Genomic DNA, 57,173 nt, shown 5'->3' on the forward strand with positions numbered 1-57,173 from the left:
GCCTTGGTATTGGCTGGCATCGGCGCGGGTGGCTAAGCGGCCTTCGATGGCCGCTTTTTCCAGCGCAGCGGCTTCCGCCACCATGCTGCTGATCGCGTCGATACAGTTATTCAGGTTGTTTTTGATGGTGTTGAAATCGCCGTTGTAGTGGTCGGTGATTTTTGCCGGAATCGCCCCGCGAGAGATGTTGTCCACGTACTCGGCGGCGACGTTCAAGGGCCCGATCACCGCGTCCAGGGTGCTGTTGACGCCTTCGACGATTTTACGGAAATCACCTTGGTGCTGGGTCGCATCGGCACGGGTGGCCAGACGGCCTTCGACCGCAGCGGTCGCCAGCATGTTGGCGTCAGCGACGAGGGCATTAACGGCATCGATACAGGTATTCAGATTGTTTTTGATGACGTTGAAATCGCCGTTGTAGGTGTCGGTGATTTTCGCGGGGATCGCACCTTTAGAAATGTTATTCACATACTCGGCGGCAACGTTGAGCGGGCCAATCACCGCGTCCAGGGTGTTGTTGACGCCTTCGACAATCTTGCGGTAATCGCCTTGGTATTGGCTGGCGTCGGCGCGGGTGGCTAAGCGGCCTTCGATGGCCGCTTTTTCCAACGCAGCGGCTTCGGCCACCATGCTGCTAATGGCGTCGATGCAATTGTTCAGGTTGTTTTTGATGGTGTTGAAATCGCCGTTGTAGTTATCGGTGATTTTCGCGGGGATGGCACCTTTAGCGATGTTGTCCACGTAAGCGGCCGCCACATTAAGCGGCCCGATCACGGCATCCAGCGTGTTGTTGACGCCTTGGACGATTTTCCGGTAATCGCCTTGGTATTGGCTGGCGTCGGCGCGGGTGGCTAAACGACCTTCAATCGCGGCTTTTTCCAGATTCATGGCTTCGGCGACCATGTTGGAAATCGCGTCGATGCAGTTGTTCAGGTTGTTTTTGATAGTGTTGAAATCGCCGTTGTAGTGGTCGGTGATTTTCGCCGGGATCGCACCTTTGGAGATGTTATCCACGTACTCGGCCGCGACATTCAAAGGTCCGATGACCGCATCCAGGGTGCTGTTGACGCCTTCGACAATTTTACGGAAGTCGCCTTGGTGTTTGCTGGCGTCGGCACGGGTGGCAAGGCGCCCTTCAACGGCCGCGGTTGATAAGCTGTTGGCGTCGGCCGCCAGGGCGTTAACCGCATCAATACAGGTGTTTAGGTTGTTTTTTATGACATTGAAATCGCCGTTGTAGTGGTCGGTGATTTTCGCGGGAATGGCACCTTTAGCGATGTTGTCCACATACTCGGCGGCCACGTTCAAAGGACCGATGACGGCCTCCAGCGTATCGTTGACACCTACGACGATTTTCCGATAATCACCTTGGTGTTTAGTAGCATCCGCACGGGTAGACAGCTGGCCTTCTACAGCAGCGTGCGACAGCATAACGGCATCGGCAATCAAAGATTGCACGGAGAACACGGCCGCCTTGACACCTTCATTCAGTTGATTGAATTCCAAGCCATAGTTATGACTATCGTTTTGCGGCATTTGGCCCCGGCCGAACAGGGTCATGGCATGAGTCATCGCATTCACGGGACGGAGTACGCCCATGACGATGTACCAACTCATTGCCAGGAAACCGAATAGCAGCATCGACAACACCATCAATGTGGTGTTTAGAATCTCATCTAATCGCGTCACACGTGCATCCAAACCTGTGTACAACAGCTTGCTGAATCCGGATGACAGCGCGAAGTTTTGTTGGATGGCTCGAGTAAAGGTACTGAAATATTCATTTACCGAAAACTCGAGCTTCGCGGCTTGCAAAATTTCGGTTTCGACCAATGTCAGAGCTTGTTTGGCATCGGCGCTAGCTTTGAGTAATGCCGAGCGGAATCCGGCATCCATATTGCTGATTTTGGCAGCACTCTCGTCGATAATAGTCAGGGTTTCTTCGGTATTTGCAATAACCTCCCGCAGATAAGCTGCTTCAGCCGGCGTAACCGTTTTTCTGAGCAAAATCGGCGAGCCTACCCCTCTTAGCATACCCAATTGTTCCGATAGGTCGGGAAATAAGCTAATCGCCAACACTTGTGCATAATACGTATCGATTTCAGGGTCCAACGCTAATCCTGAAGCGTCTGTCACCTTGCGGTTGAATGCATGCAATTGCTTGATAAATTCGCCATGCTTGGCAAGGTTAGTCTGAGCATCGAATGTGTTAGCCGAAGCCGCCAACTCCTGCCACTTTTCCCGTAAGGTTTGCCAGGGCAAAGTCAACTTTAATGCCGACAAACGGCCGTCCAATGCGGAGATATTGACAATCTGCTGATTGACTTCGTTGCGTTTAGCCTCCCGGCGACTAGCTTCCTGTGAGTTGCCGGCGATAACCATCGCATTCAAGCCACGGTGCTCCACCACCAGCTGCATTAATTTAATAGTCTCGGCGGTGTAATCGACGCCCTGTTTTTCCTTTAATGCAAAGTCTTTATCTACAATTCTGTCTACTACCAAAAAGTAGGTTGGCACCGCGAACATAGCGATAGCCAGAACGACCAGGGCAACAAATTTTTGCCAAAGTTTTATCTTGTTTAGTAGGCTAGAAAATTTTCCTTCTTTGAAAGGCGCTTTAATACGACCTGCTTTGATATCGGCGTATAAAGCGGCTGCCTTTTTAACCTCGTTCCCGTTGGGTTTGAATCGGATAGAACGATAGCCGATAGCTTGTCCTTCGCTATAAATTGGCGAGACGTTGGCTTCCACCCAATAAAAATCGCCATTTTTGGAGCGGTTTTTTACCAAACCGCGCCAGGTACAACCGGACTCGATGGTCCTCCACATCCATTCATAAGCTTCTTCGGGCATATCCGGGTGGCGAACCAGATTATGTGGTTGGCCAATTAACTCCTGTTCGCTAAAACCGCTTAGCTTTACGAAGGCCGGGCTAACACTGGTGATATATCCACGCAAATCTGTGGTGGAAGTAAGAATGTCTTCTTCGGAAAAAGTCAGTTCGACGTCGGTAACAGGTTGATTATTTCTCATGGCTATTGTCCTTAGTTTGCAATTGGCGTTTTACCAATTTGGCTCAAGCCTGAGCCAAGTGCATATTGCCCTGAAGCTTATGTTCAAAGGCACTCACCAGTACTGGTACATCCAAAATTAAAGCGACTTCGCCACTGCCTAAAATAGTGGATCCACCCAGCCCCTCCACATGGCCGAATAACTTGCCAAGGGGCTTGATAACAGTCTGAAACTCGCCGATTAAGCGATCAACGACCAGTCCCGTCTTGACACCCGCTGCATGCACCACGACGACATTCGGTCTACGCGGTTGATCTCCTCTAATGTTGAACAGATCGCGCAAGCGGATAAAAGGCAACACTTCGCCGCGCAAATCCATGTAATCCCTATTATTCAAATCGCCGGACAACTCCAGACACTCGACAACCCGGTCAAGGGGAATCACGTATGACGATTTACCTACACCAACCAAAAAGCCATCAATGATGGCCAATGTCAGTGGCAAACGAATTCGGATGGTGGAACCTTGACCAGGCCGGCTTTCGACTTCGATATCGCCGCGTAAATCGGTAACGTTCCGCTTGACCACATCCATGCCCACGCCGCGCCCGGACAGATTGGAAATTTGGCTGGCGGTGGAAAAACCGGGTTCAAAAATCAAGCTATAAATGTCTTGATCGCTTAGCTTCGCATCGGGTTGAACCAAACCTTTTTCGATGGCTTTTGCCAAAATACGATCACGATCAAGGCCGCCACCGTCATCGCTGACTTCTATGGCGATACTGCCCGACTCGTGGTACGCGTTTAATCTGAGTTCGCCGCGACTGGATTTGCCACGCGCGGCGCGGACTTCGGCAGACTCGATACCATGGTCCATGGCGTTGCGGACCAAGTGCATCAGCGGATCGCCGATTTTTTCGACAACTGATTTGTCAACTTCGGTATCGCCGCCGGTAATGACCAAGCTAATATCTTTTCCCAGCTCTTTGCCGACATCGCGCACCACTCTCTGGAAGCGGCTGAATGTGGCGCCTATCGCCACCATGCGTAGTTGCAATGCACCGTCGCGTACTTCTTCGACCAAGCGCATCATTTCGCTGGTGGCTTCCAATAGTCCGGAATCGCTGGTCTGTAACGCACGCAGATTAACGCCCGCACCCGAAATAACCAGTTCGCCTATCACATCGATTAGTTTGTCCAAGCGCTCGGCGTCGACGCGTATGGTTTGGTTTTCTCGGGCTTTGTTGTCTTTAATCTGCTGTTGCTTTTCCAGCGCCGCATTAACCAGCGGCTGTTGCACCACTTGTTGATCGACCAAGATTTCGCCTAGGCGTGTGTTCGGTTGCGGTACCTGCGCCTGTTGCGCATTGAGCCCTTCTTGTAGTTCGCGTTGGGTAATTACCCCGCTTTTCAGCAATAGCTCGCCGAGTTGGGCATTGTCTTCGCCCAACGAATTGATCAGTTCGACGTAGTAGGGGATTTTGTCTTCCAGCGGCAAAATGTGGATGTAACTGCCTTCGCGCACAAAATCGAACACGCTTTCGATAGCGGCTTTGTCTGCGTCGCTTTTTAGGACAATTTCAAACCCCAGGTAGCTGCTTTCGGGATCCATGCTTTCGGCATCCGGCATCGCGTGGCTGAAAGTAGTCAGCGACATAATTTCACCCAGCGTTGCCAGATAACGGATGAAAGACAACGGATCCATACCGTCGCGTAGACAGTTTTCGCCGAATTGAATAAACAAATGCCAATTGCCGCTGTCGATTACACCGCCACCGCTGACTTCGAACTGCTCGCCAGCAGTCTGCGCGGTAGTCATAGCCTGCTTCGGCTCCGGCTTCAAAAAAGACTCTAATCCATCGAGCAACTGTCGTTCAGCATTCGTCATTGATGGGTTGGCGCTGACATTACCGTCGGCCACAGCTTGAATCAGCTCAATCATATGGTCGCAGCAAGGTAGTAGGATGGCGACCAGTTCCGGTGAAACGCTCAACTTTCCGTCGCGCAAGGTATCGAGTACGCTTTCCACCACATGGGTGAAGGCAACGATGTGATCCAGCCCGAACAATCCCGCCGAACCCTTGATGGTATGTGCGGCTCGGAAGATGGCGTTAATTCGTTCGGATGGCTCCTGATCGTCTTCCAGACCGAGTAAGCCGTCTTCCATGTCTTGCAACAACTCCAGACTTTCAATCACAAAAGTCTTCAGAGCATCCCGCATTTGGTCATCAAAACTCATTTCGCATACTCCTTAATTTTGGGTCAGTACAACCTGATCGCCAAAAGCACCCGTCAGATTCGCTAGTTCCAATACATCCAACACGGCTTTGCTGTGCATCACGAAGCGCAGGCTTTTGCCTAAATGCGCGGCTTCCCGTTTGATTAGAATCAACAACTGTAGGCCGGCAGTATCGATTTCGGTGACGTTGGCAAGATTGATTTCCAAATCGTCACCCGCCGTTAGAAACATCAGCAGGTTGGATTTCTGATCCGCCGCGGTATAGATGGTTAACTCGTCTTTAATAGTTAGGCTTGGCATGGGCGATCTCGATGGAAATGGCTGAAGTAACAGCATGAAACAGCGGAAAACTCCGCCCTTCATACGCCTATCAAGGCAAAATTAACTTGGAAACCGCCGCTAACATTTGCGCGGGCTGAAACGGTTTGACGACCCAGGCTTTGGCGCCCGCAGCTTGGCCTTCCTGTTTTTTGCCTTCCTGGGATTCGGTGGTCAGCATAATTACCGGGGTAAATTTATAGGCCGGCAGCTGCTTAAGTTCCTTCACGAAGGTAATGCCATCCATGTTCGGCATATTGACGTCGGATATGATTAGATGAATCTTCTGGCCGTTGAGCTTACTTAGCCCATCCTTGCCGTCACACGCTTCTATCACCTCATAACCGGCGCCCTTCAGCGCAATACCTACTACCTGACGGACTGAAGCCGCATCGTCTACTACCAATATCGTTTTTGCCATATGCTTAAATCCTAGAAAAAAGTAATTTCTTGCGTTTGAGGTTCAACTGCTCGACCGCCATGACCATGGGCTTGGTGTTCGGATTCCATGGTGTAGGTACTGGTCAAGCCGCTTAAAATGTGATCCGCATCTATCGGCTGCAATGCAAATACGCCACCGGCATGGCTGCGGTTGAGTTGCTTGGGGAAATCGGCAATGCTGTCTTTGACGTGTTGCAGAATTTGGCCGATCCGATCTTGGAATTGAAAATGCACCAAGGATTCGTCTATCTCACCTTTTATGGCAAGCGCCGAATGGCTTAGGTTGCTGGAATAGCTCTGCAATTTGGCAAACACATCATGCAGGTTATCCATTACTGTTTGAATATTGCCGTTACAGGTCGATACGGCTTCGGCCTCGTTTTGCGCACTTTTTTCCACCGCTACCAACGCGGTTTGAATGGCGGAGCTAACTTGCTCTACTTTGGAGCCGATCTGCTTACCGGTTTCGCCGGACAAGTTGGATAGCTTTCTAACTTCATCCGCTACCACGGCAAAACCGCGGCCGGCTTCGCCCGCTCGAGCCGCTTCGATAGCGGCATTCAAGGCAATCAGATTGGTTTGTTCGGCAATCCGCGCCACCTCCTTGGCCATCTGTTTTAATTCATCTATAAATCCAGCCAAGGAGCGGATTTTTTGCAAGACCGCCAAATTCTCTTGCAAGGCCGCATCCATGGAGCTAACTACTTTTTGCAAATGGGCGTTGCTGTTTACGAATACTTCTTCGCCATTGCCACCGAGAGTGGAATGAGAAGATCTCAAAGCCGTATCCAGATTACTGGTGATCCCGGCAAAGCGTTGGGTCAACAAAGTAATCGCCTGCTCGATTTGTTGCCGGGTCGAATCGATTTGCGCTGCCCATACCGGCGTGACTTGCTCGGCAAACCGATCCAGACCGGAAATATATTTTTCTACTTCGGCTATCGATAAGGCGGGCGCTTTGTCGGCCAAGGTGTTTTGGGCGGCGGTAATACAGCGTCCTTTGGTAATCCAAGCGGCGATTCCTGCCGAAATCAATGCAACGCAAATCATTATTGCGAATTGAAATATAGACATGTTGGCTTAATCTCCCTGGTTTTTTCTTGATTTCGCAGCACACTTATCGCCGATCATTTCGGTTCAGTGGCCTTGAATTCAACTTGGAAAAAAAGTATAGGCAGGAAAAGTAGGTTTATCTACAAAGCCTCCGTTAAACTGTAGTTCTAATCCCACAACTTATATTTAATTTGCGAACTTGCTAACGGATGTCGCTTGCAATGCGTGTTCAAGGCTTTTAAAGTGCCGAGCTGTTTTATCCAGTATTACAAGGACATTCGCTTTCATGACTCAATACCCCGAAAAATCTTGCAGCATCGATCGATTGGTTCGTCACCCGAAATTGGTGGCGGCAACGTTGGCCGGCGAAAAAACCCAGCAACGCCGCGACGGTTTATATGCTTACCCCGGCGAAACCTTTGTATTGGAAGACGTAGTATTTGAAATAACTAGCGTGGAGCGGCAGAGAATAGGGGATATGAGCGATGCGGATGCCAGGGCGGAAGGTTATCCGAATTTGGCAATGTATAAGGACTTAATACTGAAAATGCACAGCGGCATGGAGTGGAACGAGGACGGACTGGTCTGGGTACACAGCTTTAGGCGTCAACTGCTGGAATAAGAATACCTTTCTCGGCTAACTCCCGCAGCATTGGCGGGCCGTTGGCCATTAAGGCTTGGCTATCGAGGTGCGGGAATTCCGTGGCGACCGTTTGTAAACAGCTCTCGCCTGTCATCGGTCCTCTATCCTGCAAAATTTGCAGCAGGCGTATCGTCAAACCGGTGGTTTTCAGGAAATGCACATGATCGAGATTGTCGCGGTAGACGATCAAACAAGTGGCTTGCTCCGGCGGCTCTAACGGTAAAAAGCCTGGGCCTATTGCCTGCACCGGATAGCGGTAGAGCAGGGGCCAGGCCAAGGGCGATAACGCCATGCAGCGCGGCAATAAGTTCTCCAGAAAATCGCCATCACCCAGCTCCGGCGTGTCCTTGGCAATCGACAAGGCCATTTCCACCCATTCGTAATGCGCCAATTCCAGCAGAAACGGATAATCGTCCGGATTGTTCCGTTCGTTTTGCAGATAGGCCAAAAACTCTTCGGCAATTTCCGAGAAATAGGGCGTTTCGCAGCGATGCCGGGTAAAAAAATCCTGGGTGATTTCCAGCCATTGCGTGTCATCGAGGATAGCTCGTAATACTGGAAAATTACTGGCAATAAAACTGTCGATATTATTGAAAAACAACTCCCGATACATCGCCATGCGCCGTGGCTCGACATCTGCCGGCGGTGGATTGTTTTCCGGATCGCGAATATAAGCGGCAAATTGGCCTTGGGTAGCCTGAAAATCGGCAGCCATCAGGCCACCTGTTTTTGCCGGTCAGCCGCATAATGCTGCTGAATGGTTTGGATAGTATCGACTTCTTTGCTTAATTCAAGTAAGGAAGGAATATTGAAATCCCGCTCCAGCAGGGTAGGAAACACGCCGAAAAGCTCGTAAGCCTTGCCCAACAAAGTCCAGACCGGATCGATCACCGGTGCGCCGTGGGTATCGACCAGAAAATCCTCTGCTTCGACATAATGACCGGCAATGTGTGCGTAAGCGATGCGCTCGGCAGGCATGGCCCGCAGAAAGGTCTCGGCATCGTAGCCGTGATTGACGCTGTTAACGTAGATATTGTTGATGTCGATCAGCACATCGCAGTCGGCTTCAGTGACTACCGCGTTGAAAAAATCGATCTCGGCCATTTCCTGTCCCGGCGCGGCGTAATAGGAAATATTTTCGATAGCCATGCGCTGTTCCAGAATATCCTGCACCCTGCGGATACGCGCGGCGACATGCTTAACCGCGTCTTCGGTAAACGGCATCGGCATCAAGTCATACAAGTGCCCGCCGTGACTGCAATAGCTGAGGTGCTCGCTGTAGAACTTGATACCGTGTTCGCGCATGAACAGTTTAAGGTCGCGCACGAACTGTTCGTCGAGCGGATCGCTGCTGCCTATCGACAGAGACAAGCCATGACAGACAAAATTAAAACGTTCGGTCATGGCCCGAAACTGCTTGCCGAACTTGCCGCCTATGGTCATCCAGTTTTCCGGCGCCACTTCGTAAAAATCGACGTTACCGGGCGGTTGCTCGACAATCTCACCCAAAAATGACCGCCTTAAACCCAAGCCGGCACCGTGAACGAGATTGCGAACGCTATCCATGGCTTACTCTTCCGGCGCTTCTGGAGTTTCCGGTTTGTGCGTAGACCGCCAAAACAAGGCAACGCCAATGGCCACCAGTGCGCCCAGGATATACATTTCGTATTTTTTGACCTGGCCCATGATGGACTCGGCAAATTCGCCGAAGGTGTAACCCAGATAACCGACTGCTATCGCCCAAATGCCGGCGCCGAGGAAGTTAAGCAAGAAAAACTTCAAGGGATGAATCTTGCTGGCACCGATCACAAACGGCGTGACGTTACGCACGCCGTAGAGAAACCGAAACCCCAATATCACCGGTATCTGATGCTTGTGCAGCAAATCGAAAACCTTGTCGGTTTTGCTGTGCCAAAGCGGACGTTTCTCCAGAAAAGCGATACCCTTCCAACGGCCCAGATAGAAAAAAGTCTGGTCGCCGGCAAAGGTACCCAAAAACGCCGTTAGCATCACCCATTCCAACTGCAAATAGCCGCCATGCGCCAAAAAGCCGGCGATGACCAGAATGGTTTCGCCTTCCAGATACGTACCGATAAACAAGGCTAGATAGCCGTAATCGATAACCAGCTGCTGTAAATCATTAAAATCCATAGTGTCGGTCTATTGGCGATAAGTCGAAATTAATGGCCGGCGGTTTTGTCTGCGTCCATTTTACTTCCGCAACTGCCTTCCTCGCCTTTCATCATGGCGCCACAGCTATGTTCGCCGGCTTTTTTGTCGCCACCCATCATGGCACCGCAGTTGCCTTCTTCGGCTTTTTTAGACTTATCGGCACCGTGATCCATACCGCCCATGCTGCCCATACTCATCATGCCGCCGCCAGTCATCATGCCCATGCCACAAGCACCTTCTTTACCCTTCATCATCGCGCCGCAAGCGCTCTCCATGCCTTTCTTCATTTTGCCGCCGCTCATCATGCCGCCGCACATGCCTTCACCGCATGAGCCTTCGGTTTTCTTGACTTCGGCTTTTTTAGCGTCGCCTTTTTTAACGCCGTTGCCGTCAATCGCGTTGGAACCGCAGGCGCCTTGGCTAATTTTGCCGTTGGAATGATTGTCGGCAACTTGCATATAGCCGCTGGACAGCTCGGAAACAGCGAATGGGTTGGCATCGGCTTGCACGTTGACAGCCATACCGGACAAAAGCGCACCGCCCATCGCGGCGGCCAGCGGAGATTTATTAAATTTTTTCATGCGTTTATCCTCTCGTGTGATTTTTTAATTATATTGCTCCAGCATATAACTGCCGGGGCTTACGACTGACGCGTAATCTTTATGGCTCTACTCTGATTATTGCATATTCAGTCTAAATTCTTTGCCTTAAATTCGCAGACATCGGCGATGCAGCAAGCACCGCAACGCGGCTTCCTGGCCACGCAAATATAGCGACCGTGCAAAATCAATAAATGATGTGCGTCTTTCTTATATTGCTTGGGCACGGTTTTATCCAGCTTCCGCTCGACTTCCAGTACATTTTTGCCCGGCGCCAGACCGATTCGGTTGGCAACCCGAAAAATATGCGTGTCCACGGCAATGGTCGGTTCGCCAAATGCGGTGTTTAAAATTACATTCGCCGTTTTGCGGCCTACCCCGGCCAGCGCCTCCAGCGCTTCCCGCTCGCGCGGCACTTCTCCGCCATGCTGTTCCAGTAGAGTCTGACAAAGTTTTATGACATTTGCCGCCTTGCTGTTGAATAAGCCGATAGTTTTGATGTGCTCCTTTAAACCGTCTTCACCCAAGGCCAGGATCGCCTGCGGGGTATTCGCAACCGGAAACAGCTTGGCAGTCGCCTTGTTGACGCCCTTATCGGTCGCTTGCGCCGACAACACCACCGCCACCAATAATTCGAACGGGGTAGTGAAATTTAGTTCGGTGGTCGGATTGGGCGTGGCTTCTGCCAAGCGCTGGAATATCAACAGGCGTTTTTCGTTATTCATGCTCAAAAATGGATTCAAAGCCAAGCTTTCCAGGATTATCCCGGCTTGCAAGGTAAACATTGGTAGCGTCCTTATTCGCCCGCTAAAGCGATAAGAAAACGAGTAATTTAAATTGCCACATTTATTTTGGAACCAAACTCCCGCGCATCAAGTCACTAGCTAGCACTCAGAACGGGTGCGAAAAATCACAACAATTCAATTCGGGGGAATTATGAAAATATTTACAGCTATTTCTATTAGTGCATTACTGTTCGCTAGCACCGGCGTATTCGCCGAAGAACACGCTGCCGCGGCACTGGAGCACGCAAATCAGGCGGTCACTCACGGTAAAGCCGGCCATAGCCCGATTTTGGTGGAACATGCCGAAGCCGCCTTAACCCATGCCAAAAAAGGCGCCGAAGTCGCCAAGGGCGAATCTAAAACGCATCTCGATGCCGGGGTAAAATCGTTGGAAAGCGCGATCGAGCACGGCAAAATGGGCCATGCCGACGTAGCTACTAAAGCGGCGGAAGAAGCCGTCGGCCATATCAAGGCCGGCAACAAATAGATCCATTCGCGATCAAATAGGTAGAGACGCAAAATTCAGCGTCTCTACCTACTTCCCTAAACTGAAACAGCACCGGCGATATGCCGATGCGCTTGATAATCCAGCAACTCGAAGTCGGCAAATTCATAGGAAAATAGCGATTCCGGGCGACGCTTGAATTGTAGTTGCGGTGGCGCTAAGGGTTGCCGGCTGAGTTGTAATTCAACTTGTTCAAAATGGTTGCGATAGATATGCACGTCGCCGAACGACATGATCAACTCACCCACGTCCAAGCTGCATTGTTGCGCCAGCATATGGGTCAACAAGGCCACACTCGCTTGATTGTAGGGCACACCCAAAAAGCAATCGGCACTGCGCTGGGTCATCATGCAGGACAACTTGCCGTTCGCCACATAAAATTGATACAACACATGGCAGGGCGGCAGGGCCATGCGCCCGGCAGCAGCATTCTCGCGCGGGCCTACGGTTTCATCCGGCAAAAATGCCACATTCCAGCCGCTGACGATGTGCCGACGCGAATCCGGTTTGTTTTTTAAACCGTCCAGCAAAATCTGCATCTGATCGTAACGCTCGCCATGCGGCCCCAACCAGTTACGCCACTGTGCACCGTATACCGGCCCCAGCTCGCCGTCCGGCGTGGCCCACTCATCCCAAATCGTTACACCGTGATCATTCAAATATTGGATATTGGTATCGCCGCGCAAAAACCACAACAGTTCGTAAGCAATGGATTTGAAATGCAACTTCTTGGTGGTCAGTAACGGAAAGCCGTTCGCCAAGTTGTAGCGTATCTGCCGACCGAACAAGGAGCGAGTACCGGTACCGGTGCGATCGCTTTTGTCGATGCCGTTAGCCATGATGTCGGCGAGAAGATCTAGGTAGGGTTGCATAGTGCTCTTAGGTCGAAAATTGGCGGGCAGTATAACTTGCCGGCTTGATGAATACGACTGTCACATGGTGGTGTTTAAGCAGCATTGATGGCTGCCACCGAGAAGCTTAGCGGCACGGCAAAACCGCTTGTCGGTAGCCATAAACGTTTCGTGGGCACCGCCAACGGATAAAATGGCGCCGCTGAAAAGCTCGGAGGCAACAACCGAGCGTTGGCGGTTGTTGCCGGGATGTTCATCGACACCATTGAACGAAGTGGCGGTACCATCAATCAATTCGCTGTAGCATCCAAGCGAAAGTGTTGGTTTTTTTTACACTGGCGACCAAAATCAACGCGGCTTCCGCTGCCGCTCTTCAATAACCCGATTAGTTTTAAACACTTAACCATAGTGGCGCCAATTTTGCTGGTGGTTTTACGAATAGTCGAAAACCTTTAGGCACTGACTACGCAAACCCTTGAAACCAAACGATAGACCAACAGCGCAGCAACTTCGGAGAACGCCATGCAATTTAAAATTTTATTACCTTCAGCTTTATTGGCACTTTCCGCCATACCGACCGCAAGTTCCGCGCAAGGTGTGAGTTTGGCAGCGGGCTTTACAGACTTCAGCACATGGAGCCTTTATGGCTCGGCAACTGCAATTAACGCAACTCCCGGCAATGGCTTTACCTACAGCAACTTGGAATTGACCTCACCGGGAACTGGCGGTAGCGCTGGCGCCGGATTTGCTCCGGCCGCTATTACGCTAGACTTCAACCAAGCCTTCAGCTTTGACTTTCATTTCTTTATTCCGGCCAACACCGGTATTCGCGGAGACGGTTTAACTTTCACGTTATCGGATACACCCGGTATTGGCGGCGGCGGTTCGGATTTGGGCTACGCCGGACTATCAAACAGCCTGGCATTCGCTGTCGATACATTTAATTTCGGCGGCGAACCGGAATCTCCCAGTATTCAGATTCTACAAAATGGCGATGTCAATCCGCTGGCCTACACCGAAACAGGCTTGGGGGATTCAATCAGAGACCCAAACTGGCAATGGCGCGCTACTTTTACCTACACGCCATCGGGTTTGCAGGATGAAACTGGCGATCTGACCGGCACTATTTACCATGCAGATTTGGGCACGTTTTCTGTCACCGCTACGTCAGTGGATTTAAGCAACCTGGGTACGGCAGTGGCAGCTGGGCATCAGTTGTATTATGGTTTTACTGCCGGGAACGGTTTAGCCGACGACGGCCATTTTGTCACTTCGGCGACCCCCGTGCCTGTTCCGGCTGCGATATGGTTGTTCGGCACTTCTATCGCCGGGTTGTTTGGGTTCAACCGTCGCCGTTCGGCATAACAGCTTTCGAACTCTTTCCCATTAGCCAAATTGGCGTGATTTTCACGCCAATTTGTTTGGTTGGACTAAATCAATAGGCTAGCAAAAACAAATAGCCGCCATTACGGAAACTCTGAAGAAGTTGATTCCAAAGATACCCTAAAGGGCACAAGTGACTTCACAAGCTCTCGGCAACTGCTCCTGCGAACTCCCGCATTCTTGCAGTGGATCACGAACGGAATCAATAACATACCTGGTCTCCATGCCCTGCGGGTACTGAGCCTGTCGCAGGACTAAGCACGTTGGACTCAACAATTCCGCTAAAAGCTCAACCGTTGGCAGATAGAAATATGCCTCAAAGTGTCTCAGCCAAAGCCCTGGAACTCCTAAATTCCAGCAATTTGCCATAGGCCATCGGCTTGGCATGCGGATAACCCTGCCCAAATTCGCAAGCCATTTCCCGCAAAATCAATTCTTGCGCGGGCCGTTCGACGCCTCCGGCTATGGTTTTTAGTCCCAGGCTTTTGACCATGGCCGAAATCGCCCGAATAATGGCTTTACTTTCCGCGGCCATATCGGCGTCCGAAACAAGGGATTTGTCGATTTTCAGAAACTCCAATGGCAGACGGCGAAGATTATTCAAAGAAGAATAGCCGTTGCCAAAATCGTTGATCGCGGTCTCGACCCCGTGCGACTTTAATTCCCGCAAACGATCAGAGTTTGAAGCGGCTGGATATTGCCGAAAAGACTGATACACTTCGCCGTCAAGCTCATGCCCGGAAATTAGTAGCCGGCAAAACCACCGTTTTTTTGCGTGATGCAAGACTGGCACTGAGCAATAGAAAAAATTTATTTACACTGATCGCGAGCTGAGTAATAGTTTTGCCGTAGCGTTTAATCAACAGGAATCCAATGAAAAATATGTTCTTCGTTTTTGCCCTGTGCCTGTCCGCCGACAGTTGGGCCGGGGTTTTTAAATGCACTGACGCAAGCGGTCACACTAATTATCAATCGTCGCCCTGCACGGTGGAACACAAAGCGGTGCAGATGAATACTAAAACCGGCAGCAGCGTCGATTTAAATGCGCTGGAAAGGCAGCAAGCCGCGGAAGCCGAATTGAAAAAGCAGCAGTCTGCGCAGGAACAAGCCGAGCACCAGACCAAACTCGACGCTATCGCCAAAAATAAACAAGACGCCAGAGTTCAGAGTGAAATGACGCAGACGCTAATTAAGCAAAACCCCATGCAATTTTCCGCATTCGCCATCCCACCCTACGACCCGGAAAAACTACCCGCGCAAGTCAAACCCTTCGAAACGCGCCTGCCGGATGTCGAAAAATTCCGAAGGCTGGCCGCACAAAAAGCCTTAGCCAGCGGCGAGTGTCAACGCATCGAAGCCGATGAACTAACCGGGAAAAGCAAACCGGATCAGCTAAATTTTCTGATTAATTGCAGCAGCGGCAAAACCTTTTTGTTCAACGAGGCTGATCTCGTTCAACCATGATTGTCGGCAAAACGCTGTTTATCACCGGCTGCTCTTCCGGCATCGGTTATCACACCGCTCTGTTTTTGAAACAGCGCGGCCACCGGGTGATTTGCTCCGCGCGTAAGCCCGAGGATGTAGAGCGTTTGCGTGGTGAAGGCTTCGAATGTCTGCAACTTGATTTGGCGGATTCTTATAGCATTTGCCAAGCGGTGAGTGAGCTAATCGCACTGACCGACGGCAAGATCGATGCGCTGTTCAACAACGGCGCCTTTGGTCAGCCGGGTGCCGTGGAAGATTTGAATCGGGATGTGCTGCGGCATCAATTCGAAACCAATCTGTTCGGCACCCACGAATTAACCAACCTGCTATTACCGCTGATGCGCAAACAGGGCCATGGCCGGGTGATCTATAACAGCTCGGTACTAGGGTTCGTGGCGATGAAGTTTCGCGGCGCGTATAACGCCAGCAAATTCGCGTTGGAAGGCTTGGCGGATACCTTGCGCTTGGAATTGCGCGGCACCGGCATTCATATCGTGTTGATCGAACCGGGACCGATAGCAAGCCGTTTCCGGGAAAATGCCTTTGCTTTGTATCAAAAACATATCGATGCCGAGCATAGTTTTCATAAAGACACCTACAAAGCCATGGAAGCCCGGCTGCAAAAGCCCGGCCCGGCCGCACCGTTTACGTTACCGGCCACCGCAGTCGCGGAAAAAGTGGCGCATGCCTTGGAGTCGAATCGGCCGAAAATTCGCTACCGGGTGACAGTGCCCACACATTTGTTTGCTTGGTTGAAACGGCTGCTGCCCAGCGCATGGCTGGATAAGCTGCTAGTCAGCGTCGAATAAGGCCGCAGCGGCATTTTTCCACCGCCGAAAAAACCATAAAAACCGCTATAAACAGACTAGCAAACAGAATGAACTGTGCTATCATCCCGGCCCAACATGTAGTGGTTAAAGCGGTTGGGTTAGCAGCTATATGTTCTTATAAAAATAACTGTGAGGTTCAATACATGAAAATTTTAAAAAGTGCTGTTATCGCGTTCTCTTTAGCTGCTGCCATGGGTTCTTTCTCTACCGCTGCGGTTGCCGAAGCAGGCAGAACTAGCTACAAACCTATCGATGCAATCAATATGGTTCTGGAGCGTATTGCTACTGCCGAGACTGCGATTAACAATGGCGCTGAAGACGCTGAAGTTGCAGGTCTGATCAAAAAAGCGGCTGATATTTCCGAAGAAATCAATGCCAACGATAAAGTTGCCAGAGATAACTCTAAAGTTAGACAACACCTGAAAGCAGCCATCTCTTCTGCTAAAGCTGCTAATTTGCAAGAATCCAAAGAACATTTGGCTAAAGCGAAAGCAGGCACAGAAGCTTTGAAAAAATTGCTGTAACTCATTACGCGCAGGGTGTCTTGCTTCAGGACACCCTGTTTTTTGACCTCCGCCAAGCTCTCGTCGCCTGATCAGGCAAATCTACAAATAAAACAGTTTTTTCTCTATCTGGCTTTCCAGCCAAACCAACAGCTCGGCAGCGCTTGCAGCGTTCGCCTCACCTGAATCAAACACCGCACCAGCACTTAATACTTGCCAGCGATTCAGCAACGTATTTAATTTGGCCGCATTAGTCGCGGTGAAATGAAACTGACGAAGCACCTGTTTGTATAACTCGGTTCCCGTTGCCGGCAACGCTCCCCTGAGCTTAGTCAGCGCAGAGATCATAGCTTCCACACTAGCTAAACGCGCCTGCATCCACGCAGCCACCGATTCTTCATTGATATTCTCCAGTGCCGATTCGGCATTATCCGATACCACTTTTAAACAGTGAATCAATTCGCTGGAGCTGAATTTAACGGCTATTTCGTAAAACGCCGCAGCCTCCATATCGCGCAGATTGTCGTCGCTATACTCGGCATCGGCTCTGGACAAGCTGATTAGCGGTAGCGTCGGACAAGGTGCATCGAAAGCCAATTGCGGATAAAAACGCCGTTGGGTTTCGGCGTCGGTGATTTTATCGGCCAAAAAACAACTGCCTAGCGCTTGGTGGCGATGCCCGGCTATGCCGAAATTGAGCAGAATAGGTTGGGCAACTTCGGGAAACTGCGCCAGCGTATAAGCCACCGCGCCAGCCATCGCAATTTTGCCCACACCGCTAATCACCAAGGCAATGTCAGCGTTACGGTATATTGCGAAGGGCTGCTTTTGCGGCAGTTTTTTTAACCGCCAAGCCTGGATTAACGGCTTGGCCTCACAGGGCAATGCGACAAAGATAAAAGTTGATGGTGCAAAGTCAATCACAGTTTTTAAGAAAAATTCCCTTATATTTTAATCAATTGTTGAATATTCATGATAATTCACATAAATTTAAGGTTCGTCAATTTTCAAGGGGAGACGTGCCGTGACTGAAATGAATTCCGTAGCTAACAACACCAGTTCAAATAACTTGCATCTGGTGACAGCATTGCAGGAAGAACGCTCCGCCGTATGGGCTTTGTATTGCCAACTTGCCGAAATGAAACCATTCTCCAGCGAGAACGCGATTAGGCCGATGCTGTCTGAGTTTTCGCAATTGCTGATAGATTACATATCGTTTGGTCACTTCAGCATCTACGAACATCTAATAGCCGAAAAGCAGCACCAAACTTCAGCGCTGTCTCACGCTGAAAAGATATATCCGGCATTCTCCAGCACTACCGCGTCGGCGGTCACTTTCAGCGACACTTACGATGACGGCAGGCGTAAATTTAATACCGAAAATCTGGCTCAGGATTTATCCATGCTTGGCGAACGGCTGGCTGAACGCATGGAGCTGGAAGATCGGCTGTGCTCCATGCTGCTGCATTGATTCGCGGATATTGCCCCTGAGAAGGTAGCTGAATCGCCTATTTGCCTTCGGCTGCCGAAATCCCTGAAACAGATCCGGCTGCGCCCTTAATAAACAAGTCCTTCAATCGACTGAAGGCCGCCTGCAAGGTTTTGTCCATCACCACCTGATTGCCTATCGAAACAATTACCCGCGCCAGCTCAGGCATCTTGGTTTTGGTCGCCAGCATATATATAGGCTGCACATATAAAATCGAATTACCCATCGTCAATATCACCATCCGGCCTTTTTTAACTTCCGAGCCTTGTTGATTCCATAAGGTAAACTGCGAGGCAATTTCCGGATTTTGATCGATCAGCGCATTGACCTGAGATGGTCCGTTAACCTGCACAGCCTTAGGAAATTTGAAAATAGTGATACCCGGCTTGTAACTGTGGTCGCAACTTTTTTCGTCAACTGTGCCGGCAATCCCAACCATGCTTAAATTGTCCCTATGGATCGGGGTCATCGGATTAATCATCACAAACTCCTCCAAATCGTTGCAACGATCAAAGTCCATCGTAATGAAATACGGTAAGACAGGCTGACCATCCACGGAGGCGAATTGCCAGGTTTCCGCCTGCTCATAAAACAACTCCGGGCTGTTTTGATGATATTTAGCGTAAATTTTCATCTGCATATAGTACAAGTCGCGCGGATAACGCAGGTGCTGCATTAGCTCGTCGGGCATTTCCCGCAAATTTTTGAAAACGCCGGGATACGCGCGGTTATAAGCGTTGATGATCGGATCCTTTGGGTCGGAAATATAGTAATCGACGCTGCCGTCATAGGCATCGACCACAATTTTTACCGAGTTACGGATGTAATTGAACTTGTGCTGGCCGTCCAGATAATCGTCGGCTGCCGGTTTGGAGACCGGGTAATAATTGGATAAGGTATAGGCGTCCTGTATCCAGTAGAAGCGTTCTTTGTTAACGACTAGATACGGATCTTTATCCAGATGTAAAAACGGCGTTAGCGCGGTAATTCGCTCGTCGATATTACGACGCAGCAGTAACTTGCTTTGCGCGGATATGTTTGGCGAGAAGAAGATTTTTTCGTCTTTCAGATAAAACGCGAACAACATTTTTCTGAACAGCGACGGAATCGGTATGCCGGAGATACCCTGATAATCCAGCGATTCCCCTGGCGCGGTGCTGGAAATGTCGGTGACAGCCAAATTGTTTGGCACGATCGCGTAGCGATATTTCTCCAAGCCGTAATAAATGTCGGGATATTTCACGGAAAATCCGACATCCGAGGTCATGTTCAAATCGCGCAAGTACCAAACGATAGGAATGCCGGCATCCTGAGCAGCCGGCGAGATGACCGCGCCGTACCCATGGGTGTAGCGCAAATGGGTGTTTTCCCAGTTTTGCGCCTCTTTGGGTAGTTTGTCGATGTTCACTTCACGGGCTGCCAAATTGACCTGTTGATGATGTCCGTTAATGAAATATCGGTCTTCATCGACAGTCGGAAAGCCATAATAAGGCCGAATTCCTTGTAGCTGCATATAGCTGTCGATCAGAAATTCGCGATCCCATACCGGAATATTTTCGAAATGTTTTTTGGTCGACCAGGCTTCTATATCTTTGGTGGCGTCCAGATTGACCTGAAAATCGACGGTTTTAATATTGTTTAAATCGAACGCCGCCATGGTGGCATCAATGTTATGCCGAATCGAATCACCTTCGGTGCGGGTAAAATTAGGCTTGACGATAAATTTTTCAATCAACTCAGGTAGGGTATGGGAGCCTTGCAAGCCCCAAACTGCCAAAAACCCTAAGGAGGCAACGATTACCGGGGTTTTGCTACGATGTCTCTCCGACAAGGCGTAAAAAACTACCGATATGGCAATCGCCAAAAAGAACAGGACTTCAAGCCAAATCATCGGCAACTTGTAACGCAATTCGACAAAACCGGGGCCAAAAAACACCGGCTCATTACCAGCCGAATATAACAAGGCGAAGCGTTCCAGCAAAAAGCCCCAAATCACAAATAACACTACAAATGCAAATAGCATCGTCAAATGGATCTTCGCTCCCAGTGGAAATTCCTTGCTTTGATTGGGTACAAACACATGCTCCATCCAGTACAGCACACCGGTCGCCAAGAACACAATAACTGCCGTGGTTAGCAACTCCTTCTGAATCAGCATGTAAATCGGATAGGAAAACATGTAGAAGCTGACATCGTTGCCGTATACCGGATCGACGATACCCGATGCGCTACCGAAGAAAAACAGCAGCGCCTGCTCCCATTGCAAATAGAACGGTACAGCAATAACTACGGCAAGCAGCAATGAAATGGGGGTATAGACTCGGGCCGAACCGCTCATGAACACATCGGCAAAGCGTTGAAAACGCCGACGCTTGGAATCGTCCATCAATATTTCATCGGGCGGGTTCAGGCCCAGGTAGCGAGAGGCAATCCAGAAGTGGAACAGGAAAACAGCAAAGAAAAATGCAGTAACCGCACCGGAAAAAATAAATCGGTAGAGTAATTTCAACCAAAAGTAAGCTTCGAATTCCAGCGAACGGAACCACCATAAATCCACGAAAAAATCGAGAAACACGAAGTAGAACGCGACGTATAGCACAATAGCAGCCGCCAGGGTTGCTAAAGTGATCGCCGGCAACAGTTTCCAGTTACGCATAATTTCCTCTTTACTTAGATATCCGAGCGCCTACTTGCGGAACATGGCGCCAACCAATGGCCGACAATGTCCCCTTAACATCAATGGCTGAGCATTCTAACACCCAAATCCCGATTGTGATTGTCCGGCATATTGCCTGATTGTTGACTGGATTGCCGAGTTGTTTGCCGCGGGGAAAAGAGGCGCGATCAAACCGATATCAAAAAGTTGATTGTCTCGGGCAAATGACAGGAAGCGGGAGATGTGCCAAATGAGAGCAACGGCAGTAGGTCGCCAATTTTTGCCGGATTTTAGGGCGCAGGATGGTGAACAATTCGACATGATCATAACAATACAGCCTTGTTTTGTATCACCGTCACAGCTTAAGACATCATGCGGCTTTTATGTAGGCCGATAGCAAAACGCCGCTGCCGGGCTTTAGCTCGGCAGCGGCGCTGGTTTGACGCGAAGCAGTGACAGACTACTTTTTAAACATCGCCATGATCCGCTGGCGATTGGCAAAGCCGACATAACTCAAGCCACCCAATATCAAGCCATACAGCAATTGTCCGATAAAAGACGGCTGATTTCCTGCTGCTTCCGCTTTCGCTGCGGCGTCGCCCGTATTCAACGGGGGAGGCGGTGGAGGGACAAAAGCCACTTGTTTTTTATTGCTGATTTCCGGCAAACCTAAACTTTTCCAGGCATCGTAATCCTGCCAGGCCGGATATTTACCTTGCCAGAATTCTCTGGTGAAGTAAGGCGCTAAGCTCATGCCATGGACTTTCGGGATGCCTTTCTCATCGGAAAAGCCTTTGTATACCACCAAACTGATGTCGCCGCCCTCGCCGATACCGTTAGTAGTGAAGGATTTCTCGACGTGGTCGTGAAACATCCAAACGCCTTGGCCGAAGCTGTTCAAACCGTCATCGACCCCGCTCAATTCCAGATCGATACGCTGAGCCGGCACCATGCCGTGCACGTCGCGTTTAATATAAGAGGATGGACCGTTATCGACGCCGTCGTAATGGGTCACCATCGGCTTGTGACCGTGCACGTGCAGCGCAAATGCTTCTTCATGACCGTTCAACACCCGCAATTTGACCTTTTTGTTTTCTTCCATCAGGATCAGCGATTCCCTTAAGGTATAAGGAAATGAGCGACCATTCAGCATGAAATAATCGGGGGTAGCATCAGTAATGTCATATTCCTGATTCATCCGCCGGGCAACGATCCGCGGATCATTAGCGGAACGCACCATTTCATGCAATTCCTTATCAACCGATTGATAGTGTAGATCGAACTCGGCCGCATATTTTTCTTTGACCGCTACCGACGGATGGCGAACCTGTCCATTACCGACATTGAAAACCTGCACCCAGTTATTGGGGCGATTTTCCTCGACCACAAACATACCTTGCAAACCCATCGGAATATGGGTGTGTGGCTGTACATGGCAATGATAATACATGGTGCCGGGTTGGCGCGGCTTGATCACATAAGTTTTGCTTTGGCCGGGCAAAACATCCATCTGCCCGGTTTGACCGACACCATCGTTACCTTCACCACTATGATCCATGTACGGATGATCCACACCATGCAAGTGGATTGAGTGCGGAAAGTAATGGCTGTTTTCCAGAACCAACCAAACAATATCGCCTTGTTCGACCCGTATCGTCGGTGACGGCGCGCGCAATAAAGGGTTCGCCACCGGCTCGTACAAGCTCAAGGTAGACATATCGCGAGTTTTCGGCGCGTAGACCCAGAAAGTCGGTTGGATGCCGGGGGCAACGTCAAAAGTGGTGGTGGGATCTTTCATGTCTGGCGAATGGCCGTTCAGTTCGGCAATTTCCAGCTTAATAATATAGTGGTCGGGGTCGCCGTCGCCGTCCATATCTTCGCCGAGCGTGATGGCATCAGCGGCGAGTTGTGTCTCCATTAGGGTAGACATTGAAATGTTATTGGTGCCTTTAACAAAAGCAGCGATTTCAGCAGGATTATCGGGGTTACACATCCGTGATTCTTGTATTTCGACTCCGTCGATCACTTGCGCATCACGCCACTTGGCATCGGTAAATTCGGAACAAACTTCCTCTGCCGCACCCATCTTGACGCTATTGGTCGCCGGTAGTTTGTCTACCGCCGCCATAGCCCATTGCGACGCCGGAAGCAGGATGGCGCCACACAGAATGGGGATAACCTTTTTATGCATACAAAACCTCATAAAACAGACGAATTGACGGAAGCCTTAAAAAGGTTTCCGAATATCAGAAAAGCCAGATACTGTAACCAGAACCCATGGGTAAAGTACAGTAATTATTTAATAAACTCGCGACAATCCTGACCGTTATTACACAGCTACCAAACGATGTAATTCGGGAAGGCGGCTAATGCCTTATAATTCCATGACGAGCGATTATTGCCAGTCAATCCGCGACATTTTTGCAACAGACCACTCAGCCAGATTATGCCCAGCATCAGAGTATTGCTTTGTTTGATTTTCATTTTTTTAGTTCACGGCAGTTTCGCCTGGTTGAACAATCAGCCGCAAGATGCTGGTACGGACGTACCCTCCGGCAAGTTGATGAGCCTGTCGTTTGCGCCGTTCCGGGAGGGCTTTAGTCCGCTGGAGGAAAAATTCCCGTTGCCGGAGCATATCGATGAAGACTTGCGCCTGCTGGCCGACAAAACCGAAAGCATCCGCACTTACTCCAGTCTTGGCGGCCAACAACCCACCCCGGGGTTAGCCCGCAAACACGGATTGAAAATGATCCAGGGCGCCTGGCTTGGTTACGGTTACAAAGACAACAGTAATGAAGTCAATGCGTTGATCAAATCGGCTAATGAAAACCCCGACGTCGTGAAACGAGTGATCGTCGGCAACGAAGTGCTGTTGCGTGGTGATATGGATGTCGACCGACTGATCGGTTATATCCGCGAGGTGAAGAAAGCGGTCAAGCAACCTGTGTCTTATGCGGATGTTTGGTCGATGTATATGAAGTACCCCAAATTAATTAACGAAGTGGACTTCATCACCATCCACATTCTGCCGTATTGGGAAGACGAGCCGATTTCAGTGGAAAATGCCTCGCAACATTTGGAAAAAATCGTCAAGCAAGTGGAAGACGAAGCCCGTGGCGTAGCTCCAGGTAAACCTATATTGATAGGCGAGTCCGGCTGGCCCAGCGCCGGCAGGCAGCGCGGCATGGCCATTCCCGGCGTCGTCAACGAGGCCAAATTCATTCGCGGCATGATCCAGGTCGCCAATCGCCACGGTTTCGATTACAACATCGTCGAAGCCTTTAACCAACCCTGGAAAAGCGAATTGGAAGGCGTGGTTGGGGCCAACTGGGGCTTATTCTCGGCGGACCGCGAACCGGTATTCCCGTTGACCGGCCCGGTGAACGAAACGCCCAATTGGCTGATCCGCTTTGCCGTCGCCACGCTGATCTGGTTGCTGGCTATCGTGAAGTATGCCAAAAAGCTGGAGCAGGTCTCGCTGATCCGTATGTTAGCGTTTTTCACCCTGGCGCAAGTCTTTAGTGTTTGCCTGGTGACATTGGCCGACTTTCTCTGGTACACCAGTTACAGCACCTGGCAAAGGCTTTATGCCATAGCGCTGGTAATCGCGAATACAATTCTCGGCGCGCTACTGCTTGAGCGTGGTAGCGATATTTTGATTGATAAATCAGGCTGCATTAAGTTGGCCAATAGCTTGAGAGCCGGTTATTTAATCTTTATATTGCTAGCGCTTTATAAAACCTACGGACTGGCTATGAATGGCCGTTATTTGAGCTTTCCGATCGAACAATTCACCGTTCCGGCTTTTGGGGTAATCGGTTTGATTGCTTGTTTATGGCTAAGTGAGCGCAAATTCAATGGTCGAGTTTTGGCGTTTGACAGCCTAATTGGCGGGAGTTTGCAAAGCCGCCGTGACCGGTTCTTTGCTTATTTACTGAGTTTTGGCGCTATCGCACTGATACTGGGCGAAGCCAAAGCCTTTCTGGATGGTCGTGATTTCATTCAAGCCCATCCGGGCTTATCTGAGGGCCTTCCCGTTGCGTTGAGCTATACCCTGTATAACCAACAACTCCTTGGCTGGCTGGCTTGCCTGCTTATCCTATCCTTGCCGTTCTGGACTAACAATCCTAGTAAGCAGGACGCTTAAGTTTTCCGTTAACGGGTATTACGCCGTAATACCCGTTTTTTTCCGAACAAATCGCATCCAATATCGAGTGACAGTTTGCCGCGCGTCAATTTGTCACATTTTCAAAACACACATCCGCCATTAAACTGTATGCAACTCTTATGTATGCGCTCCCTCTCCTAAAGGGTAAAGAGTTTTAATATCCTTCCTCAATGCGGCCTCTGGGCCGCATCTTTTTTCTGGATGAGGTTGCTGTCTATGGAACGAAACTACTACTCGACTACGTCAACTTTCGTGCATCCTAACGAACTAAATTGGCGCACAGCTTTTCATGAAGCCGGACATGCTGCGGCTATCCATCTTGGCAATCGCCAAAAACAATTACCTCCGGTATTTTTCGAAATACATGTCAAACGGCCAGTTAACGCTTACGACGATTTTTTTGCGAAAGTCGTAGACGGCAACTTAATCCAAAACTTGCCGATTGCCGTCGTGGAAAGCTTTAACGACTTATCTGACGACAATCAGCAGCACGCCTGCCAACGCGCTTACGAAGCGGATGTAGTCAACTTATTGGTTGGGCCGTTGGCGGAAGCAAAATACGTGTCCATTCGCGACGACGAAGTTTTTAATATTAATCTAATAAGTTTCAATGCTTTACATAACTACGGCGGCTACAGTGATTTGGAAAAGGCGCTCAGCTACCTGGATCACTTTATCGCGTCAAAAACCCAGCGCGAAGAGAAAATGCAGGAATTGTTGCTCCAGGCTTATCGCTTTATCGACAATCGCCGCCATTGGAAATGTATCCTTAATTTAGCCCACTATATCCTGGACAGTCAGCAGGAAATCATCTCCTGCGATGAGGCAATCGGCATATTTGATCGCTGCCTGACTGCCAATACACCGTTCAGATCGGTTCGTTACCCATTTCTGTTTGGCTGAAAGTAAGCGAACAAATTGTTCAGGTGTGGGGAGCGATTTTGTAGGGGCGGCGCTAAAAAACTAACTTTTCGCGCTAGATAGTCTGAGAGTCTAAACGAACCGCCAAAAAGTGGGCGTCAGTAAAGACTATGGCTCGAACACCGTACAGCGATTACGCCCGCCTTGTTTGGACTGATAGAGCGCTTGGTCGGCCCGCACGAACACATCGTCATGCATGTCGCCCTCTTTAAACTCACTGATACCGCAACTCAGGGTTAGATTGACATTTTCGCCGTTAGAATTAAATCCGCAGCTCTGAATCATCTTGCGGGTGTTTTCCGCCATTTCCAGCGCCTGAAACGCATTAGTATTCGGCATCAGCATCACAAACTCTTCGCCGCCGTAGCGAGCCACGAAGTCTGTTTCCCGACAGTTATTCAGTAATAATTGCGCAACCAAAGCCAGGGTTTTATCGCCGGACTTGTGGCCGTAGGTATCATTGATTTGCTTGAAAAAATCAATATCCCAAATGATCAGCGCTAGCGGCGCTTTATAACGCTTCCAACGCTTCAATTCCATTTCCGCGCGATTGTTGTATGCCAAACGATTCGGCAAGCCGGTCAAGGAGTCGTTTAGGGCTTTGTCGTGCTCTATCTTGAGTTTAACGCGCAGGGTCTCGGTCTCGGTTTCCAACTCCTGCAATTTTTGCGTCATTAACTCAATTTTTTCTTGCGCATCCCGCTGCCTTTCATCTTCTATTTGTTTATGCTCAAGTAACCGCTCCAATAACCGATCAAGATGCTCGGCTGTCTGGTTCTTTAACATATCAAGTTCATCGGCAGCTTGTGTTGAGTCCTTTAGACTGCCCACTTGCCTATGAATTTCTGTATTCATAATCTCGCGATCATCAATCAATGCTCGATTAGCTTGCCCAGCTGTTTCTACGTCTTGTCCGAGCTCGTCCAGCTTCTCGCTCAAATCGCCTAGAAACACATCGATGCCTTTCTGCTCGGATGCGCTGTAATCTTTGATATTCAGCAGCAAGGTAATCGCCGAGTCGATGACTTTCTTATACGAATCCTCACTGAGATTAGCCCTGACCCGTTGCTTTAACAGCGAGGTCTGTTGCTGAAAACGCAAGGGAACCTCGGCATCGCTGAGCAGTTCATCCAAACGCTCCAGCAAATAGTTGTTTTGCAACGCAGGAGCATCGTCTTCCCCCGCGCTAACATCCTGCTTGGCTTGCTTGGAAATGTGTAATAAAGTTTTAGATACAGCTTGCAATTCGGACAGCAGTTCATGGGAGTTCGCACCGCTCCGCAGTTTGGCGCCTATCGCAAGCAGATGCGGCTCCAGCAACTTGTGGCTGCCTTGGCAAAAAATCAACAGCTGGATGACCAGCTTGTATAAAAACTTTTCGTTATCGAGCGGAGCGGAATAGGGGGTAGCAGTCGCCATGTCTATCCGACTTGGTTACACGACAACACAGCGGTTACGGCCGGTTTGTTTGGCGCGGTACAAGCCTGAATCGGCTCTGTTGAAAATCGATTCATTATTATCTCCATCGATAAACTGGCTAATTCCGCACGATAAGGTAATAGACACTTTGTTGCCATTCGCATTGAAACTACTTTTTTCCACGGTTTTTCGAAGTTTTTCCGCGATCACTAAGGCGGATTTGGCATCGGCGCCGGGCAATATCATCACAAACTCCTCGCCGCCGAAACGCGCCACAAAATCGGTTTCCCGGCAGTGTTTGAATAATAATTCGGCGATAACAATGAGGGCCTTATCCCCGCACTTATGCCCGTAAGTGTCGTTGATGTTCTTGAACAAATCCACATCCCAAACCATCAGCGTCATCGGCAATTTATGCCGTCGGCAACGCGCCATCTCATCCGCCAAACGATCCTCGAATGCCAAACGGTTCGGCAGATTAGTCAACGGATCGCGGGTTGCGCGATGTTGAGCAAGATCCAGTTTCGAGCGCAAATCAGAAGACTCGGACTCCATTTCCCGCAGCCTTTGCGACAAGATCTGCATTTCGCGCTGGGCCTTATCCCGTTCCTGTTGTTCCTGAAGATTGTGCGCTTGAATTTGTTGCGTGATAGTGGTTAATCGACTGCTGACAATTTGTTTCAGCGGTTCAAGCTGCGTCGCGTTCTCCGACTTTTCGCGTAGCTCCATGATTTGCTCGGATACGGCCTGATCCAGCAGATTACGCTTCTTAACTCTTATTTCGTTTGCGGCGTTAACGCCGGTCGCTTTTACACCTAACTCGGTTAATTGCTCGGTCAATTTCGACAAAAATGCCGCCATCTCCTGCTGTTCCGATTCCAAATGTTTTTTTACCGCCAACAGCAACGCAACCGTATCGTCAAAAATAGGCCCTAAGGCTTGATCAGCATGCAGCCGGTTTTTGATCTTTTCGGCATCTTCGGCAAACACCAACGGAATTTCAGCATTGTCCAACAAGCGGACCAGTTGAATATTGATAGCTTTAGCATCTGCCCCGGTCAGTTCCAAGGCCAAGTCAATGTTGGCAGGCGGCTTGTTGTCTTCTATAAGCTCCAACAGGGCCAGATAAAAGGCCTGATTGTTACTGAAGAGGCGGTTTTCGTATTTTTCGCGAATCTCATCGAGCTGATCCAAGTGTCGGGGATATTGCTTGCCAAGAAACTCGAACAGCAAGGAAGCGTCCATGAGGGTAGGCTCAGGCGATTCTTCCAGCATTATCAGCGCGTTGGAAAATGCCGATAGCTCTTTCTGCAATTGCTGACTTTGCAGGCCGCTTTTTAATAAATTGCGAATACGGTTTAAGTGAGGGTCGAGTTGCCGGTTCAGGCCTTTAACGGCCAGCGCAAAACGGACGATGGTTTTGCACAACAACTCTTCGTTGGCTTTGTATTGTTTTTCAGTGTGTTCCTGGTCGTCCAACAGCTTGAGGTATTTTTCCTTCCACCTGTCCGGACCCTCATCCTTGTTTTTAAAAAAAACCATGAAACGTGCCCTAATTCTGAAATTCTTAGTCGCTTGATTATAGACTATCGTTGAATTTGTGAAGAATATCCTACAATCAACATTCGCCTCTCACGTCCTTGTGCGGCAATTCGTTATTTGGCCGTTTATTTTTTCTGACTTTCTTGCGCTATCAATTGATTAACAACGGTCAACATATTGGCTTGGGATTTGGCCGACTGCGCAGTGACTTTGTATTTACCGTTGACGATCAACGCAGGTACACCGCTAATACCATAACGCGGACCGGTAGACTCGGCCTGACGCAATTTGGCATCGACTAAAAATGAGTTAAAAGCACTACGAAACTCCTCGTCCTTAACCCCATGATCGGCAAAAAACTTAGCCAGTTCCTCTTCGCTGACTAATTTTTGCTTCTTGTTTTGAATCGCATCGAACAGATCGGCATGGACTTTATCCAAAACACCCAACGCTTCGGCAGTAAAATAAGCCTTGGCATGCTTGCCCCACAGATCGCTGAATACCGCCGGTTGACGGATAAACTCAACATTGGCCGGCTTGGTTTTCAGCCATTCCACCATGGCCGGCTCCAGGCTATAGCAATGCGGACAACCGTACCAAAAAAACTCGATCACTTCGATCTTGTCCGGATTTTGTACCGGCTGCGCCGGCGTTACGGCTTCGTAACCCCCCTCAGCATTTACCAGCGAAGAAAAGCTCAACAGTCCCAATAATGCGATTATTTTTAACATCAACGTTCTCCGTAATAATGTATATCCCGATAAAAAAACCATGTTCACACTCAAATGTGTAAACAATTTGACAACAAACCGAGCGCAACCATCAAGCCATTCACTTGTCATATCCGCGCGTCGTCAAGCTCTCATGCGTTCACGCAAACGACAATCCTGCAATCTATCGTTAATAAGCCCCTGCGAGACTGACCTTACCTAATTTTCTAGGGGAGGCTAGTACGCTCCAGCTGCCAGAGATAAGGGGTTTCAGTGCGAGGAAGGTAGATTGCGACATGCATGAGGAAGAGAGTTTAATCCTTGTGAATTAAGGACTGGATCAAATCCGGCAGAGCAGCGGCTCCGCCGGACAACGAATGCTTATTTCATCGTGGAGATGTAGTAAGCAACCGCTTTAATATCCTCGTCAGTCATTTTAGTGGCGATCATGTGCATCATGTTTTCCCGATTATTGCTGCGCGCGCCGGTTTTGAAATCAGTCAGACTTTTAATCAGATAATCAGCATGCTGAGAATGCAAGGACGGGAACGAGGCCGGCTTATTGCCTTCCGCATAAGGGCCGTGGCATGCCACGCACGCCGATACTTCGCGGCTGATATTACCGTTACGGTATAAATCGCTACCTTGCGTAATTAAGGCGTCCAGCGCGGCTTTTTCTTGCTCGGGTGTTTTAGCAGGCGCATCGTCGTCATCACTCGGCGGCAGTTTCGGCGCCGGATTGGTGGAAATTTTGTTGCCGGCATAATAACTGGCAAGTTCCTGAATTGTCTGATCATCAAGGCCCGCCGCCAATGGTGCCATCATCGGTGCCAAGCGCGCGCCACTCTTGAACGCTTGTAATTGTTTAACCAAATAAGTTTGGTGCTGTCCCGCCAATTTCGGAAACGCCGGCATCGTGCTGTTACCGTCTTCGCCATGGCAGCCCGCGCAACTGGCGGCTTTGGTTTTTCCGGCGCTGGCGTTGGCATTACCTTGCGCGTTTACATGGCCGGCGGCGGTTGCCAACAACAAAGAGATGGAAACAGTCAGCAATTTTTTTATCATTATGGGCCCCTGCTCAGGAAGGTTGATCGACATTAAGCAAGCTGATGTCAGCTGCCAGACGTTATAATGCCCGGATTCTAACCGATTTATAAACACTAAGCGAGACTGTGATGAATCCCATCTACCACCAGGCCAAGTTCATCAACAGCGCCCCCAAACTGAAGGACGCACCGCCCGACCAAGGCATGGAGATCGCTTTCGCCGGCCGTTCCAACGCCGGTAAATCCAGCGCGATCAATACCCTCGTACAACAAAACGCGCTGGCACGCGTCAGTAAAACCCCCGGGCGCACGCAATTGCTGAATTTTTTTGAAATCGACGCTAAGCGCAAACTGGTCGATCTACCCGGTTACGGTTACGCCAAAGTCCCGGAAGCCATCAAAAAAGACTGGCGGCAAATGATGGAAAGCTACTTGCACGACCGCCAAGCTCTGTGCGGCATCGTCCAGGTTATGGACATCCGTCACCCGCTCACCGACTTCGACTGGCAAATGGTCGAGTGGTGCGAGCACCGTAAACTGCCCTTGCACATCCTGTTGACCAAGTCCGACAAACTGAAATTCGGCGCGGCCAAGACGACTTTACTACAGGTGCAACGGGATTTGAGTCAGGCGGATATTGTGGTGACTTTGCAGTTGTTTTCGGCTTTGAACAAAGTCGGGATTGACGATGTGCACCAGGTTTTGGATGAGTGGTTTGGATTCCGGAAGATGGTGGTTTCAGAGGATTAGGCTTCGCTGTTCTAACGAGAAACCCAATATCTCCTTTCAAATACCAAATATCTTCTTGCTGAAGCGACAGGAGATTGAGAACAGCGGCTCTGAAACCGCCTGAACGACCAGCAAACCTTTCAACTTCGAATGCATGCTAAAAAGAACAGATCTAACTGTTTTGCGCCCAGCGCGACTGCATGCTGATATGGCCTTCCGGTTAATTGCGAATCATGGCATCGAGGGCAGTCAATAATATGTCCGGGTTGTTACTGATTTCCTTGCTTAGCTGATTGTTAACCAAGCCCTAAAATTTCCTGGTACTGTCATTCCCGCGGAAGCGGGAATCCACCGTGACAACTGGGCTCCCGCCTACGAGGGAGCGACAATATTTGCGGGCCGGTTTAATAGTCGGCGCGGCGATATTCTTAATCCGATCATAATCTGCCCTTAATTCTGTTTTAAGCCAGCCTCCCTAGAATTTGCCGCAACTGAATAATTTCCCAACAAGGAGTCGTATATGTTCAGAATGACAAATATCATGTTGATCGGTTTGTTGTTTTCGTCAATGGCTTTGGCCGATGACGATTGGGGCGAGCATCGCCATCATCGGCACCACCATCATCATGGGCACGGCTACGGCCGCGAGTATTATCCGGCTTACCCGGTGGAGCGCGTGTACGTGCCCGAGCGAGTAGTAGAATACGTGCCCATGCAACAGCGCTATTACGCGCCACCGCCACCCCCGCCCGTCAGATATGGTGGTTACGACCAGCGTTCTCCGCAGGGCTTGGTTGGCGGTTTGGTGGGCAGTGCGATGGGTTATGAAATGGGTCGGGGCGACCCATTGGCGGCCGGTATTGGTGCTGCGGCCGGTTCGTGGATTGGCAATGGTATGAATAGATAATGAAGAAGCTCACAGTCTGTTCAGTCACTGCTGCTTGTCTGTTGTTATCGGCTTGCGCTTCGCAAACCGGTTGGACGCCAACCGTCGACACTTACAATAACCAAAACTCTTATCGCTTGAATCAGGATATGCATGAGTGCCAGCAATTGGCGTCGCAAGCGTCCGGGGGCACCGCGAAGGAAACGGCAATAGGCGCCGGCGTTGGCGGTCTGATTGGCGCGGCCGGTGGCGCCGCTTTGGGTGCTGTGCTCGGCAGCCCTGGAAAAGGTGCGGCTATCGGTGCGGCTGCCGGCGGTATCGGCGGAGCATCCAAACAAGGTATTCAATCCGAAGACCGCTATAAAAATGCCTATAACAACTGCCTACGCCAACGTGGCCATCGGGTAGTTAACTGAGCAATCCGTCAAGTCAAACCAGCTCGGCAATCTCTTCTGAATTTTTCAAGTCAATCCATTGAAGACTGCTTGTTTGAGCAGTCTTCCTCGCGGAGAAACAGTTATGTTTTTAGATACGGTATCGGTTTTTTCAAGCCGATTTAGCCTCAACGTGCGGCGATGGCGCGCGGTTATGCCGCTGATGTTTCTTAGTCTGCTTAGTGCCTGTTCTAGTGTTCCGACGCTGCAACGCACTGACGATCAAGCCATGCTGACCGGTCCCACCAAGGCCACGTACACCAAATCTTATAAAGTTAAGGGCAAAACTTATTCCCCTCTACACAGCGCGCTAGGTTACAAGGCGCAGGGCTTGGCTTCCTGGTATGGCGCAGAGTCCGGTAATTTTACTGCCAACGGCGACCGCTTCGATCCGCGCGGCATGACGGCGGCGCATAAAACGCTGCCGATTCCCTCTAAAGTTCGGGTGACCAATCTGCGTAACGGCCGTTACGTGGATGTGGTGATCAACGACAGGGGGCCTTTCAAAGCTAATCGACTTATCGATCTGTCCCAGGGCGCGGCGGAACAGATCGGTATGCGCGGATTGGCGGAAGTGACGGTGGAATATTTGGGAAGTTAGGCTGGTTCAGGCTTGTTGCTGCGCTGGGACATCTCCTTTATGCCCTGTGGGTACGCAGGGATAGGGGGCAGGAGGTCCCTGTTTAGGAATGCCGCAACGCCGGCGCTTGGCACCGAAGCGACTGGCGTTGCGACGATTATGTAAAGCGGTGGGCTATACGTTTTTGTGTCTTTCTTCCACCATTGCATCGATATATTGCATCACCTCGGCACTGGCGGCCTCGGCCAGTTGCATTTGCCGAATGATCTCATCGAGCATGCCTGGATCATCCACCCATTTGTCGCGAGAAACTTCATAAGCCTTTTGTGTAGTCCTATGCACATCGGCATGCGGTTGATTCAATTTAGCGTAAGCGCTGGTCGAGCGGAATTTTTCATAACCCAGTCCCTCGTAATACCATTTTCCTAAGCGGCAATTATGGTTGTCTACCATGATGGCTTGGTGATGAGGGCATTCGTTGGCTGTTTCGACGGCCACATAGCCGTTTTGTTTGTAGACCACATGATCGAGTTTAGCCAGGACGCCGAAAGATTTGTCTTTGGCATAAGAAATGTAATCGACCGAGATCTTTGCGGACCGGGATAAATTGGAAAATTGTTGGCGGAAGGAATTGACTTGCGCCAGTATCTCTTGCGAAAGCGCGGAGGAGCTTTCCGCTTCGGTTTGCATTTGTTCGACTCGTTTATTGAACGACTTGAGGGTTCTGGACACCTCAAGTGCGGCGTTCTTGGTGTGTTCGGAGAGATTTTTGACTTCGTCGGCGACCACCGCGAAGCCTCGGCCGTGCTCGCCGGCGCGTGCCGCTTCTATCGAGGCGTTTAAGGCCAGCAGGTTGGTTTGATCGGCAATCCCGGTAATCATCGATAAGGATTCGGTGATTTTTTTACTGTCGTTAATTAGCGCGCCGATTACATCCGATACCGAGTGTACATTGGAGTTGATGTCGGACAGGGAATTACTGATGGTTTCTACGGCGGATAGGCTGGCGTTGGCGTTCTCGCCTGTTTCCACAGCAATATTCTCTACCTTCTGCATTTGCTCGGTGATATTGAGCAAGTCGCTTTGATTACCTTTCAGATTGTTGAGCAGATTGTTGGTGTTGAGCGCATGCAGGCCTGCCGATAAACGCCGTTTGATCGTCAGTTTGTCGTTTTCATCCATTAATTTGATGGCGTCGTTCATATTCTTCGCCGACTTTTTCAGTATGCCTGGAAAGCCGTCAACCAGCGCATAACGGTCATAATTGCCTTCTGCGGCGTGTTTAAAACAAGAGTTCATTTCTTTGAAGTAAGACTCCATGATGTCCAGCGTCTCATTCAGCTCCCAGGCTATCTTGCCGACTTCGCCCATGCCGCGCGTTTTGGTGACGCGATGATAGAGTTGGCCTTGATTAGTGTGTCTTAACACTTCTTCAATCCGCTCTAAGACCAGCAGGCATTGTTTGCCGGCGTGCCAGGCATCGAAGGCCACCACCGGCAACGGCAGCAGCAAGCCAAGCATGAGCCAGGAAAATCCATGCGTGATAAGCGTGTCGATGAAAGCGGCAACAGTGAAAAATATAATGGTTGCCACCGCATAATTCAGCTTGGTTCTTAAAAACGGAATATTGGCGTTTGAATTCATGGCTTACACTCCGTTGGGTTTATACAGGCTTAACACCAGGCTATTGTAATTTTTAGCGCCGGCTTGCTGAACCACGTCGAATAGGTATTCCAGCGATTTATCCGGGGCATCTTTAACTGAATGGCGTTTCTCGATGGCCAACATTTCCTGATAAATCGGTATGATGACCCCAAGTGCGTTACGGGGCGGGTTACGGCGCACCGAATAGTAACCCTGCAATTTACCGTCTTTGTCATAGTCCGGAGTAATGTTGGCAAATACCCAATAAAATCCGCCATCCTTGCATAGATTCTTGGCAAACCCGAAAAACTCGTCACCGGCTTTTAAGGTATTCCACATGAATCTAAACACGCCGCGCGGCATATCCGGGTGTCTGATGATGTTGTGTTGTATGCCCAGCAATTGGTGTTCCGGATAGCCGGCGATTTCCATAAAAATGCGATTAGCGTAAGTGATCCGCCCCGAGGTGTCGGTCTTGGAAACGATAAAATCGTCATCCGCGAGTTTTTTTTCGTTATTGTTAGGCGTGATAGTCGGCTTCATATTCCGTACCTTAATTTGGGGCTATTGGTGGTCAGTCCAGGCATATTTTGTGCGAAAACCGGATGAGCTTGATCATGAGCGCATCGGACATTGCTTCGATCCGGGGTTGCGATAGCCGTGCATGTTGTGTGGTATTCGCTCGCCACACAAGATTAGCTCAATTGAGCAAATTAATCAGGAGGCGTTTGATTGAAGTGGCTTCGAAGGGCTTGTCCAGTATGGCTGATACTTCGGATTTCTCTATCGCCGCCAGGCGATTTTGGTTTTGCTCGCTGGTGACCATGAGAATGGGCACCGAGCCGCGCTCGGGATGATTGCGGATATGGTCTATCAACTGCAAGCCGTCCATCTCCGGCATGTTGTAGTCGGTAACGACCAGATCAAAATACTGTTGATTGAATAGTTGTAAACCTTGTTTGCCGTCATGAGCCGTAACGATCTGGTAGATGCCGATGTTTTCGAAAACCCTGGTGAGATATTTCAACGAAAATTCGCTGTCGTCCACCAGCAGTACTCGCAGGTCTTCTACATCCAGGTGCGTCAGGTTAAGTTTTTCCGGGCGAACATATTCCAGCGTGGAATGCAGGGCGGTTTCCAAGGCCTGACGGGTAAACGGCTTGGGTAATATGGCAATCGCGCCGGCCTGGCGGATCGGTTCCAGGTATTTGATATTCGTCTCGCTGGAAATCAGCAAAAAGGCCATTTCATACGAGGCATCGTCGTTGCGCAGTGCGTGCACCAATTCCACGCCAGTCATGTCCGGCAGGTACATGGAGCTGATAATCAGATCGGGCCGGGAGTGCTGTAAGCGTTCGAATAGCTCGGCGCCGCTTTGCACACAGGTAATATCGTTTATATCGCAGTCGAGTAAAAAGTGGGAGATGATCTGCTGCTGAGTATGGGACGGTTCGACGAGAAAAACCTGTAAATTGGCAAGCTGATGGTCTGACATGGATTAGTGGTTTTTCATGCAGTATAGGGTTAAACCGATATGCGCTTGTTTGGCAAAGTGCTTGGCTGCGATGAAATCCTCGCGAGTTAAGGGTAGTCCATGAATAGAGTGGTCGCAATAAATAAGGCCGACAGTCTTTTTTTCCGCATAAACCGGGAAAACGAAGCACTCGTATTCGCCGATATGCTGGCGGATCTGCGCGGTGTAAAGCTCATGATGTTGCTGGGGAAACAGCCAGACGCCTTCTTGCTGTTGTAGGGCGTGAAACAGTAAGTTTGCCGAGGGTTCGGAATTGTATATGCGGATTTTTTGGTCGAGCGCGATTTTGTGCCAGCCCAGGGAAAATTTTTCGTTTAGCGTCTGTTTATCCGGACTGAGCAGCATGAACAGGGTTCTGTCCATTTCCACGCCACGGTGTATGCCTTCCAGCACCATTTCAAATAGGCCGTTTAGATCGATTTGTCCGCTGATGTGGCTGCTGATGTCCTGCAAAATTTGAAATTGCAGCTGCTTCTTATCGCCCTTTTCCTCTTCAGCGTCTTCGAATTTGGCGATGATAGCTTCGGTGCTGATGAATTTGGAGGCGTCGTTAGCGCCGAATTGCCGGGCAATGTGCACCGCTTCCAAAGTGTTTTTGTCGATCTTGGCTTTTAGGGTTGCCGGCGACAGGCCGGAAAATTCAGCAACTTTTGCCAGACAAGCCTGCATTGCTTCCGAGTCTTTGCCCGATTTAAGCGCCGCGCAGATCTGATGACCCAGTTGCACCATTTGCACCCGTCTCTCCGCGGAATCCGGTTTGGCGATGGCCTCTTCTATCAAGCCGCTCAGGCACCAGGATTTACTCAGTTTTTTGCCCAAGTCCTGCAAGGTAAAGCCTAGTATTTTTTTCTCGGCTTCGCGATTGTTCAGCCCGCTCTTTTCTATCAGTTCGTGGACTTTTTTGGATTGCGGATTGCCGGAGCACCAGAAGGCAATATGGCCGATATTGTGCAGTAGGGCAGCAATAAACACTTCTTCCGGCGAAGTGTCGCCCATGCTCAGCGCCAAGTCTTTGGCTTGCACAGCAGCGTGCAGAGCCAGTGCAATTTCCCGATTGGCTCTGTCCTTGTTGGTGGACGACAGCATCGCTTCGAAAAACGAACAGGCCAGGGTCAGTTCCCGTATTACTTCTGCACCCAGCACGACAATGGCCCGCGATACGGTGCTCATCTTTTGCTTGGAGGGGTTGTAATAAGGACTGCTGCCCACCTTAAGCAGTTTGGCGGTGAGATTAGGGTCTTGCAGAATCACCGTCGCCAGCTCAATGGCCCCCTTGTGCCTGTCGTCCAACGCCGCGTAGATGTTATGCGCGGTGTTGGAGAAGATCGGCATTTCCTGCACGCGGAGCAGCTCTGTCCATTCGTCCAGAGTTTGCGGTGGCTTTTGCGCGGTGCCGGAGGGGGTCATATGTTTATAACGCTTTGATTTTGGCGAATTGCTCGTTCAGGCTTTTTAAGGATGACTGCAAGCCCGCCAGTTTCTCGCGCTCTTTCTCGATCACTTCCGGCGGCGCTTTGTCGACAAACGCAGCATTGCCGAGCTTGCCTTCGATACGCGGCAGTTCTTTCTCGATACGCTGAATTTCCTTGTCCAGTCTAGCCAGTTCGGCGTCTTTGTCGATCAGTCCGGCCATCGGGATCAGGATTTTCATGTCGCCGACCAGCGCAATCGCAGATTCAGGCGCATTGTCGCCTGGATTCAGCCAAGTGATGATTTCCAGGCGGCCGAGTTTTCGCAAATAGTCTCCAAGCTCTTGCAAATAGACTTGGTCGTTGGCATTACCGTTTTGCAGCAGCACGTTCAATGGTTTACCCGGCGCAATGTTCATTTCGCCACGAATGCGGCGGATGCCGAGGATAAATTCTTTGACCCATTCAATCTGTGGCTCTGCTATTGGGTCAATTGCATCTGCTTTATCCAGTTCAGGATACGGCTGCAGCATAATGGTTGCTGCGGTAACGCCGGCCAGCGGACCAACCCGTTGCCAAATCTCTTCGGTGATGAAAGGCATGATCGGGTGCGCCAACCGCAACAAGGTTTCCAACACCTTCAACAAAGTTTGGCGGGTACCGCGTTGCATTAGTGCATCGTCGCTTTGCAGCGAAATTTTCGCCAGTTCCAGATACCAGTCGCAGTATTCGTTCCAGGTGAATTCGTATATTGCTTGTGCCGCTAGATCAAAACGATAGCTTCTAATCGCTTCATTGGTATCGCTAATCGTATGTTGTAGCCGTGCCTTAATCCAGCGGTCAGCCGGGCTGTAACGGCACTCGGCGCAGTCGATGCCGTTATCCTGATCTTCAGTGTTCATCAACACGTAACGCGCTGCATTCCACAATTTATTGCAGAAGTTGCGGTAGCCTTCGGTGCGCTGCAAATCAAAGCGAATATCTCGACCCGTCGAAGCCAACGAGGCAAAAGTAAAACGTAGCGCGTCAGTACCAAACGATTGAATACCGTCCGGGAATTGCTTGCGGGTGGCTTGTTCGATTTTTTTCGCCAGGTGCGGCTGCATCATGCCGGACACGCGTTTAGCCACCAAGTCTTCCAAATCAATGCCGTCGATGATGTCGATCGGGTCCAGCACATTGCCTTTGGATTTGGACATCTTCTGACCTTCGGCATCGCGCACCAGGCCGTGTATATACACTTCCTTGAAAGGCACTTCGCCTTGGAACTTCAAACCCATCATGATCATCCGAGCTACCCAGAAGAAGATGATGTCAAAGCCAGTCACCAATACACTGGTGGGGTAATGCTTCGCCAATTCCGGGGTTTGCTCCGGCCAACCCAAAGTCGAAAACGGCCATAATGCTGACGAGAACCAGGTATCCAGTACGTCTTCGTCTTGCTTGAGCGGGTAATCGGTTGCCAGGCCATGCGTGGCGCGGATTTCCGCTTCGGAATGGCCGACGTAGGTATTACCTTGATCGTCATACCAAGCCGGAATGCGGTGGCCCCACCAGATTTGCCGGGAGATACACCAGTCCTGGATGTTGCGCATCCATTCGAAATAGGTGTTTTTCCAGTTGTCGGGTACGAATTTGATCGCGCCGGTTTCCACCGCTTCGATGGCCGGTTTGGCCAATGGGGCGATTTTCACGTACCACTGATTGGTCAATAACGGCTCGATCACCGCGCCGGTGCGGTCGCCGCGCGGCACCATCAATTTGTGGTCGGCGGTTTTTTCCAGCAAGCCTTGGGCGTCCAGATCGGCGACAATTTTCTTGCGGGCTTCGAATCTGTCCAGGCCGATATAGGCCTCAGGGATAATAGAAAAGCCATCGTCGTTACTGCGTATCGCCGCATCGACGGTAAAAATATTGATCAAGCCGCCATGCGGTTGATCGGCAATCACTGACATTTGTTTATGGCGAGTCCAGACTTCGTAGTCATTAAAGTCGTGAGCCGGGGTGATTTTGACGACGCCGGTACCGAATTCCGGATCGACGTACTCGTCGGCAATAATCGGAATGCGGCGGCCGGTCAGCGGCAGTTCGACGAATTCGCCGAGCAGATGTTTATAGCGCTCGTCATCGGGATGTATCGCCACTGCCGCGTCACCCAGCATGGTTTCCGGACGGGTAGTCGCCACCAACACATGGCCGGTGCCGTTGGTCAGCGGGTAGCGCATATACCACATAGAACCATTTTCTTCTTCGGACAGCACTTCCAGATCGGAGACGGCGGTGTGCAACACCGGGTCCCAGTTCACCAGACGTTTTCCGCGATAGATTAAGCCTTCTTCGTACAGCTTGATGAACACTTCCTGCACCGCGTCGGACATGCCGTCGTCCATCGTAAAGCGTTCTTTTTCCCAATCCAGCGACGAACCCATGCGCCGCAATTGCCGGGTGATGGTGCCGCCGGATTCCTCTTTCCATTCCCAGACTTTCTCGATAAACGCCTCGCGGCCCAAGTCGTGGCGAGTTTTGCCGTCGGCGTTGATGATGCGCTCCACCACCATTTGCGTGGCGATACCGGCGTGATCGGTACCCGGCTGCCACAGCGTGTTGTAGCCCTTCATCCGGTGGTAGCGGGTCAGCGCATCCATGATGGTGTCCTGAAACGCATGCCCCATGTGCAAACTACCGGTAACGTTCGGCGGCGGAATCATGATGCAATAAGACTCGCCCTCGCTTTTGGCGGCAAAATAACCGCTCTCTTCCCAAAGTTGATACCAGCGTTGTTCGATTGCGTGCGGGGAATAGGTTTTTTCCATGTTCTGTGTCGGATGAGCTTGCATTAAAAACAAACAATATTTTACCTGTAAAACGAAGGTGAGCTAGAGTAAAAGGCAAGACGGAGTTGTAACTTGCTGATTTATCGCGGATACCGGCAGGAAACATACTTTCTGAAAGCGATGTAAGCACCGGCAAAATCTTTGTTAGAATCAGGTAAACGTCTGCACCTTCCTTTTTGGGAGGATATACAGAAATTATAGTACGCTCTTGTTAGGCTGAGATGTCTCATCAACTTGGTTAAAAATCTTATGCACCTCACTTTTTACAGATTGGTATCTATTGTTTTATGCCTCTTGGTAACTGCTTGCTCAACTGTTAGCTGGTGGCGTTATGCAGGTGATTCGGTAACTTTTAATCAAGCGACAATGGTTTTTGAACAGCGTTGGTTCCTTCTCTATCGCTACAACCGAGCTTGTGCCGTTTGGAATACATATTGGGGAGGAGTGTTGGAATCATCTAAGCTGTATACAGGTACCTTTTCGCATAATACGGTATACCTCTATAACAAAAGAGAACTATATGGTTTAGGTACTACTGTTTGGAATTATATTGAACCCATAATCATGTCCCTTGAGGATAGCCGTTTAACGGTCCGGCTTGAGCCGCCTGCAGGCGAAGGCTCTGTGGAATTCGTCACATTCGATCCGATTAGTAATTTAGAGAAACCAGAGTCTGATGGCAGTTTCCAGACCGATTTAATAAGCATCCCTGAAATTAATGAGCGCAAAGAATGTGAAATGGCTATAACTGCCGCATCGAGCTAATATTTCGGGTTATTTTGTGCGGCGTTTAGGGCCGTAGGCTGGGTTGAACAGCGTGAAACCCAGCATTGAAGGCCTTTTGCTGGGTATCGCTATCGCTCAACCCAGCCTACAGGGCTATCGCGCCTACCACATATCCACCCAATCATGACTCTTCGCGACCTAACTCAACAATTCGCTTCGGAAGGCCGAGTCGAAGCTATCATTTTGCGTCCGGCGCGCGGCGAGCCGGCGGTTGTGGTCGATGAGGCCCGCGCGGAGCCTAGGCAGGGATTGCTGGGTGACCGGCGAGCAAACACTGTTCGTTCCGGCAGGCAATCGCCAAAACGCGAACTGACTTTGTTTCAGGCCGAGCATTTACCTCTTGTCGCCAATTGGTGCGGACTCGCGGAATTGGAGCCGACACGGCTACGGCGCAACCTCGTGGTTTCGGGGCTCAATCTTATCGGTATGCGCTCGCCGTTTCCTGATGTGGTGCTGGAATGGGCGATTGGTGGTGAGGTGATTATTCAAGTCACCGGGCCTTGCGATCCGTGCTCGAAAATGGCTGCGGAATTGGGGTTGGGAAGCTATAACGCGCTACGCGGTCACGGCGGGATGACGGCTCGGATTTTGGCCGGCGGCTTGATTCGAGTAGGTGACAGGGTACGCTTGAATGCGATTCAAAATGTGGAACCGAAGGCTAGGCTGGGTCAAATAAAGTGAAACCCAGAACTGGTAGCTCCGATTGGCGATAGCGTAATCGGAGGAATGGGATGTTTCAAATTCGTGCGATTGCAAATGCCGGGCAAATTTTGCTAATCAGCCATTTGATATCAAATCAGCGAATGTTCCTTGAGCCATTCTTTCAAAGCGTCGTTCATCCGAGTTTGCCAGCCGCTCCCTGTCGCGCGGAAAGCAGCGATGACATCGGCGTCAAAACGAACAGTCGTGGAAACCTTGGTTGGTGCCTGTTGTTTGCCTCTGCCGCGCAACACATTCTGTAACGACTCTGGCAATTCGGAAAACGTAGATGCGTTTTTAAAATCGTCGGACGTCAATTCACGGACTTCACCATCCGCATCAGTCAAGGGTAAGGGATTTGCCATGTTTGCGAGCCTCTCTCGAGTTAGCTTTGCGAAAACTGATCACCCGGATGCCATCGGGAATATATACAAAGCACAGAATATGGAGTCTATCGTCGAGATAACCAATTGCGATCCAGCGAATTTCGCCATAGTCGCGCCGGTCATCGATCAAATAGACAGCGGTTTCAAAGTCGAATTCGTCGGCCCGTTCAAAGCTTAAGCCACGTTCTCGCTGGTTTTTGTCGCTTTTGGCATGGTCGAATTCGATGAGCATGGCTTACTGTAACGGTCATAAGCGCAATTGGGCAACTATTTTGTTACTACATGCTTGTGATGTAGTAATTGCTAAAAAGAAGGAATAGGGGCTAGCTGGTTTGGCGCTTGTCAGGCCCGCTGCCGCTGCAACACCAGTGCGGTTTTGGTGAAGGCCTGCAATACCGGCCCCGCGCCGGCAATAGCCACCGCATCGACCAAACAATACCAGGCGGCAACGCCGCTGGGCGGGTTGCCTTGCGGCAGGTGTGAGGCTGGATCGATCTCTGCCCAGGCCCAGGTGCCGGCGCTGGTGCCGACGATTTCCAGCCAGGACGTGATAAAGAACGCTCCCAAGTAAACCATAGGCGAACGGCCCTTGAATAAGTAGCCCAAAAACACCACAAACAGCACGGCGCCGATAATGTCTAGGCGCCCAATGCCACTGAGGCCCCAAGCGACCCAAGTACCGCAGACAGTAACAACGAAAACCGCGATGCGGCGGGCGTGTTGCTGGAACAAGCCGGAGCGGCCTAGTGCTACCGCGGTGAGATAAACCAGACCATGACCGGCGGGCACGTAGGCCGGCACGTTGCCGAAGCGGTAGATATAGCCTTTCATGTATACGGATGCGAAATACTCGCCGATCACCGCAAAGGTTACCGCCACGGCTACTTGGGTGCGCACATATTTGCATTCGCCGCGCAGCCAGGCAATCAAAAATAGCCAGCCGAAAAACGCCAGCACGTATTGCATGAATTGCGGCGCGAAGCCGTCCATCGTCAAACAGATAGTGGTGGTGACAAAGGTAAACCCGGCAATCTGATAATCGCGTTTGCGGTGCTCGGCGATGGTATTGACGGCGGGGAAGTGCGGTAAGGAAAAGAAACTCATAGCTCAGACAAAGGCGTAGGCAACGGCGACATAGCGCAACACTTTACCTAAAAAAATCGCTAACAGCGAGGACAGCATGGAAAGGCGCAGCCAGCCGCCGGCGAAACACAGGCCGTCGCCGACTAGCGGCAGCCAGGAAAACAGCAAGGCCCAACTGCCCCAACGGCGCACGGTGTTTAATGATTTTTGATGTTGTTTTGCTAAAGCGTCGGCGGGATATTTTTTGGCGGCCCACAGCCCTAGCCACCAAGTCGTCATTGCGCCCAAGGTGTTACCAATAGTGGCGATGGCTACCAATTGGCTGACCGAGTGCTGTTGGCTGTTAACCAGATAGGCCAGGACCGCTTCCGAGCCCCCAGGTGCCACGGTGGATGAGATGAAGGCGCTGATAAATAATCCCAGAGGGCCGAGCGATTCTAACTGCATTTGTTTAGCCCATAAAAAAGCCCCTGAAACAGCTGTTTCAGGGGCTTTTTGCTTAATCTTTATTTATCCGGTAAGGCGATGACGTTTTTGCCGGATACCATTTTGATCAGCTTGCCGATCAATTGCATGACATAGCCAACACCATGCGCTATTTGCTCCAGCACGGTAGCGACAATTTCGCCGGCACTCATGCCTTTAAAGCGCTTTGCCAGCCAGGGCGCGGCGATAAAGCCGATAGCCAAACCAATCACGGTAGTGCCGGACACAATCGAGTCGTCAGCTACGGGAGCCGGAGCGGGTGCCGCTGCCACTACGGGCGCCACCACAGCTGAGCTGGGAGCCGGCGCATCGAGTTTAGGATCGTAAGGTCTGCCGCTGTAATCGTCGGGGAAAATCGCTGCGGTTACGCCAGGGATGCTGGGTAAGTCTTCGCTGCCTTTGCCGACTTTTAATTGGGCTTTCATGCCTTTTTCCATGTGCTGAGCGATGTCACAATGCACTAAGTAGGTTTTATCGCCGGGCGGCAGGATTAGCGTGCCGGATACTTTGCCCGGACCGCTGACTTCCAAATGGAACATCCCTTTAGGGTACAAATATTTTGGTAAGCCGTGCATCATCCATTGATGGCGGATTTCATCTTCATTGATGAAATGTACGGTGAGCTTGGTGCAAGGTTCGAATTGAAATTCCTGCTGATCGAACGCAAACATGGTGCCGGGGAATTTCTCTGAATACTTGTGTCCGGCATGTACGGTAATTTCCTTGGTCGCGGCAATTTTATCGCAGCCGCCGGGCAAGGTGTCAGTGTTTTGGCCCATGACCATGCCGCCATCCATATCCATCAAATGACCGTCGCCGTGGTTCATCATCTGATTGTGATCCTGCATTTCTTTTGCGGACACAGTAGTAACAGACAAGGCACAGACCAGTGTGGCAAGTGATACGAATTTGACCATTATTGCATTACCTCGAAGGGGCGTTATGTATAGCGTCGATTATGCCGCGATAGTTCTGATTGACAAGGCTGCCGGAAAGTACGTTATTCCGCCTCGCAGCATAGGCGGAATAACGGGTCTTGCGGCGTATTTCTTAGATTTCTTTCGCTTTACCGATCATCTCGTCGACTTTACGTTTGAAGCCGGCGTTAGACAGATAAAAAATGTACAAGCCAGCGAACAACACCAATGCATACAAGGCATAGCTGCCTTTGCTGGTCGGTTGACCTGCGCCGGCTTTAAAGCTCATGTGGGCATCCAATCTTTCGCCGTTATCTTGCAGTAGCGTGATGTGGATCAGATGTTTGCCGGCTTCTTGTACGCCTGATGGCAGGTTCAATATGACGGTGCCGGATTTATGTTTTTCGGCTGCTTGGAAGAAAACCCGTTTGCCTTCCGGCTCTTTGGTCACTTCAAATTCGATAGCCATGCCGCGATAGCGTTGGTCTTGATAGTCGAAGACCAATTGAGTCAATGTATTGACATCGGGAATATTGCCGCAGAACTCTTCCGCCGGGTAGGCGTTAGGCTGGTAGGCGGTGTAATGGATCCAGTGATCTTTTTCCAGTTCGAACTTACATTGGTCAGTATCGGTACCCGCCGCACCGCCGTGGGCCAATACTGCTGATGAAAAAATCAGGCCCAACAAGCCCAGTAAACCGTTTCTTAATATGCGAGAGCTTCTCATAAATACCCTTCCCGTGTTAATAAATGCTGTAGTTTTTATTATTTTTCATGTGGTTATACATGAACGTGTTTAAATCATTGGCGAACGTAACTGCCTGATTTCGATCAAAACAGCGCCTAACTCTAGCACATCGCCCTAGCCAAAGAAAGGCTATCGTGCCGTAGTTGAGATGATCGATTCAAGCTGTAATTTTTTTTGTCAGCAATCAAAGACAATCCTTATAATGGGGTTATGAATCATTCCTTTAAATTGTCTCTGCCTGTTCAGGTCTACTGAAATATCCCCTATCCGGTTAATTAAATAACAACAATATGTCCAAATTAATAAACTCTGCCGAATGGAATGCCGTTAAGCAACATCACCGCGAGATTGCCGGCAAATTTTGCATGAAGGATGCGTTCGATAAAGATCCGCAACGCTTCGACAAGTTTTCCGTGACATTTGACGATTTGCTGTTCGATTTCTCTAAAAATCTAATTACCGAAGAAACGTTGCCTTTGTTGATTGAATTGGCAAGCCGCGCGGAGCTTTCCGCCAAGACCGAAGCTATGTTTTCCGGTTCCATTATTAATACCACGGAAAAACGTGCTGTCTTGCATACAGCCTTACGCAACCGCAGTAATAAGCCGGTATTTTTTCGCGGCGAAGACGTCATGCCGGAAATCAATAAAGTTTTGGCAAAAATGCGGGTATTTACGGAACAAGTCCGTTCAGGCGCCTGGACCGGCTACACCGGCAAAACTATTACCGACATCGTCAATATCGGTATCGGCGGTTCCGACCTGGGACCGAAAATGGTCGATACCGCTCTGGCGCCCTACGGTAAAGACGGCTTGAAAGCCCATTTCGTTTCCAACGTCGATCAAGCCGACATCGTCGAAACGCTGAAACCGCTCAACCCGGAAACCACGCTGTTTTTGATTTCCTCAAAAACCTTTACCACGCAAGAAACCATGACCAACGCCCGTTCGGCGCGCAACTGGTTCTTGCAGGCGGCTGTCGATCCCGCGCATATCTCCAAACATTTCGTGGCCATCTCGACCAATGTCACCAAGGTGAAAGAATTTGGCATCGACCCGGACAATATGTTCGAATTTTGGGATTGGGTCGGTGGCCGTTATTCCTTGTGGTCCGTGATCGGCATGTCGATTGCGTTATACATAGGTATGGACAATTTCGAAGAGTTGCTGATGGGCGCGCATATTGCCGACGAACATTTCCGTAGCGCGCCATTCGAAAAAAATATCCCGGTTATCATGGGCTTACTAGGTATCTGGTACAACAACTTCTTCGAAGCGGAAACTTACGCGATTCTGCCTTACGCCCAGTCATTGAAATACTTCGCCGATTATTTCCAGCAGGGCGATATGGAAAGCAACGGCAAAAGCGCCACGATCAGCGGTGACAAGGTCGACTACAACACCGGCCCGATTATCTGGGGCCAGCCCGGCACCAACGGCCAGCACGCTTTTTTTCAGTTGATTCATCAGGGTACCAAACTGATTCCAGGCGATTTCTTGGCGGCTGCGCAAAGCCAATACAATTTACCGGATCATCACGATATCCTGATCTCCAACTTTCTGGCGCAAGCCGAAGCCTTGATGCGCGGTAAAACCGAAGCCGAGGTGAGAAAGGATTTGAGTCACGAGCCTAATCTGGACGACGCTTTGATTGCCTCGAAAATTTTCGAAGGCAACAAACCGTCCAACTCGTTTTTATTCAAAAAACTTACTCCCAGAACCTTGGGCACCCTGATTGCCTTTTACGAACACAAAATCTTCGTGCAAGGCGTAATCTGGAATATCAATTCCTTCGATCAAATGGGCGTGGAATTGGGGAAAGTGTTAGCGCGGGCGATTCTGCCGCAGCTGAAAAACGAAGACGTTGTCACCGACCACGACAGCTCCACCAACGGCTTGATCAATGCTTATAAGCGCCTGCGTAAATAAGCTTACCCAAGCGGGTAGGCTAATTTAGAAGGCGAGCAACCAGTCTGTGTTGGGCAAAGCCGTTATCTAAACCTGAAGGTTGCAGCATATTTCCGCAACCTTCAGGCGCCTTAACCCCTCCAAGTAATTATTTGTATCGTTATCCTTGCCGGTCGCGCAAATTGATTCAAAAATGAGAACCTAGGTTGAGTTACTACTTGGTAGATCCCGCTTACGGCATATTGCTTAAAGCATTGGGCATAGTGGAATTCGGCTGCGTGGTCAACAAGACTTCGCGGATCGCGGAAATAATAGACTCCGGCTTCTCCAGCGGAATGACGTGGCCGCTATCTACCCAGCGTTGAATTGCCCCTGGATATAGCTGCGCAATATCCTTGCGTTTTTGATTGGCATCGAGCGCCAACTCCGAGGTGTCCTCCAGAGGTTGCGCAGCGCTCAGCACTATGATCGGTCCGCCGCTATAGGGCGGGGCGGCCAATACTTCGTCACCGGTTAGATCCAGAGCCGCCAGCTCTTGTTCGGCAGTTGCCGATGTCATCAAATCGAACAGCAAACGCACCCAGAGCGGCCAGTTTTCGATTGCCCCGGCGCCTTTGAGTTGAGCAGGGTGAGTCGAATCAACCAGAATCAAAGCCGCCACGTCCTGTGGGTGATGCCGGGCATACCATTGCATATACAAACCGCCCAGCGAATGCCCCACCAGCACATAAGGCGGCGTTAGACCCTGGCTGGCAAGCAAGCCGCGCAACTCTTCAATAATATGTCGGCCGTCCCTCGTCGTTGTCGCCGCTGCGCTATTCCCGTACCCGGCGCGGTTATAAACCAAGGCTGTGGCATCGCGCGCTATCGTGGGATAAATTTCTGTCCAATACTCGAAAGTCCCGCCTAGTCCGTTTTCGAAGATGACCGGTACAGTCTGGTGCTTGCTAAGCGCAAATTCCACCTGCCGGCCGGTGACTTCTGCCGTTGTGATGTCGGGGATGGTGGCGGCGCAGCCGCTCAGCGAGAGCAACAAAACGGCCAATAGTGGTGATTTAAATTTCATCGGTTCAGTAACGGGTTTTGGCTGATTCGCCCTTTTTACTACAGATTGCTTCCGAGACCATTCGCCCCAAACCTTCATGCTTCGATTGGGTTCTCGGCTATTGCTCCTGCATTCATGCAAGCCCAGCACGAATGGTTTGGCGGGAAAAGTCATTTCGGGAAGTTGTTTTTAGCGAAATCCTCAGCGATTTTGCGGCGGGAAGCGTTGATCGAAAATCCCGCCAAGAGGCTGCCGAAGAGCAAGGCAGCGCCGGGCAGCGGCACCGCGGTTACGTCGCCGCTGCGGACTGCCAGAACATAAAATTGGTTGCCCTTGCTGATGTAGTTTTGCATGCCGGTGGCGGTGCTCAAATACCAGGCTTTGTTGGCATCATTGTAATAGCTGCTGCCTAGCCAATAGCTGAAGGATTGCAGGTTGCTGAACAGGCTTTCGTCATTGGGCGTGGACGGGTCGTCGACGAGGCCGTGGCCGGGTTGGGGCAAGCCGCGCGAATCGGCGTACCCCTTATTCGCGAAATCGCCGTAGAACAGATGCGCCAGTTCCGAGCTGGCTAAATCGACGTTGTAACCACAGTCTGTGCCACTGTAACCATAGTCGCAGCCCTGGGCGCCCAGGTCGTGAAAGGTCGGCAGACGCCAATCGCTGTAGGTGGTGCCGCGCACGCTGTCCGTATAGCTTAGGTCTTCCACCCAGGCCACGGCGTTTTGCCAGCTCATTTTGCCGGGATTATAGGAGCCGCTAGTATTGGCGTAGTTGGCGTCTGCCAGCCAGGTAACGTTGAGCTCGCTGTCGTAAATCAGGCCGCCGCCGCGGTCGAGCAACTGGGCTTGGGCGCTACCTGCCGCCAATATGCAGAGCCCGGATAGCGCGGCGTATATAGCTTTCTGTTTCATCATTTTCCCCCAAAAAGTAGTTCTCGAACGGATGTAAATACTCGGAAACCTGCCTAGCGGAGCCGAGTTTTGGCGGCATTATCGGAAGGCGCGTGTAGCCAGGGAACCCTACCGGAGTAGGGTGTTGGAACGTTAGAGAGTTTTGTTAACATGTATTTCTAATTCAACTATTGGCTCGATAATTTAAAGAGGAATTTACAATGAAACGCAGTCTGAGATGTCTTGCCCTGGGCTTAATGCTGCCGGTATTACCGGCACACGCCAGTGTTTTGTATACGTTGGTGGATCTCATGCCGGATAGCCCGTTAGTCAGTTCGGGGGCGGTCTCTATCAGCGATGCCGGGCATGTTCTGGGTTTTACGGGGGATGGTGAAAGCTTTGTTTACAAAAACAATAGTGTGAGTTGGCTGTCCGTACCCAGATATTCAAGTCCTACCGGGATCAATTCAAGCGGTGTGGTGGTGGGCAATTCTGGCGGGCGCGGGATTGTGCACAGTAATGGTGTCACCCAAATAATCGGTGGTTTCAGCGGCAGTCCTTATTCCAGTGTGGCCTACGGAATCAATGATGCCGGGCAAATAGTCGGCAGTGCATGGAATGCCGAGGGCAACCAACGAGCCACTATTGCCGGCAACGGCAGCTTGACTGATCTGGGAACTTTGAATGGTGGTCACTGGAGTGCGGGTAATGCAATCAACAATAGCGGTCAGGTCACTGGCGAGAGTCAAACACCTAATGGTGGTCACGCTTTTATTACCCGTAATGGCCAAATGGTGGATCTGGGCGCGCTTGCCTGGGGTGTCAGCAGAGGTTATGCCATCAACGACCTTGGTCAGGTGGCCGGCACATCCCATGTTACCAACAATGAAAAGCACGCATTCATTACCACAGCTGATGACCAGATGATGGATATAGGTTTGTCCGGCTATAGCAGCGAGGCATTGGGTATCAATAATGCCGGACAAGCCGTGGGATATTTCGGCGATAATTTTGGTGGATCGAAACGTGCTTTCGTCACGCTCAATGGCGTCATGACAGACTTGAACACGCTGATTGCAGCCAATATCGGCTGGACGCTGATGACAGCTTACGATGTCAACAATAGTGGACAAATCGTTGGGGTGGGAATTGCCGCGAATGGCGTGCAACGAGCCTTTCTATTAAATCCGATTGCGTCCGTGCCGATACCTGGCGCCATCTGGTTGTTTGGTTCCGCGTTGCTGGGTCTCGTTCCGCGTCGTCTGCGTGCTCGACTCTGAAGTCACATGGAGGTTTTAGAGATAGCGTTTAGCTGCGTTGTATTGGTCGCCGAACGGCACTAGAGCGCCTTTGGTTACCTGCGTTAGGCATATTTTTCGCTCCTATGCCCAGCGTTTCTATCACTCGGAGCGCTGGAGAATCAAAATGCTGCAAAAACTTGTAACGGTAACTTTCTTCTTGATCCTTTCCGGCTGTGCAACAACGTCAAGTAACCCTTCCGCCCAGGGAAGCAACAAAGCCGAAAGCAAAATATCAATGGCCATTGGCCGTGAAATTGGCAACTTCAAAATCACCAATTCGCAGGCAACCGAAGCTCCCGCTGGTTATAACGGCATGCAGTACACCGTTAAAACCGACGACGGAGCGACCTTTAAATGTGAGATTTTAGAGCCATCCGGTTTCGGGAAAGTCGCAACTTGGGGCATGGCAAGTGGGGCGGACGCCATGTGCACCGATTTCACCAAAGGGTCAAGCGACGTAGGTAAAACCAACAAGGCAAGTTGCAACGCTTTGCTGCAGGCGGCGGGCAAATGCTGACTTAAAGCCCCGCGCGGCCTTAGACTGCTCTAATTGGCCAAAGGCGGTTAAGGCAAGAAACAACGTTTTCAAATAGTTAACAATTCATCGCGCAGTTCTAAACCGTAGGCGTACAAAAATGCATCTAAGAGATACCGCTATCCAATACTTTTTGATGTTTATCCTGCTACTCGCGCCCGCTTCAAAAGCAGCGATTGCAGCGCCTGTAATTGTTGATTTATTAACCCGGCCATTAAACACCGTTCGCCTTTATGACCTTAAGAGTACTGAATTATCGAAGGGCGCACCGGCCTGGGCTTCGACGAGCTCAGCCCGAACGGAATACCAGTGATACATCGGGCCGGGTTGATGACCTCTGGTGCTTGGCTGGTCTTAGGTGTTGACTCTAAAGGGGTTACTTGGAATAGTTCGACTCTGATTTTTGAAACACATGCAGCAATCGGGGACGACTTCGCCTTAACCCAGTGTGAAAATCGGGCTCCTGCCTAAGCGACAATATGTAAGGGCTGGGTCAAGACAAGATGGCGTTTTTGCATTTGCTATTCGCGTGTGTTTAGGCTCTAAACCGGAAACCGGAAACGACGCCAAACGTCGTCTATCAATGTTAATGAGGGGATTTGCGTGAAAAATGGGTTGAGCGCACTGGTGATAGACGATCATCCTTTGTCGGCCAGCGGCATTGCGGAGTTTTTGCTTTCCCATTGCGGATTTAGCGCGGCACGACCGGTGTCTGCCGTCGCCGAATTTTGGGCTGCCCTTGATCTTGTCAACCCGCCGACGTTGGCCGTGGTGGATTTCTGGTTGCCAGACGGCGCGTCTCTGGGCTTGCTGGCAGAATTAAAACAGCGCAGCCCGGCCACACGCCTACTAGCCATCAGCGCCGACGACGACGCGGCGGTGCTGGACAAAGTAAGGCTGGCAGGGGCAGACGGCTTTTTGCATAAACAGGAGTCACCGGAGGTTTTCGGTCGGGCCATTGCCGCGCTGTTGCGGGGCGACAGTTGGTTTTACGGCGGTGTAAAGTTCGCCGGGCGCGAGTTGCAAAATAAAGAATTGCCTGTCACCGCGCGCGAACTCGGCTTGACCGCCCGCCAGGGCCAAGTGCTGGCGATGATGCTCAAAGGTTTGCCGAACAAGCGCATCGCGCTGAATTTGTCCTTATCCGAGCAAACCGTCAAGGAACACGTCACCCGCATTTTGGAGCGCTTGGGTGCGCGAAATCGGATTGAGGTAATCACTATGTTGCGCGGCAAAAAGCTGGAAGGTTCCTGATGCAAACCGCCCAGCCTGAATCTACTGCCGACCAGCTATTGCGCTTTGCCGACATCAGCCCGGCGGGCCAAGCCCGACTACTGGACATGACGCATAACCGGCTGGTGTACGGCATCACCATTATCCCGTTTGTAGGCTTGCCCTTCGTGTACTGGAAGCATCAACTCGATCAAAACGTCTTGGGATTGCTGGTTTGGACGGTGTCGTATTTTATCGTCGTGCTTGCCGTGCGCCTGCAACGGCGGCAATACCTGCTTGATAGGGCCCGTCTCGATCCGCTTGCGGCAGTCGCCCATTGGCTGCCCGTCATTCTGCGCATGGCCTTAGCGCATGGGCTGGGCTTGGCGGCGCTGGTGCTTATCGTCGCCGGTCGGGTCCCATTCGAATATACGTTGCTGCTTTACATGAGTTTGGCGGCAATCATGGCCGCCAACGCCACCCACCAATCACCCGTATTCAGTGCGTTTCAGCGGTTTTTTGGTGCCGCTTGGGGCGGCTGTACGTTGTTGACGCCTTGGGCGTTTCCCGAGCACTGGCATTTAATTATGCCCTTGTGCTTCAGTTACGTCTTGTCGATACACCGGCACTCCTCCATTGCCCATGGTTTTTTCCTGCAACAAATAAAACTGGAAGAAGATAGCGCCAAGTTGGCCGAGAATTATCGGCGCGCCAAGGATGAAGCCGAAGCCGCGTTGCATGCCAAAATCCAATTTCTGACCACCGCCAGTCATGATCTGCGCCAGCCGGTGCATGCCATGGGCTTTTTGATCGAATCGATTTCCCGCCGCAATCAGGAACCGACTTTGCAGCCCGCTTTGCAAGATCTGCAACAAAGCGTGCAATCGATTACGCAGATGTTCAATTCGCTGCTGGACTTGTCGAGAATTGAGTTGGGCGCCCAGTCGGTCAATCTGCAAACTGTGGCGCTGGACCCGCTGATGAACGATGTCGCCACGCTGTTTCGGGAAGAAGCCCGCTCACGGCAAATCGATCTCAGAGTGCGCTTGAGCGGCGGTCGGGCGCTCGTCATCGCCGATGCTATGTTGCTGCGCCAGTCCATGATCAACCTGATGCAAAATGCCTTGCGCTATACCCAGCAAGGCGGGGTGCTGATGGCGGCGCGGCGGCGTAACGCTTGCTGGCAGTTCGAGGTGTGGGATACCGGCGTCGGCATCGCCGAAGACGACCAACAGCGGATTTACTCGCCGTTCTTTCGTCCCGAGCATGCCTGGCGCATCGACAACGCCGGTCACGGCTTGGGCTTGGCGGTGGTGGCGCGTTGCGCCGATTTGATGGGCGCCAGCCAGGGCCTGCGTTCTCGGGAAGGCCGCGGTTCGCGCTTCTGGTTGCGGTTGCTGGCCGCCGTTCCCAGTCACGAGCGGTGGGCTATGGCGGCTGACCAACACGTCGCACCTGCCAAGCAAGCCGCAACGCTTAGCGGCCGCTGCCTGGTGATCGACGACGAACCGCAAGTCCGCAACGCCTGGCAAGCTTTGTTGAGCGCCTGGGGCGTGGAAACGGCTTGCGCGGCATCTGCCAACGAAGCGCTTGGCTTGCTTGATGGCGGTTTCGAGCCCCACGCCGTTTTTTGCGACCAGCGCTTGCGCTCCGGCGAAAGCGGCTTCGAGTTGTTGCAAGCCTTGCTGGAACGCTGCCCGGACGCCGCCGGGGCCATGATCAGCGGCGAATTCGATTCGCCGGCCCTGGCCCAAGCCGAGCAGGAGGGCTATTTGGTCTTGCACAAGCCGTTGGACCCGGAAGCCTTATACACCTTGCTGTGTCGGCTCTTGCCGGCGGCCAACAACGGCTACTCGTAAAAAGACGCCGCTGCGATTATCCCAAGCCGCAACAAATGGCGCCTATTTTGCTGGGTGCGATGGATACTCACCCTTAAATCAGGAGTTTGCGATGAATATTTCGACTATAGGAACCAACCTTGCCGCTAACCAAGCAGTCAGCGGAAAAACTTTGCCGCCTCAGTCCATCGGTAAAGTTGTCGAGGTAGCCGAGCAAAGCCAAGCACAGCGGACAGTCGATATGCGCCAGGTCTCGCTCAATGAAATCAACGCGTTGATCAAATCCGGCGTGGACGGTTTGCTGGACGTAGTGCCTTATATTCCAATCTCCACCAGCAACCCATTCGCCGCACCGGATGCCGGCGACCTGAAGGTAGATTATTTGGGCCAGATCGAGGGGATGATCGACTTCCAGAAAAGCCGTCACGAAGACACCACTTTTCTGGAAAAAGTGTTGAACAACGTTAAACGTATCGACGGCATGGCCTTGCCGCCGAAACTGGATGTGATGGCTTGAGGCCCAGGGCGCGAGCCATCAAAACCTTCTTAACCCAGCGCCAATCGATTTATCTTAAACATGGCCCTTGACCCTCACGCAACGTCACGCTCTATGCTAGCGGCACGCATAAGGAAGGAGCTAATCCATGTTGCTTAAAGTGGGCGATCTCGCCAAACGTTGCGGACTGACGGTCCGTACCTTACACCACTACGACAGCATCGGTTTGCTTAAGCCTTCCGCGCGTTCCGATAGCGGCTACCGGTTGTATAACCGGGCCGACATTTCCAGATTGCATCAAATTCAAGCCTTACGGCGGTTTGGTTTGTCGCTGGCCGCTATCGGAGACATTTTGGCAAACCCCGGACTGAATCTCGCGACTATCGTCGAACGGCAGATTGAAGCCCTGGACCAGCAAATCGCGCAAAGCCAAGCCTTGCGCGACCGCTTGTCCGGTCTGCAACTGCAATTGACGCGCGGAGAAGAGCCGGAGCTTGCCGATTGGCTAATAACTCTGGAGATGATGACCATGTACGATAAATATTTTTCCGCCAACGACTTAAAGCGCTTGCCGCTACTGGATATAGACGAAACCTCCACCGCCGGCGAATGGGCGGCACTGGTTCAAGCGGTGCACGAAGCTATGCGGGCCGGGCTCGTGCCGGAGAGTGCCGAGGCCCAAGCGTTGGCAAGGCAATGGATAGGCATGCTGGTGCGCGACACCCAAGGCGACCCTCGGTTGCTGGTCAAACTCAATGCGATGATGTATGGCGAACCGTCGGTACAAGCTAAAACCGGCGTGACGCCGGAACTCGTCACTTACATCCAGCGCGCGTTCATCGAGACCAAATTGACGATCTACGAAAAATACCTCGCACCGGATGAATTTGACTTCATGCGTGAGAACTACGGCAAGCACGCCGACGACTGGCCGCCGCTGATTGCCTCCATACGCCAACATCTGGAAGACGGTACGCCGCCGAACGATTCGCGGATGCAGCAACTGGCGCGGACCTGGCTGGATTTGTTCCGCGCCTACGCCGGCGATAACCCGGAAACTCATGCCAAAATTCGAGCCGCCAATCAGGCAGAGCCTTATCTGTTCTTCGGTACGTTTATCGACCAGCCGCTGTTGGCTTACGTGTTTCAGGCGATGGCCGAACTGGGTCATGCCCGATTGCCGGGGAGCGGTGTGGCCTAGTAGACCGGCCCTAAATTTCCTGTAGCCGTCATTTCCGCGAAAGCGGAATCCACCGTGATAACTGGACTCCAGCCGGCGCGGGAGAGACGATATTTCTCTTAATTTACGGAGTATGCATGACCCTAATAAATCTGGTTCGCAAGTTGGCTGCCCGAAAGATAATTACCGGTTGGCCTTTGGTTTGGGTGCTGATGGCCGGGTTGCCAACTGGCGCACAGGCGTCTTATATCTGTCCCAACGGGCCGGGGCCTGGCGAAGTGCAGCTGGGCATCACGGGCGGTTCGCATGGCGTCGCCGCGATGCCGGTCTGCGAAGAGAATATTAACAACGTCTACGAATCCGCCGAAGATGCCGAAGCACCGGCACCGCGCGCCGATCCGCTGCAAACGCGTATCGGGGCGATGAGTTCGGTGCTGGAAGCAATGTCCATGGGCTATGACCGCTTACATGCCGCGCTCAACAAAGATCCGGAACTTAAAGCCATGGGCAATGGCATGTGGCAATATCAGCAAAACGGTCAGCCGCCGCGTCCTGGCGAAGGTTGCAGCGCGCTGTATACCAACCTGAAGGGCGCTCTGGTACTGTCGGGCCCGGATGGCGACTACAAAGGCGCGCTGATGACTTTTTGGGGACCGGATATTCCCAGCCCCCAAGCGGTCGGCACCATCAAAGTGACGCTGGATCAAGCGGACGGCCAGCCGCAAACGGTAACCGCCTTTAACTATGCCTCGCCAAACGGCAAGGTCGGCGCTATTGCGCTGGCGGTGCCGACCATACAAGCGCTATTGGATAACATGACGGACCAGCAATCCTTCGATAT

Annotated in this window: 56 protein-coding genes (1 of these 56 running past the window's edge); 23 read left to right on the top strand and 33 right to left on the bottom strand. The window is 51.0% G+C overall.

All coding sequences use genetic code 11. The annotated features are described in order from the left end of the window. The 5 genes from G006_RS27960 to G006_RS29430 all read right to left on the bottom strand — a co-directional run. A partial coding sequence (locus G006_RS27960; RefSeq protein ID WP_152428961.1) for a PAS domain S-box protein occupies positions 1–3,033 on the bottom strand: 3,033 nt, incomplete at its 3' end. Positions 3,034–3,076: 43 nt separating this feature from the next. Beyond that, positions 3,077–5,251 (bottom strand): chemotaxis protein CheA, encoded by a 2,175-nt coding sequence (locus tag G006_RS0116750; RefSeq protein WP_020484374.1) that lies wholly within the window; start codon positions 5,249–5,251, stop codon positions 3,077–3,079. A gap of 12 nt (positions 5,252–5,263) precedes the next feature. Further along, positions 5,264–5,551 carry an STAS domain-containing protein gene (locus G006_RS0116755; RefSeq protein ID WP_020484375.1) on the bottom strand — a complete coding sequence of 96 codons (288 nt, stop codon included), beginning with the start codon at positions 5,549–5,551 and terminating at the stop codon, positions 5,264–5,266. Positions 5,552–5,621: 70 nt separating this feature from the next. Continuing rightward, positions 5,622–5,990 carry a response regulator gene (locus G006_RS0116760; protein ID WP_020484376.1) on the bottom strand — a complete coding sequence of 123 codons (369 nt, stop codon included), beginning with the start codon at positions 5,988–5,990 and terminating at the stop codon, positions 5,622–5,624. 11 nt (positions 5,991–6,001) lie between these two features. Continuing rightward, positions 6,002–7,084: a methyl-accepting chemotaxis protein gene (locus G006_RS29430; protein ID WP_026147117.1), complete on the bottom strand. Its 1,083-nt coding sequence runs from the start codon at positions 7,082–7,084 to the stop codon at positions 6,002–6,004. Positions 7,085–7,349: 265 nt separating this feature from the next. Here G006_RS29430 and G006_RS0116770 point away from each other — a divergent pair, with 265 nt between their 5' ends. After that, positions 7,350–7,685 (top strand): ASCH domain-containing protein, encoded by a 336-nt coding sequence (locus tag G006_RS0116770; RefSeq protein ID WP_020484378.1) that lies wholly within the window; start codon positions 7,350–7,352, stop codon positions 7,683–7,685. Here the strand turns inward: G006_RS0116770 and G006_RS0116775 are convergent. The 5 genes from G006_RS0116775 to nth all read right to left on the bottom strand — a co-directional run bounded on the left by G006_RS0116775 (position 7,663) and on the right by nth (position 11,202). Continuing rightward, complete coding sequence (locus G006_RS0116775; RefSeq protein WP_020484379.1) at positions 7,663–8,421, bottom strand: HvfC family RiPP maturation protein; 759 nt, start codon at positions 8,419–8,421, stop codon at positions 7,663–7,665. The two genes, G006_RS0116770 and G006_RS0116775, sit on opposite strands and share 23 nt — an antisense overlap. Next, positions 8,421–9,272: an HvfB family MNIO-type RiPP peptide maturase gene (locus G006_RS0116780; protein ID WP_020484380.1), complete on the bottom strand. Its 852-nt coding sequence runs from the start codon at positions 9,270–9,272 to the stop codon at positions 8,421–8,423. Before G006_RS0116780 ends, G006_RS0116775 begins: the two co-directional genes overlap by 1 nt. A 3-nt stretch (positions 9,273–9,275) precedes the next feature. Further along, a complete protein-coding gene (locus G006_RS0116785; protein ID WP_020484381.1) occupies positions 9,276–9,857 on the bottom strand; it encodes a DedA family protein in 582 nt (193 codons plus the stop codon). Positions 9,858–9,886: 29 nt separating this feature from the next. Further along, positions 9,887–10,459: a hypothetical protein gene (locus tag G006_RS0116790; RefSeq protein ID WP_020484382.1), complete on the bottom strand. Its 573-nt coding sequence runs from the start codon at positions 10,457–10,459 to the stop codon at positions 9,887–9,889. Positions 10,460–10,566: 107 nt separating this feature from the next. Beyond that, positions 10,567–11,202 (bottom strand): endonuclease III, encoded by a 636-nt coding sequence (nth, locus tag G006_RS0116795; RefSeq protein ID WP_026147118.1) that lies wholly within the window; start codon positions 11,200–11,202, stop codon positions 10,567–10,569. A gap of 211 nt (positions 11,203–11,413) precedes the next feature. Here nth and smbP point away from each other — a divergent pair, with 211 nt between their 5' ends. Then, positions 11,414–11,749 (top strand): small metal-binding protein SmbP, encoded by a 336-nt coding sequence (gene smbP, locus G006_RS0116800; RefSeq protein WP_020484384.1) that lies wholly within the window; start codon positions 11,414–11,416, stop codon positions 11,747–11,749. A gap of 56 nt (positions 11,750–11,805) precedes the next feature. Here smbP and G006_RS0116805 read toward each other — a convergent pair whose 3' ends face one another. Together G006_RS0116805 and G006_RS0116810 are read right to left on the bottom strand one after the other, a co-directional pair. Further along, positions 11,806–12,639 (bottom strand): thymidylate synthase, encoded by an 834-nt coding sequence (locus tag G006_RS0116805; protein ID WP_020484385.1) that lies wholly within the window; start codon positions 12,637–12,639, stop codon positions 11,806–11,808. Between the two features lie 60 nt (positions 12,640–12,699). Further along, positions 12,700–12,912, bottom strand: coding sequence for a hypothetical protein (locus G006_RS0116810; protein ID WP_020484386.1), 213 nt, complete (start codon positions 12,910–12,912; stop codon positions 12,700–12,702). Positions 12,913–13,140: 228 nt separating this feature from the next. Between G006_RS0116810 and G006_RS0116815 the strand changes: the two genes are divergently transcribed. Further along, positions 13,141–13,983: a PEP-CTERM sorting domain-containing protein gene (locus tag G006_RS0116815; protein ID WP_020484387.1), complete on the top strand. Its 843-nt coding sequence runs from the start codon at positions 13,141–13,143 to the stop codon at positions 13,981–13,983. A gap of 334 nt (positions 13,984–14,317) precedes the next feature. On the opposite strand, the gene G006_RS0116820 is transcribed toward G006_RS0116815, so the two are convergent. Further along, positions 14,318–14,785 (bottom strand): EAL domain-containing protein, encoded by a 468-nt coding sequence (locus tag G006_RS0116820; RefSeq protein WP_327036691.1) that lies wholly within the window; start codon positions 14,783–14,785, stop codon positions 14,318–14,320. An 89-nt stretch (positions 14,786–14,874) separates the two neighbouring features. On the opposite strand from G006_RS0116820, the gene G006_RS0116825 reads away from it, so the two are divergent. The 3 genes from G006_RS0116825 to G006_RS0116835 all read left to right on the top strand — a co-directional run bounded on the left by G006_RS0116825 (position 14,875) and on the right by G006_RS0116835 (position 16,840). After that, positions 14,875–15,465, top strand: coding sequence for a DUF4124 domain-containing protein (locus tag G006_RS0116825; RefSeq protein WP_020484389.1), 591 nt, complete (start codon positions 14,875–14,877; stop codon positions 15,463–15,465). Next, the gene (locus G006_RS0116830; RefSeq protein ID WP_020484390.1) at positions 15,462–16,295 is read left to right on the top strand and encodes an SDR family oxidoreductase; all 834 of its coding nucleotides are present in this window, start codon (positions 15,462–15,464) and stop codon (positions 16,293–16,295) included. Before G006_RS0116825 ends, G006_RS0116830 begins: the two co-directional genes overlap by 4 nt. Before the next feature lie 68 nt (positions 16,296–16,363). Next, complete coding sequence (locus G006_RS0116835; RefSeq protein ID WP_231499616.1) at positions 16,364–16,840, top strand: hypothetical protein; 477 nt, start codon at positions 16,364–16,366, stop codon at positions 16,838–16,840. Positions 16,841–16,921: 81 nt separating this feature from the next. Here the strand turns inward: G006_RS0116835 and G006_RS0116840 are convergent, their stop codons facing one another. After that, positions 16,922–17,743: a 5'-methylthioadenosine/S-adenosylhomocysteine nucleosidase family protein gene (locus tag G006_RS0116840; RefSeq protein ID WP_020484392.1), complete on the bottom strand. Its 822-nt coding sequence runs from the start codon at positions 17,741–17,743 to the stop codon at positions 16,922–16,924. A 109-nt stretch (positions 17,744–17,852) separates the two neighbouring features. Here G006_RS0116840 and G006_RS0116845 point away from each other — a divergent pair, with 109 nt between their 5' ends. After that, the gene (locus G006_RS0116845) at positions 17,853–18,290 is read left to right on the top strand and encodes an Rsd/AlgQ family anti-sigma factor (protein ID WP_020484393.1); all 438 of its coding nucleotides are present in this window, start codon (positions 17,853–17,855) and stop codon (positions 18,288–18,290) included. Between the two features lie 37 nt (positions 18,291–18,327). Here G006_RS0116845 and G006_RS0116850 read toward each other — a convergent pair whose 3' ends face one another. Further along, positions 18,328–20,964: a UPF0182 family protein gene (locus tag G006_RS0116850; RefSeq protein ID WP_020484394.1), complete on the bottom strand. Its 2,637-nt coding sequence runs from the start codon at positions 20,962–20,964 to the stop codon at positions 18,328–18,330. 460 nt (positions 20,965–21,424) lie between these two features. After that, a complete protein-coding gene (locus G006_RS0116855; RefSeq protein WP_020484395.1) occupies positions 21,425–23,155 on the bottom strand; it encodes a multicopper oxidase domain-containing protein in 1,731 nt (576 codons plus the stop codon). Positions 23,156–23,410: 255 nt separating this feature from the next. Between G006_RS0116855 and G006_RS0116860 the strand changes: the two genes are divergently transcribed. Beyond that, positions 23,411–25,111 carry a glycoside hydrolase family 17 protein gene (locus tag G006_RS0116860; protein ID WP_020484396.1) on the top strand — a complete coding sequence of 567 codons (1,701 nt, stop codon included), beginning with the start codon at positions 23,411–23,413 and terminating at the stop codon, positions 25,109–25,111. Between the two features lie 237 nt (positions 25,112–25,348). Continuing rightward, positions 25,349–26,035 carry a hypothetical protein gene (locus tag G006_RS0116865; protein WP_026602470.1) on the top strand — a complete coding sequence of 229 codons (687 nt, stop codon included), beginning with the start codon at positions 25,349–25,351 and terminating at the stop codon, positions 26,033–26,035. 126 nt (positions 26,036–26,161) lie between these two features. On the opposite strand, the gene G006_RS0116870 is transcribed toward G006_RS0116865, so the two are convergent. The 4 genes from G006_RS0116870 to G006_RS0116885 all read right to left on the bottom strand — a co-directional run bounded on the left by G006_RS0116870 (position 26,162) and on the right by G006_RS0116885 (position 30,789). After that, positions 26,162–27,472, bottom strand: a complete 1,311-nt coding sequence (locus G006_RS0116870; protein ID WP_020484398.1) for a GGDEF domain-containing protein — start codon at positions 27,470–27,472, stop codon at positions 26,162–26,164. A 15-nt stretch (positions 27,473–27,487) separates the two neighbouring features. Continuing rightward, the gene (locus G006_RS0116875; protein WP_020484399.1) at positions 27,488–29,014 is read right to left on the bottom strand and encodes a diguanylate cyclase; all 1,527 of its coding nucleotides are present in this window, start codon (positions 29,012–29,014) and stop codon (positions 27,488–27,490) included. 125 nt (positions 29,015–29,139) lie between these two features. After that, a complete protein-coding gene (locus G006_RS0116880; RefSeq protein ID WP_020484400.1) occupies positions 29,140–29,745 on the bottom strand; it encodes a thiol:disulfide interchange protein DsbA/DsbL in 606 nt (201 codons plus the stop codon). A 360-nt stretch (positions 29,746–30,105) separates the two neighbouring features. Beyond that, positions 30,106–30,789, bottom strand: a complete 684-nt coding sequence (locus G006_RS0116885; protein WP_020484401.1) for a c-type cytochrome — start codon at positions 30,787–30,789, stop codon at positions 30,106–30,108. A gap of 110 nt (positions 30,790–30,899) precedes the next feature. Between G006_RS0116885 and yihA the strand changes: the two genes are divergently transcribed. From yihA to G006_RS0116905, 4 genes are all read left to right on the top strand, one after another. Then, the gene (yihA, locus tag G006_RS0116890; RefSeq protein ID WP_020484402.1) at positions 30,900–31,520 is read left to right on the top strand and encodes a ribosome biogenesis GTP-binding protein YihA/YsxC; all 621 of its coding nucleotides are present in this window, start codon (positions 30,900–30,902) and stop codon (positions 31,518–31,520) included. 499 nt (positions 31,521–32,019) lie between these two features. Beyond that, positions 32,020–32,406, top strand: a complete 387-nt coding sequence (locus G006_RS0116895; protein ID WP_020484403.1) for a hypothetical protein — start codon at positions 32,020–32,022, stop codon at positions 32,404–32,406. Beyond that, a complete protein-coding gene (locus tag G006_RS0116900; RefSeq protein ID WP_020484404.1) occupies positions 32,406–32,801 on the top strand; it encodes a glycine zipper family protein in 396 nt (131 codons plus the stop codon). Before G006_RS0116895 ends, G006_RS0116900 begins: the two co-directional genes overlap by 1 nt. Positions 32,802–32,904: 103 nt before the next feature. Continuing rightward, the gene (locus G006_RS0116905; RefSeq protein WP_020484405.1) at positions 32,905–33,420 is read left to right on the top strand and encodes a septal ring lytic transglycosylase RlpA family protein; all 516 of its coding nucleotides are present in this window, start codon (positions 32,905–32,907) and stop codon (positions 33,418–33,420) included. Between the two features lie 153 nt (positions 33,421–33,573). Here G006_RS0116905 and G006_RS29435 read toward each other — a convergent pair whose 3' ends face one another. From G006_RS29435 to G006_RS0116930, 5 genes are all read right to left on the bottom strand, one after another. Continuing rightward, on the bottom strand, positions 33,574–35,043 hold the full coding sequence (locus G006_RS29435; RefSeq protein WP_020484406.1) for a methyl-accepting chemotaxis protein: 1,470 nt from the start codon (positions 35,041–35,043) through the stop codon (positions 33,574–33,576). Positions 35,044–35,046: 3 nt separating this feature from the next. Then, positions 35,047–35,586, bottom strand: a complete 540-nt coding sequence (locus tag G006_RS0116915; RefSeq protein ID WP_020484407.1) for a PAS domain-containing protein — start codon at positions 35,584–35,586, stop codon at positions 35,047–35,049. Between the two features lie 157 nt (positions 35,587–35,743). Further along, positions 35,744–36,538, bottom strand: a complete 795-nt coding sequence (locus tag G006_RS0116920; protein ID WP_020484408.1) for a response regulator — start codon at positions 36,536–36,538, stop codon at positions 35,744–35,746. Between the two features lie 3 nt (positions 36,539–36,541). Continuing rightward, positions 36,542–37,984, bottom strand: coding sequence for an HDOD domain-containing protein (locus tag G006_RS0116925; RefSeq protein ID WP_020484409.1), 1,443 nt, complete (start codon positions 37,982–37,984; stop codon positions 36,542–36,544). A gap of 4 nt (positions 37,985–37,988) precedes the next feature. Further along, a complete protein-coding gene (locus tag G006_RS0116930) occupies positions 37,989–40,799 on the bottom strand; it encodes a valine--tRNA ligase (protein ID WP_020484410.1) in 2,811 nt (936 codons plus the stop codon). 270 nt (positions 40,800–41,069) lie between these two features. Here G006_RS0116930 and G006_RS0116935 point away from each other — a divergent pair, with 270 nt between their 5' ends. Next, on the top strand, positions 41,070–41,585 hold the full coding sequence (locus tag G006_RS0116935; protein ID WP_152428963.1) for a hypothetical protein: 516 nt from the start codon (positions 41,070–41,072) through the stop codon (positions 41,583–41,585). A gap of 144 nt (positions 41,586–41,729) precedes the next feature. Further along, complete coding sequence (locus G006_RS25775; protein ID WP_020484412.1) at positions 41,730–42,287, top strand: MOSC domain-containing protein; 558 nt, start codon at positions 41,730–41,732, stop codon at positions 42,285–42,287. A 110-nt stretch (positions 42,288–42,397) separates the two neighbouring features. Here the strand turns inward: G006_RS25775 and G006_RS0116945 are convergent, their stop codons facing one another. The 6 genes from G006_RS0116945 to G006_RS0116970 form a co-directional block, all read right to left on the bottom strand. Then, positions 42,398–42,670 carry a BrnA antitoxin family protein gene (locus tag G006_RS0116945; RefSeq protein WP_026147120.1) on the bottom strand — a complete coding sequence of 91 codons (273 nt, stop codon included), beginning with the start codon at positions 42,668–42,670 and terminating at the stop codon, positions 42,398–42,400. Then, positions 42,645–42,923: a BrnT family toxin gene (locus G006_RS0116950; protein WP_020484414.1), complete on the bottom strand. Its 279-nt coding sequence runs from the start codon at positions 42,921–42,923 to the stop codon at positions 42,645–42,647. Before G006_RS0116950 ends, G006_RS0116945 begins: the two co-directional genes overlap by 26 nt. A 110-nt stretch (positions 42,924–43,033) precedes the next feature. After that, positions 43,034–43,795: a hypothetical protein gene (locus G006_RS0116955; protein ID WP_020484415.1), complete on the bottom strand. Its 762-nt coding sequence runs from the start codon at positions 43,793–43,795 to the stop codon at positions 43,034–43,036. Between the two features lie 3 nt (positions 43,796–43,798). Beyond that, positions 43,799–44,221 carry a YqaA family protein gene (locus G006_RS0116960; protein ID WP_020484416.1) on the bottom strand — a complete coding sequence of 141 codons (423 nt, stop codon included), beginning with the start codon at positions 44,219–44,221 and terminating at the stop codon, positions 43,799–43,801. 59 nt (positions 44,222–44,280) lie between these two features. After that, positions 44,281–45,177: a multicopper oxidase gene (locus G006_RS0116965; protein ID WP_026147121.1), complete on the bottom strand. Its 897-nt coding sequence runs from the start codon at positions 45,175–45,177 to the stop codon at positions 44,281–44,283. Positions 45,178–45,310: 133 nt separating this feature from the next. Continuing rightward, on the bottom strand, positions 45,311–45,904 hold the full coding sequence (locus tag G006_RS0116970) for a hypothetical protein (RefSeq protein WP_020484418.1): 594 nt from the start codon (positions 45,902–45,904) through the stop codon (positions 45,311–45,313). 311 nt (positions 45,905–46,215) lie between these two features. On the opposite strand from G006_RS0116970, the gene pgi reads away from it, so the two are divergent. Continuing rightward, complete coding sequence (gene pgi / locus G006_RS0116975; RefSeq protein WP_020484419.1) at positions 46,216–47,853, top strand: glucose-6-phosphate isomerase; 1,638 nt, start codon at positions 46,216–46,218, stop codon at positions 47,851–47,853. Between the two features lie 211 nt (positions 47,854–48,064). Here pgi and G006_RS0116980 read toward each other — a convergent pair whose 3' ends face one another. Beyond that, positions 48,065–48,898 carry an alpha/beta fold hydrolase gene (locus tag G006_RS0116980; RefSeq protein ID WP_020484420.1) on the bottom strand — a complete coding sequence of 278 codons (834 nt, stop codon included), beginning with the start codon at positions 48,896–48,898 and terminating at the stop codon, positions 48,065–48,067. Between the two features lie 149 nt (positions 48,899–49,047). Then, on the bottom strand, positions 49,048–49,794 hold the full coding sequence (locus tag G006_RS0116985; RefSeq protein WP_081607966.1) for an Lcl domain-containing protein: 747 nt from the start codon (positions 49,792–49,794) through the stop codon (positions 49,048–49,050). Positions 49,795–49,991: 197 nt separating this feature from the next. On the opposite strand from G006_RS0116985, the gene G006_RS0116990 reads away from it, so the two are divergent. The 7 genes from G006_RS0116990 to G006_RS25785 form a co-directional block, all read left to right on the top strand. After that, on the top strand, positions 49,992–51,050 hold the full coding sequence (locus tag G006_RS0116990) for a hypothetical protein (RefSeq protein ID WP_026147122.1): 1,059 nt from the start codon (positions 49,992–49,994) through the stop codon (positions 51,048–51,050). Between the two features lie 145 nt (positions 51,051–51,195). Continuing rightward, positions 51,196–51,588, top strand: coding sequence for a hypothetical protein (locus G006_RS25780; RefSeq protein ID WP_152428964.1), 393 nt, complete (start codon positions 51,196–51,198; stop codon positions 51,586–51,588). Positions 51,589–52,209: 621 nt separating this feature from the next. Beyond that, positions 52,210–52,860 (top strand): response regulator transcription factor, encoded by a 651-nt coding sequence (locus tag G006_RS0117005; RefSeq protein ID WP_020484425.1) that lies wholly within the window; start codon positions 52,210–52,212, stop codon positions 52,858–52,860. Beyond that, positions 52,860–54,677 (top strand): ATP-binding response regulator, encoded by a 1,818-nt coding sequence (locus G006_RS0117010; protein WP_020484426.1) that lies wholly within the window; start codon positions 52,860–52,862, stop codon positions 54,675–54,677. The genes G006_RS0117005 and G006_RS0117010 overlap by 1 nt, the downstream gene beginning before the upstream one ends. Positions 54,678–54,768: 91 nt before the next feature. Then, the gene (locus G006_RS0117015; RefSeq protein ID WP_020484427.1) at positions 54,769–55,173 is read left to right on the top strand and encodes a hypothetical protein; all 405 of its coding nucleotides are present in this window, start codon (positions 54,769–54,771) and stop codon (positions 55,171–55,173) included. A gap of 127 nt (positions 55,174–55,300) precedes the next feature. Next, complete coding sequence (locus tag G006_RS0117020; RefSeq protein ID WP_020484428.1) at positions 55,301–56,353, top strand: MerR family transcriptional regulator; 1,053 nt, start codon at positions 55,301–55,303, stop codon at positions 56,351–56,353. A gap of 116 nt (positions 56,354–56,469) precedes the next feature. Further along, positions 56,470–57,173: the 5' portion of a hypothetical protein gene (locus G006_RS25785; RefSeq protein WP_020484429.1), read on the top strand. The gene runs 94 nt beyond the window's last position; only the first 704 of its 798 coding nucleotides appear in the window; its start codon is at positions 56,470–56,472; its stop codon lies beyond the right edge, outside the window.

This window comes from Methylomonas sp. MK1, assembly GCF_000365425.1.
Classification (GTDB): domain Bacteria; phylum Pseudomonadota; class Gammaproteobacteria; order Methylococcales; family Methylomonadaceae; genus Methylomonas.

Excerpts from the sequence above, each read along its gene's own strand:
- G006_RS0116760 (WP_020484376.1), bottom strand. The coding sequence starts at position 5,990 with ATGGCAAAAACGATATTGGTAGTAGACGATGCGGCTTCAGTCCGTCAG.
- G006_RS0116885 (WP_020484401.1), bottom strand. The coding sequence starts at position 30,789 with ATGATAAAAAAATTGCTGACTGTTTCCATCTCTTTGTTGTTGGCAACC.
- G006_RS0116805 (WP_020484385.1), bottom strand. The coding sequence starts at position 12,639 with ATGCAACCCTACCTAGATCTTCTCGCCGACATCATGGCTAACGGCATC.
- G006_RS0116905 (WP_020484405.1), top strand. The coding sequence starts at position 32,905 with ATGTTTTTAGATACGGTATCGGTTTTTTCAAGCCGATTTAGCCTCAAC.
- G006_RS0116920 (WP_020484408.1), bottom strand. The coding sequence starts at position 36,538 with ATGTCAGACCATCAGCTTGCCAATTTACAGGTTTTTCTCGTCGAACCG.
- G006_RS0116770 (WP_020484378.1), top strand. The coding sequence starts at position 7,350 with ATGACTCAATACCCCGAAAAATCTTGCAGCATCGATCGATTGGTTCGT.
- G006_RS0116860 (WP_020484396.1), top strand. The coding sequence starts at position 23,411 with ATGCCCAGCATCAGAGTATTGCTTTGTTTGATTTTCATTTTTTTAGTT.
- G006_RS0116780 (WP_020484380.1), bottom strand. The coding sequence starts at position 9,272 with ATGGATAGCGTTCGCAATCTCGTTCACGGTGCCGGCTTGGGTTTAAGG.
- yihA (WP_020484402.1), top strand. The coding sequence starts at position 30,900 with ATGAATCCCATCTACCACCAGGCCAAGTTCATCAACAGCGCCCCCAAA.
- G006_RS0116775 (WP_020484379.1), bottom strand. The coding sequence starts at position 8,421 with ATGGCTGCCGATTTTCAGGCTACCCAAGGCCAATTTGCCGCTTATATT.
- G006_RS0116960 (WP_020484416.1), bottom strand. The coding sequence starts at position 44,221 with ATGCAGTTAGAATCGCTCGGCCCTCTGGGATTATTTATCAGCGCCTTC.
- G006_RS0116790 (WP_020484382.1), bottom strand. The coding sequence starts at position 10,459 with ATGAAAAAATTTAATAAATCTCCGCTGGCCGCCGCGATGGGCGGTGCG.
- G006_RS0116785 (WP_020484381.1), bottom strand. The coding sequence starts at position 9,857 with ATGGATTTTAATGATTTACAGCAGCTGGTTATCGATTACGGCTATCTA.
- G006_RS0116815 (WP_020484387.1), top strand. The coding sequence starts at position 13,141 with ATGCAATTTAAAATTTTATTACCTTCAGCTTTATTGGCACTTTCCGCC.
- G006_RS0116990 (WP_026147122.1), top strand. The coding sequence starts at position 49,992 with ATGAAACGCAGTCTGAGATGTCTTGCCCTGGGCTTAATGCTGCCGGTA.
- G006_RS29435 (WP_020484406.1), bottom strand. The coding sequence starts at position 35,043 with ATGAATTCAAACGCCAATATTCCGTTTTTAAGAACCAAGCTGAATTAT.
- G006_RS0117010 (WP_020484426.1), top strand. The coding sequence starts at position 52,860 with ATGCAAACCGCCCAGCCTGAATCTACTGCCGACCAGCTATTGCGCTTT.
- G006_RS0116835 (WP_231499616.1), top strand. The coding sequence starts at position 16,364 with ATGAACTGTGCTATCATCCCGGCCCAACATGTAGTGGTTAAAGCGGTT.
- G006_RS0116855 (WP_020484395.1), bottom strand. The coding sequence starts at position 23,155 with ATGCATAAAAAGGTTATCCCCATTCTGTGTGGCGCCATCCTGCTTCCG.
- G006_RS0116955 (WP_020484415.1), bottom strand. The coding sequence starts at position 43,795 with ATGAGTTTCTTTTCCTTACCGCACTTCCCCGCCGTCAATACCATCGCC.
- G006_RS0116980 (WP_020484420.1), bottom strand. The coding sequence starts at position 48,898 with ATGAAATTTAAATCACCACTATTGGCCGTTTTGTTGCTCTCGCTGAGC.
- pgi (WP_020484419.1), top strand. The coding sequence starts at position 46,216 with ATGTCCAAATTAATAAACTCTGCCGAATGGAATGCCGTTAAGCAACAT.
- G006_RS0116825 (WP_020484389.1), top strand. The coding sequence starts at position 14,875 with ATGAAAAATATGTTCTTCGTTTTTGCCCTGTGCCTGTCCGCCGACAGT.
- G006_RS0116830 (WP_020484390.1), top strand. The coding sequence starts at position 15,462 with ATGATTGTCGGCAAAACGCTGTTTATCACCGGCTGCTCTTCCGGCATC.
- G006_RS0116845 (WP_020484393.1), top strand. The coding sequence starts at position 17,853 with ATGAATTCCGTAGCTAACAACACCAGTTCAAATAACTTGCATCTGGTG.
- G006_RS0116870 (WP_020484398.1), bottom strand. The coding sequence starts at position 27,472 with ATGGCGACTGCTACCCCCTATTCCGCTCCGCTCGATAACGAAAAGTTT.
- G006_RS0117015 (WP_020484427.1), top strand. The coding sequence starts at position 54,769 with ATGAATATTTCGACTATAGGAACCAACCTTGCCGCTAACCAAGCAGTC.
- nth (WP_026147118.1), bottom strand. The coding sequence starts at position 11,202 with ATGAATAACGAAAAACGCCTGTTGATATTCCAGCGCTTGGCAGAAGCC.
- G006_RS0116865 (WP_026602470.1), top strand. The coding sequence starts at position 25,349 with ATGGAACGAAACTACTACTCGACTACGTCAACTTTCGTGCATCCTAAC.
- G006_RS0116935 (WP_152428963.1), top strand. The coding sequence starts at position 41,070 with ATGCACCTCACTTTTTACAGATTGGTATCTATTGTTTTATGCCTCTTG.
- G006_RS0117020 (WP_020484428.1), top strand. The coding sequence starts at position 55,301 with ATGTTGCTTAAAGTGGGCGATCTCGCCAAACGTTGCGGACTGACGGTC.
- G006_RS25780 (WP_152428964.1), top strand. The coding sequence starts at position 51,196 with ATGCTGCAAAAACTTGTAACGGTAACTTTCTTCTTGATCCTTTCCGGC.
- G006_RS0116750 (WP_020484374.1), bottom strand. The coding sequence starts at position 5,251 with ATGAGTTTTGATGACCAAATGCGGGATGCTCTGAAGACTTTTGTGATT.
- G006_RS0116875 (WP_020484399.1), bottom strand. The coding sequence starts at position 29,014 with ATGGTTTTTTTTAAAAACAAGGATGAGGGTCCGGACAGGTGGAAGGAA.
- G006_RS0116850 (WP_020484394.1), bottom strand. The coding sequence starts at position 20,964 with ATGCGTAACTGGAAACTGTTGCCGGCGATCACTTTAGCAACCCTGGCG.
- G006_RS0116950 (WP_020484414.1), bottom strand. The coding sequence starts at position 42,923 with ATGCTCATCGAATTCGACCATGCCAAAAGCGACAAAAACCAGCGAGAA.
- G006_RS29430 (WP_026147117.1), bottom strand. The coding sequence starts at position 7,084 with ATGTCTATATTTCAATTCGCAATAATGATTTGCGTTGCATTGATTTCG.
- G006_RS25775 (WP_020484412.1), top strand. The coding sequence starts at position 41,730 with ATGACTCTTCGCGACCTAACTCAACAATTCGCTTCGGAAGGCCGAGTC.
- G006_RS0116915 (WP_020484407.1), bottom strand. The coding sequence starts at position 35,586 with ATGAAGCCGACTATCACGCCTAACAATAACGAAAAAAAACTCGCGGAT.
- G006_RS0116970 (WP_020484418.1), bottom strand. The coding sequence starts at position 45,904 with ATGAGAAGCTCTCGCATATTAAGAAACGGTTTACTGGGCTTGTTGGGC.
- smbP (WP_020484384.1), top strand. The coding sequence starts at position 11,414 with ATGAAAATATTTACAGCTATTTCTATTAGTGCATTACTGTTCGCTAGC.
- G006_RS0116755 (WP_020484375.1), bottom strand. The coding sequence starts at position 5,551 with ATGCCAAGCCTAACTATTAAAGACGAGTTAACCATCTATACCGCGGCG.
- G006_RS0116880 (WP_020484400.1), bottom strand. The coding sequence starts at position 29,745 with ATGTTAAAAATAATCGCATTATTGGGACTGTTGAGCTTTTCTTCGCTG.
- G006_RS0116965 (WP_026147121.1), bottom strand. The coding sequence starts at position 45,177 with ATGGTCAAATTCGTATCACTTGCCACACTGGTCTGTGCCTTGTCTGTT.
- G006_RS0116945 (WP_026147120.1), bottom strand. The coding sequence starts at position 42,670 with ATGGCAAATCCCTTACCCTTGACTGATGCGGATGGTGAAGTCCGTGAA.
- G006_RS0116900 (WP_020484404.1), top strand. The coding sequence starts at position 32,406 with ATGAAGAAGCTCACAGTCTGTTCAGTCACTGCTGCTTGTCTGTTGTTA.
- G006_RS0116930 (WP_020484410.1), bottom strand. The coding sequence starts at position 40,799 with ATGGAAAAAACCTATTCCCCGCACGCAATCGAACAACGCTGGTATCAA.
- G006_RS0116925 (WP_020484409.1), bottom strand. The coding sequence starts at position 37,984 with ATGACCCCCTCCGGCACCGCGCAAAAGCCACCGCAAACTCTGGACGAA.
- G006_RS0116895 (WP_020484403.1), top strand. The coding sequence starts at position 32,020 with ATGTTCAGAATGACAAATATCATGTTGATCGGTTTGTTGTTTTCGTCA.
- G006_RS0116985 (WP_081607966.1), bottom strand. The coding sequence starts at position 49,794 with ATGATGAAACAGAAAGCTATATACGCCGCGCTATCCGGGCTCTGCATA.